We start from the raw sequence: 56850 nt of genomic DNA on the forward strand, positions 1-56850 counted from the left end.
CAGAAACAGAGCCAGTTGCCAGAGCACTGCCGCAAAGCCATTGAATCCATTCACGCCGATTCATGACCAATCCTCTTTCAATTGTCCGATCACTTGTTTGCCCAGGGCGTGTTGAATGGACAGGGCCGCCGTGAGACAGGACACGGCAATTAACCCTGTGCACATGACGCCCAGGTCCCGCCAGGGCGTATACCACTCCATACTCCAGTGAAATGACTGCGGATTGACGACAAACACCAGGATCCAGGCAAAGGCCAGGCCGATCAATAGCCCAAGGCCACACGCCAGGCTGGAGGCCAGCAAGCCCTCTCGCAAAAGCAGGCCCAGCATCGTGGTTTTCTGTGCGCCGATGGCCGACAGCAACGCAAATTCCCGCTTTCTTTGAAGGCCCATGGCCGAAAAGGCGGTGGCAACACCAAACAGGCCAATCACCAGCGCTGCCACCTCCAGCAGATAGGTGACTGCAAAGCTTTTGTCAAAAATCGCAAGACTGATCCGTCGGATTTCATCCGGTTGGGAGAATGACACCGGGGTCTCGTCCAAGTGTTGGCTTGCCAGCGTCTCAAGCTGCTTGCGCAAGTCGGCAACGGACACTCCGGGTTTGGGCCACAGGGCAGCCTGAGTGTGTGGCAGGTCGAGTCCAAGTTTTTCAAGAGACTGCTGTGAAACCACAATGGCACCGTGCTGACGCGCATAGTCACGCCAGATTCCCATGACCTTCACCTGCAAGGCGTGGCCGTTGTCCAGCTTCAGTGTGAATTCGTCGTTCAACTGCTTTCCGTAAATGTCGGCCACAGGTTCGCTCACCCACGCAGGCACCGATCCCGGTGAAGGATCTGACTGTGCATGAGGCCCAATCAAGGGAAGGCGGTTTTCGGCCAATTGGGCCGTCAAGGGCCTTGAAATCAATTCGACCGCAGGTCGAGCCGGGTCGATGGACAAATGCGTTTGACCCAAAAATTCAACCTTGCCCAAGAGACTGGAATTCCGGATTTCGGCTTGCAGCTTTGGCGGTATCTGTTCCACTTCAGGGTGCTCGGTTTTCAGGTACAAAGGAGCTGGTAAAACCTGATTCAGCCAGTTGTCCAGCGATTGTCTGAAGCTGTAGATCATGACATGCATGGACACCACAAGGGCAAAACTTGCGACGACACCAGCCAGACCCACTGCCAGAAGATTGGGGGTGCTGGCCAGTCGATTCACAGACATTTGCCACATGGACCTGACTTGCTGACGCGGACGCATGATCCATCTGACCGCAGGCCCTATCAAGAGGATGCCCCCAAACAGTCCGAATGCAACGGCGAGATAGCCACCCACTGGAATATTGCCAACGGCCGGGATGAGCAGGCAGGGCAATGCAAGGATCAACAGCGCAATGGCGGGTACATGGGCCCTGTTTGCAAATTGCAGGCCAGATTCTTCAGACCCGGTTCTGAGCCGTCGGTTGAGTGACAGAGCCCGAGCCTGACTGGCAGGCAGCAGGGCCCCCAGCATGGCGGTAAGCAGCCCGAAAGCGGCATACATCAGCGCTGCCGCTCCATTGAATTCGAGGCTTGAGCGGTTTGAAGCAAAATAGCCTGCGCCCAGATCAGCGCCCAGGTGGCTTACCACTGCGCTGGCCAGACTGAATCCGAGGGCGACACCGCCCAGGCTACCGAGCACACCAATGCAGGCAGCTTCGGCCAGAATTTGGCGACGCAGCGTGCTTTGTTTCATGCCGATGGCGCCCAGCAGTGCCCATTGCCTGGCGCGTTGGGCGACTGAAAGCATTTGGGTCGAAAAGCTTAGAAAGCCGCCTGTCAGCAAAGCAACCATGGCAAGGATGGACAGATTGGCCCTGTAGGCCTGAGAGATGCTGGCGCCCTGAGCAGTTTGCTCGCTGACCGTTTCGAAATGACCAAAACCCGAAAATTCAGGGCCATACTTTGCGCGGAATTGATCAACACTGATTCCATCTCGTAGTTTGATGTCAATTCTGGACAACAAGCCGATTTGCCCAAATTGCCACTGCACTGCTGCAATGTCACTGACTGCAAGCGTCTGGCCAGTGCCTGCTGCCGGTACGCTGCCCTCGACTCGCCACACTTCATTTTTGCCGTTGTGCGAAGTCTGCAGTGTAATTGGCGCTACTTTGCCCAGTTTGTTGGCAAGCGCCGGGCTTAACATGACTGAACGGCTGCCTAAAAAGGCCGTTTGCGAGGTGTTGTCATTCGGATGCCCGATCAAATTGGGTGTCACAAGCGCTGCGCGAAAGACATCCAGACCGATCCATTCGATGGGGTCTTTGAGCCCGTTAATTTTGACAGTTGCTTGAACAACAGGCGAAGCAACGCGCACATCGGGATTGTCGTCCAGTCGATCCAGTGCGGCCTCTGGCACTGTTTTGCTGAATGGCAACAGTTGCAAGTCCGCTTGCCCCGACAGGGTTCGAATACCGGCTTCAAACTGCTGCAGCGCCTGATGGTGAATCAAATGCACGGCATAGCCCAGCCCAACGCCAACAGCGATAGACAACAGCGTGACCAGCCATTTGACCGGCTGGTCTTTCAGTGCGCCCCAAAACAGCGTGAGTGTCAGTTTCACGTCAAAGACCCGTGCGCCAGATTGAGTTGTTGGTCCAGTTGCAGGGCAATGTGCTGTGAATGAGTCACCAGAACGAGCGCAGCACGCGCTTGCTGGCAGCTTTCCAACAACACTTCAAGCGCAATCTCGGCGTTTTTTTCATCCAGATTGCCGGTAGGCTCGTCGGCCAGCACAATGGGTGGCTTCATGACCAAGGCCCTCGCGATTGCAACACGTTGTTGCTCTCCGCCAGACAGCTCACCCGGTTTTCTATGGCCTTTGTCGGGCAAACCCACTTGTTCCAGAAGATGGGCAGCCCAGCCGTGGTCCACTTTCTGCCCGGCCAGTAAAAGCGGCAACTCCACGTTCTGCTGAGCATTCAGGTGGGGCATCAGGTAATAGGCTTGAAACACCAGGCCAATGTTGTGCAGCCGACGCATTGCCAAGACGTCGTCGCTCATGGTTTGAAGGTTCTGACCCAACCAAAGCACTTCACCTTGGTCGGGTCTTTCAAGCCCTGCCATCAAATGGAGCAATGTGGATTTTCCGCTGCCCGATTCACCAAGAATGGCAACACTTTCTCGAGGGCCAATTGAGAAGTCAAGCCCCGTGAAGAGCCTGACCCCGCCAAGCGATTTGCTTGTGTTGTGTAGAGCAAGAAGGTTTTCAGAGACTGAATTCACCAGGTACCGCCTGAAGGTGAAAGTAAGACAGCCTTATTCTGCCATACCACCCACGACCGTGCTGTAACCGGCGTCCACATAAGTGATTTCAGCCGTCACGCCTCGCGCAAGATCGCTCAGCATGAAAGCGGCCACGTTGCCCACATCCTCAATGGTGATGTTTCGGCGCAGTGGTGCTGCGTCGGCCACTGCATGCAGAATTTTGCTGAAGCCTTTAATTCCACTGGCTGCCAGGGTTTTGATGGGGCCGGCAGAAATGCCGTTGACCCGAATGCCTTTGGGGCCCAGTGATTCAGCCAGATAACGCACGGAGGCTTCCAAAGAGGCTTTGGCAAGGCCCATGGTGTTGTAATTCGGAACCATGCGCACCGCACCCAGGTAGCTTAAGGTCAGCAGTGCACCCTCGCGACCTTGCATCATGGGGTAGGCGGCTTTGGCCAGTGCCGGGAAGCTGTAGGCTGAGATGTCGTGCGCGATGGCAAACGCCTCGCGCGACAAGCCTTCCAGGAAGTCACCTGCGATGGCCTCGCGCGGGGCAAAGCCTATGGCGTGCACCAGCCCGTCCAGCCCATCCCATTGTTTGCCCAGCTCGGAAAACAGGTTTTCGATCTGGCTGTCTTCGGCCACATCAAGCGGAAACACCAACTTGGACCCGAATTCAGCCGCCATGTCGGTCACACGATCCAGAAAACGGTCGTTTTGATAGGTGAAAGCCAGTTCTGCGCCTTGGCTGTGGCAGGCCTTGGCAATGCCATAGGCGATCGACCGGTTTGACAACAAGCCGGTGATCAATATTTTTTTACCTTGCAGGAATCCCAATTTTTATGCTCCCGAGTTGAAAGACTGTTTTCGTAACAGTCGCCCATTATAGGCATTTTGCATCAGGAGCGATTTGAGAGTGCCTTGGGTTGTGGCATTTGCTTGACCGCCCAGGCCTGTTGGCTGCGAATGGCCAGATACGAGGTGAACTGGCGCGCGCAGTTGTCCCAGGTGAACTGGCTTGCATACTGCCGGGGTACGCTGCGATCAATTTTCAGCGCCGCGAGTGCAGCCCTTTGCAGGTCGGTGTGAAGTACACCCGCGCCTGATCCGCCGATGACATCCAGCGGGCCCGTCACCGGAAAGGCTGCTACTGGGCAGCCACACGCCATGGCCTCTAGCAGCACCAAACCAAAGGTGTCGGTCAGGCTCGGAAACACAAAGACGTCGGCAGTGCGGTAAAGCTCGGACAGCGCTGCGTGTTTCAGCATGCCGAACCAGCGCACGCCTGGAAATTTTTTCTCAAGCGCCTTGCGCGCAGGGCCATCGCCGGCCACCCATTTTTCGCCTGGCAAATTCAGGCTCAAAAATGCCTCCAGGTTTTTTTCCACGGCCACTCTGCCTGCATACAGGAAGACAGGCCGGGTCACCAAGGTATTGTTCAGTTGGCGAATCAGCTCCAGTTGTTGCTGATCACACGCGGTCAACGCCGCTGGCGCGTGGGCCATTGAGTAGGCTGCCTTTGATGGGGCCGGGTTGAAGCACTGGGTGTCAACACCGCGTTGCCAAAGCACGCAGTTGGACAATCCACGGCTTTGCAGTGTGGCAATCATGCTGGGCGTGGGCACCATGACGGCCTTGGCGGGCTTGTGGAACCAGCGAAGTAGCCGAGCCGTCCAATTGACGGGGAGGCCAAATCGCGCCTTGACGTATTCCGGAAACTGGGTGTGGTAGGCCGTCGTGAAGGGAATGGACTTGGCCCGAACCAGCAATCGTGTTGCTAACCCGATTGGCCCCTCAGTCACGATATGCACCGCGTCTGGATTGAAGCCTTTCAATGCACGCATCACTTCTTTCCATGGCCACAGCGCCAACCGTATTTCAGGGTAAGTGGGGCAGGGCACCGTCTTGAAAAGACCAGGGTGAATGACTTGCACTTCATGCCCCTGATCGGCAAGCTTTTGGGTCAATTGGGTCAGGGTTTGAACCACGCCGTTGACCTGCGGGGCCCAGGCGTCTGTTGCGATCAGGATTTTCATGCGTGCGAGTCCTCTTTTTGGTCGCTCAATTCGACGGCTTTGCGCTTTTTGACGCGATCTGAGTCCCGGTAAGGCCAATGGACGATCGAAAGATCTCCCTGAGGGCTTTCGACCAGTGCGGTCAGACTTTCAACCCAGTCCCCATCGTTGCAGTAGGTCAGGCCCTCGACTTCCTTGATTTCAGCCTTGTGAATGTGTCCGCACACCACGCCGTCATAGCCACGCTGACGCGCCTCTGCGATCAGGATGTGTTCGAACTCCAGGATGAAATTGACCGCGTTTTTGACCTGGTGTTTCAAGTACTGGCTTAAAGACCAATAGGGGTAGCCAAGCTTGATGCGAATGTTGTTGACCAAGCGGTTCAGTGTGAGTGCGAAGTTGTAAAGCGTGTCGCCGAGGTAAGCCAGCCATTTGGCGTACCGCACCACTTGGTCAAATTCATCGCCATGCAGCACCCAAAGGCGTTTGCCTTTGACTGTGACGTGCACGGTGTCATGCAGAATCGGGATTTCACCGAAGGTCATGCCGCAAAACTGACGTGCTGCCTCGTCGTGATTGCCCGGAATAAAGACCACATGTGTGCCTTTTCGGGCTTTTCTGAGCAGCTTTTGAATCACGTCGTTGTGGCTTTGTGGCCAGAACCAGCCTTTCCGAAGTTGCCACCCGTCGATGATGTCGCCCACCAGATAGATGGTGTCGGCTTCGTGGTGGCGAAGAAAACTGAGCAGAGCGTCAGCCTGACAGCCCGGCGTGCCAAGGTGGATGTCGGATAACCAGATTGTGCGGTGAACCGATTTGGGCAGACCCGTGGGAGGTTCTGACAAATGGTCAGTGGTGTCGTCGAACGCGAGGGTGGCAGTGGCCTGCCTGGTCAGGTTCTGGAGCGTGTCTTTTTTCATGAATGAAGTAATGGCTTTCATGAAAACTCATTGGACACCCTCTATTTGACCCCCTCGTGACAAATTGATGACGTTAATGTGACAAGGTGCTCAAGCCTCAAGGCTTTTCGGCAACCACCAGGTAAAACCATACAGCAGCGTTTTTGAAGCCACTTCCAGCGTGGGCAGGTTCTTGCCACGCAGCTTGATCAGCGCCACGGGAATTTCCAGGGCATGTAACACAGTCAGCACCAATGCCATCAGGACCAGGAAGGGCATGAACAGGCTAAGCACCATGTAAGCGGGGACAACAATCCAGAAACCGTTCAATAGTTTGCGGGCAGATTCAAAAGATTTGGGGGACAAATTCAGGGCCATGTTGACTCGAGTGATAAAAAAGTAACGGACTGACAATATTTCTTGTCAGAAGTTGTGTCAAGCAAATCGTGTAATTCGATGGGCAAAGCTTTGACAAAACTTTCGAATGCTGTAGAATTGCGCCCTCAGCACAGGCGCGTAGCTCAGTTGGTTAGAGCATCACCTTGACATGGTGGGGGTCGTTGGTTCGAATCCAATCGCGCCTACCAGAAGGCTTTCAAGCTTTCTGTGGCATATTGTGCAAAACCTTGGTTTTGGTCTTTGGGGCCAAGGCTAAAATAGAAAGTGCGACCTAGGCCGCACTTTTTTTTCGTCCATCGATTTGTACCAACAAGGTAAGGGAAGAACAATGCCAGTAGTCCGCCTTCCTGACGGTTCTGAACGTCAATTTGAAGCCGCTGTCACCATTGATCAGGTTGCTGCCAACATTGGCCCCGGTTTGGCCAAGGCCGCACTGGCAGGCAAAGTCAACGGCAAACTGGTTGATACGTCTTACCGAATTGAAAGCGATGTAGACCTGGCCATTGTGACTTCGAAAGACGCTGAGGGTCTGGACCTGATCCGCCACTCAACCGCGCACCTGCTGGCTTATGCCGTCAAGCAATTGTTCCCCAGTGCGCAAGTCACCATTGGGCCGGTCATTGAAAACGGCTTTTATTACGATTTCTCCTTCGAACGCCCCTTCACGCCTGAAGACCTTGAGGCCATTGAAAAGCGCATGCAGGAACTGGTCAAGCTGGATGAAACCGTTACTCGTGAAGAATGGCTTCGCGACGACGCAGTGGAATTCTTTAAAAAGCAAGGCGAGCATTACAAAGCAGAGATCATTGCCAGCATTCCGGGCAATGAAACCATTTCGCTGTATCGGGAAGGCGAGTTCATCGACTTGTGCCGCGGTCCCCACGTTCCGTCAACCGGCAAGCTCAAATACTTCAAGTTGATGAAGGTGTCTGGCGCTTACTGGCGCGGCAATTCAGACAACGAAATGCTGCAGCGTATCTATGGCACCGCCTGGGCCACCAAAGAAGACCTGGCCGCTTACCTGCATCGCCTCGAAGAGGCGGAAAAACGCGATCACAGGAAGCTGGGCAAGCAACTCGACCTGTTCCACATGCAGGATGAAGCGCCTGGCCTGGTGTTTTGGCACCCCAAAGGATGGGCCATGTGGCAAGAGGTGGAGCAGTACATGCGCCGCGTCTATCGTGAGGGTGGCTACCAGGAAATTCGCTGCCCGCAGATTTTGGACCGCAAGTTGTGGGAGCGGTCAGGCCACTGGGAGGCCTATCGCGAAAACATGTTCACGACTGAATCTGAAAAACGCGACTATGCCCTGAAACCCATGAACTGCCCTGGGCATATCGAGGTGTTCAAGTCTGATCTGCGGTCCTATCGCGATCTGCCGCTGCGCTACGGCGAGTTTGGTGCATGCCACCGAAACGAGAGTTCCGGTGCACTGCACGGCATTATGCGTGTGCGCGGTTTTACTCAAGACGACGGTCATATTTTCTGCACCGAAGAGCAGGTGAAGGCTGAGGTAACCCGATTTAACCAGGATGCAATGCGGGTGTATGCCGATTTCGGTTTCACTGACATTGCCGTCAAGCTTGCTTTGCGCCCGGCAGTGCGTTTGGGCACCGATGACGTGTGGGACAAGGCTGAGGCGTCGCTGCGTGACGCGTTGACCGCCTGTGGCGTGCAATGGGAAGAGTTACCCGGCGAGGGCGCCTTCTATGGTCCGAAAATCGAGTACCACATGAAAGACAGCATTGGGCGCTCCTGGCAGTGCGGCACCATCCAAGTGGACTTCATGTTGCCGGGGCGTCTGGGTGCCGAGTATGTGGCCGAAAACAACGAGCGCAAAGTGCCAGTGATGTTGCACAGGGCCATTGTTGGCTCTATGGAGCGATTCATCGGCATTCTGATTGAAAACCACGCCGGCAACATGCCGCTCTGGTTGGCCCCGGTTCAAGTGGTGGTCGCCAACATCACAGAGGCGCAGTCAGACTACGCCGCTGATGTTGTACAAATGTTGAAAAATAAAGGCTTACGCGTTGAGGCTGATTTGCGAAATGAAAAAATCAATCGTAAAATCCGTGAGCACACTTTGCAAAAAGTGCCTTACATTGCCGTGGTTGGTGACAAAGAGCGCGATGAGCGCAAAGTGGCCGTCCGCGTTCGTGGCAATGAAAACCTGGGTGCTGTGCCTGTCGAAGAATTCGTCGAGCGTCTGCTCGGCGAAATTCAAAGCCGTGGCTAGCACAAATATTATTTAGAACAAAAGAGGTTAAACATCGTAGCTGAAAAGAAACACCGTATAAACGGTGAGATTCGCATTCCCGAAGTTCGTCTGATTGGCATTGAGGGTGAACAACTTGGCATCGTAAAAACGCTGGATGCCATACAGATGGCCGAAGAGGCCGAGGTTGATCTGGTTGAGATCGCGCCTCAAGCCACCCCACCTGTGGCCAAGCTCATGGATTACGGCAAGTTCCGTTACCAGGAGCAGAAAAAGGCTCAGGAAGCCAAATCCAAACAGAAGCAGGTTCAGATCAAGGAAATCAAGTTCCGCCCTGGAACAGATGACGGCGATTACAAGGTCAAGCTCAAGAATTTGATTCGCTTTCTTGAAGACGGCGACAAGTGCAAGGTGACTTTGCGTTTCCGGGGTCGAGAAATGGCCCACCAGGAAATTGGTGCCCGCCTGCTTGAGCGAGTGCGAACAGATCTCGATGAGTTGGCCGCAGTGGAGCAGATGCCGAAGATGGAAGGTCGGCAAATGGTCATGATGATTGCGCCCAAAAAGAAGTAATTAAATTCCCGAAAATACGATTGCTGTTTGCAAGCCTACGCGTTATAATCGCGGGCTTGCCAAACGGCTTTTGGTTTTTATGGCCAAATTCGTTTGGCAGAATGTCGATCAAGACAGTGTCGAGCAAAACAGGTCTACAAGGATTTCGTCGAAATCACCTGCAAGCCGATGAGTATTCAATCAGGAGCACCAAGATGCCCAAGATGAAGACCAAGAAAAGCGCCGCAAAGCGTTTTCTGGTACGCGCAAGCGGTTCAATCAAGCGTGGTCACGCTTTTAAGCGCCACATTCTTACCAAGAAGACGACCAAGAGCAAGCGTCAGCTGCGCGGTATGGAGACAGTGCATGCCTCCGATATCGGTCGTATTCGCGACATGATGCCTTACGCATAACTGGTAGGAGATTGAAACATGCCTAGAGTAAAACGTGGTGTAACGGCCCGTGCCCGTCACAAGAAAGTAATCGCCCAAGCCAAAGGCTTCCGCGGTCGTCGTAACAATGTATTCCGCATTGCCAAGCAAGCGGTCATGCGCGCAGGCCAATATGCCTACCGCGACCGTCGCAACAAAAAGCGAGTATTCCGCGCCCTGTGGATCACCCGTATCAACGCCGCTGTTCGTGAACACGGCATGACATACAGCGTGTTCATCAACGGCCTGAAGCGCGCTGCGATCGGCTTGGACCGCAAGGTACTGGCTGATCTGGCTGTGACCGACAAAGCAGCGTTTGCTGCGATCGTCAAACAGGTGCAAGCAGTGCAAGCCTAAAACGCTTTCACTCGCAGATCTGAAAAAAGGAACCTTCGGGTTCCTTTTTTTATTGCCTAAGCCATTCATTTGGTGACCTATTTTCTGGGTGGATGTGCATCTGGCCGATAAAAATTGGGCCTTGAAGCAAGTACAATCACCGTCTTACGCAAAGACACGTTCAATACTCAAAACTCTAGACGGAATCACCCATGGATGCATCTTTATCCGCCATCTTGTCAGAGGCCGAACTGGCCATGCAGGGTGCCAGCGATCCAGCTTCTCTCGAGAATATCAAGGCGCTCTATCTCGGCAAAACAGGCAAGGTTACCGAGTTGTTGAAAGGCCTTGGCCAGCTCAGCGTTGAGGAAAAGAAAACCCGTGGCAAGGAAATCAATGAGCTGAAACAGCAGGTTGAGGCAGTGTTGAATGCCCGCCGTCAGGCATTGGCCGATCAGGCCATGCAGTTGAAACTGCAGGCACAGGCCATTGATGTCACCAAGCCCGGTCGGCAGCGTGGGCCCGGTGGTTTGCATCCCGCCATGCTAACGCTCGAACGAATTGAATCCATCTTTTCGTCGATCGGGTTTGATCTCGCCGATGGCCCTGAAATCGAAACCGATTTTCACAACTTCACCGCGTTGAATACGCCCGAAAATCACCCTGCAAGGTCCATGCACGACACTTTTTACGTCGAGGGCGGTCATTTGCTGAGAACCCACACCTCGCCCATGCAGGTGCGCTACATGCAGACCAATCAGCCTCCCATTCGGGTTATCGCGCCAGGGCGCGTGTATCGCGTGGACAGCGACGCCACGCATTCGCCGATGTTTCATCAGGTTGAAGGGTTGTGGATTGACAAAGGCGTCAGTTTTGCCGACCTGAAGGCCGTTTTTATCGATTTTCTCAAAACCTTTTTTGAAACCGACGATCTCACGATCCGCTTTCGGCCGTCGTTTTTCCCATTCACGGAACCTTCCGCTGAAATTGACATGGCTTTTACGTCAGGGCCGAACAAGGGCAAATGGCTTGAAATTGCTGGTTCTGGTCAAGTTCACCCCAATGTGTTGCGTCACGTTGGCATTGATCCCGAGGTGTACACCGGGTTCGCTTTCGGGGTAGGGCCAGATCGTCTGACCATGCTGCGCTATGGCATCAATGACCTTCGTCTCTTTTATGAAAACGACATCCGTTTTCTGCAGCAGTTCAACTAATTCAAATCGGATACTGTCAAATGCAATTCACAGAATCGTGGTTAAAGTCCCTTGTTGAAACAACTTTGGGCACTGAAGATCTGGCTGAAAAATTGACCATGGCCGGCCTGGAAGTTGAAGAACTGAATCCGGTTGCGCCGCCTTTTCACGGGGTTGTTGTGGCCAAGGTGCTTGCCAAGGAAAAACACCCTGACGCAGATCGCCTCAGTGTGTGTCAGGTCGACACGGGTGATGGCCAAGTTCGACAAATCGTGTGCGGCGCACCCAATGTGGACGTGGGTCTAAAGGTGCCCTGCGCATTGCCCGGTGCTGTTTTGCCCGGTGATTTCAAGATCAAACCCACCAAAATGCGCGGTGTTGAAAGCGGTGGCATGCTGTGTTCCGCCAAAGAAATTGGCATTGCAGCCGACGCTTCGGGTCTTTATGTGTTTGCTGAAGATGCGCCCCTGGGTGCAGATGTTCGCGAATACATGGGTCTGAACGAAATGGTGTTCACCTTGAAGATGACGCCCAATCGTGCAGATTGCTTGTCAGTCTGGGGTGTTGCGCGTGAAGTTGCTGCACTCACGGGTGCCCCGTTGAAAGCCAAGGATTTCACACCCGTTCAGCCCGTCATTCAAGACACTTTGAAGGTCAATGTCGAAGCCAAGGATTTGTGCGGTCGTTTTGTGGGTCGAGTGCTGAGTGGTGTGAACAATCATGCCAAAACACCCGCCTGGATGGTTGAACGCCTGGAGAAAGCAGGGCAGCGCAGCTTGGGCGCGTTGGTGGACATTTCAAACTATGTGATGCTTGAACTGGGTCGGCCTACACACGTGTTTGACCTTGCAAAGCTGAAAGGTGATCTGCAGGTGCGTTGGGGCCGTGAAGGTGAAGCCCTTAAGCTGCTGAACGAACAAGAGGTCAAATTGTCCCCGCGTTTTGGGGTCATTTGTGATGAAGCGGGGCCGCAGGCACTGGCCGGTATCATGGGTGGCGATCACACCGCAGTGTCGGATGACACCACAGACATTTTCATTGAGGCCGCATTCTGGTTTCCTGCCGCCATTGCTGGCCGTGCACGAGAATTGAATTTTTCATCAGACGCTTCCCACCGCTTTGAACGCGGCGTGGATTTTCAGATGCTGCCCGAGCACATGGAGTACATGACCCGGCTCATTTTGGAGATCTGTGGTGGCCAGGCAGGGCCCTTGGTTGATCAGGTGTTGGACTTGCCCGTTCGTAAAACCGTGCGCATGCGTCATGCCCGGGCCGAAATGGTCATCGGGATGTCGTTCACCAATCAGCAAGTTTGTGAGGTGTTTACGCGTCTGGGCTTTGAATTTGAGCAAAAGGGCGAGGCTCAGCAGGCGGAGTACCTTGTGAAGGCCCCTTCATACCGCTTCGACATCGAAATTGAAGAAGACCTGATCGAAGAACTGATTCGGGTTATCGGCTATGAAAATCTGCCCCTGCGTGCACCAGTGGGTAAGTTGAAGATGTTGCCCTCACAAGAAAGCAAGCTGGGGCGTCACGAACTTCGCCACAAGGTGGCTGCCCTGGGCTACCAGGAAGTGGTGTCCTACAGCTTCGTGCCCGCCAGCTGGGAGTCTGATTTTGCCGGCAATGACGATCCTGTTCGTCTGTTAAACCCAATTGCGAGCCACCTTCAGGTAATGCGCTCCAGCCTAATCGGCAGCTTTGTGGATATCTTGAAGCACAACCAAAGCCACCGTGTAGACCGTCTGCGTATTTTCGAGGTGGCACGCACGTTCCGCCGGGATGAGAATGCGAAAGAGGGTGCGCTGGCCGTTCAAGGTTTCGATCAACGCTGGAAGGTCGGTGGCATGGCTTTTGGGCTGGCTGACCAGTTGCAGTGGTCCGCCGGCAACAACCGTGCACTCGATTTTTTTGATGTCAAGGGCGACGTGGAAGCCCTGCTGAACGGACTTCGAGTCGAGTTTCGGCCTGGTCAGCATCCGGCACTGCACCCTGGGCGCACTGCAGAGGTGTTCGTGAATCGCAAGTCTGCAGGTTTTCTGGGTGAATTGCATCCACAATGGGTGCAGGCCTATGAGTTGAATTCTGCACCCGTGTTGTTCGAATTGGATGTTCAATCCATCGTTGATTTCAACTTGCCTTCGTTCAAGGACGTGTCGAAGTTGCCGGTGGTCATTCGTGACCTGGCGCTTGTGGTCGATCGCAATGTTCAAGCAGGTGAGTTGAAAAAAGCCTTGATGGATCTGAAAGATGACAACCTTTCATGGCTTAAATCGGTTATTCTTTTCGATGAGTTTGTGCCTAAAGAAGAAGGTAAAGGACTGAAAGAAAACGAGAAAAGTTTGGCTTTCAGGTTGACCCTTCAGGCCTCAGACCGCAGTCTGACCGACGCCGATGTTGAACCTTTGCTTAAGAAAATGTTGAGTGCCGCCGAAGCCAAGTGCGGCGCTCGCCTTCGTTAAAACAAATCAAGATTGGGTTATACAAAGTGGATCAAGTCGTACTAAATGAGAACAGGATTGATGACGTGCAAGTACAGTCCGACCGAAAAGAATTGATTGAAGATGGTCTGGCCTCAGGCTCGCTGACCAAGGCAGAACTGGCCGAAATGCTGTTTGACAGTCTTGGTTTAAACAAACGCGAGGCCAAGGACTTTGTGGATGCGTTTTTTGATGAAATCCGCACAACCCTGGAAGCAGGCGTCTCGGTGAAATTGTCAGGTTTTGGCAATTTCCAGTTGCGAGACAAACCCCAACGGCCAGGAAGAAACCCGAAAACTGGCGAAGAGATCCCCATTGCAGCGCGCAGGGTGGTAACCTTTCATCCCAGCCAAAAACTTAAAGCTTTGGTTGAATAATTTTTTCTAAATTATTTAAAGTAAAGCCCGACCGTATGCAAAAGTCTTCAAGTGATTTGAAAGCTGCTCCCACTGCCAGCCTGCCACCCATACCGGCCAAGCGGTACTTCACTATTGGTGAAGTTAGCGAACTGTGTGGCGTAAAAACCCATGTGTTGCGCTATTGGGAGCAAGAATTTACTCAGTTGAAGTCGATCACACGGCGTGGAAACCGGCGGTACTACCAGCATCACGAAGTGCTGTTTATTCGCCGAATTCGTGAATTGTTGTATGAACACGGCTTTACCATCAGCGGTGCACGCAACCGTTTGGATCAAGAGAAAAACGGACCGGCTGGTGACGAGCCGCTGCCTGTTTTGATTGATCGCGAAATATTGAAAGAACAATTGCTTAATTTGCGCGAATCCCTCATGACACCTTAGTTTCATGTATAATCGCGCCTTCACGGAATGTAGCGCAGCCTGGTAGCGCACTTGCATGGGGTGCAAGGGGTCGGAGGTTCGAATCCTCTCATTCCGACCAAAAAGGAAAGGCCTGAGTCCAAGACTCAGGCCTTTTTCATTTGCGACGCAGTGGCTGACTTCGCGTTCAATTAAGCGAAGAAGTGTTGGGCCCCAGGTTCGGCAGCGCGACGATGTCAATTCCTTCGTCGCGCAGTTCTTCACATTCCTCGTGGCTGGCCTGTCCGCGTATTGCGCGGGCAGGCGCTTCCTCATAATGAATTTTTCGGGCTTCTTCAGCGAAGCGCTCGCCAACGTCCTCTGAGTGGGCAACCAGCGCTTGAATGACTTGCTTGGCCATCACAAATGCAGTGGCCACATCCACAGTGTTTGGTTTGCCTGCGCTGAAAGATCCATTGGCCGGGATGTCTGCGACACTTCTGGATTGGTCGTTAGAGCCTATGTTGATGCGTGAGGGCACCTTGCGAACGCTGGATGACCCACACTGCGGGCAGGTGATCAAATGTCTGCCATGTTGCGAATCAAAATCTTCGGCGGAACGAAACCAGCCTTCGAATCGGTGTGCGAAATCGCACTCAAGGTCGTAAATGATAGTTGCCACAGTCTTGTCTGAAACTTGAAACTTCGCTATTTTACAATGGAATGGTTCTTCTACAGTTCAGGCCGGAACCCTTCTAGAATCATGCCTCACTTTGATTTGGACAACATAGAGGAATTGCATGTCCCAAAAACGGTCGGTTGAGCCTCACTTGCGTGGCCTTGTTGATCTGATTTCCGCCAGCATTGACGAGGGTACGCGTCAGGTGGAGTCAGTCCACCGTCGTATTGCTGACATTCCGTTTTCTGTGCTCGGAAAGATCAAGCCCATCGCGCCGGTGTCTTCGGTGGTCCATATGATCGAGAAGAAAATTACCCATTCGGCTTACGACACTGTCCGATTTGTGTCCAAAGTAGGGGCGCAGGCCGTGCACAATGCCTTGCCCACTGATCCGGTCAGACACGGCATTTCCAAACCCGACTACTTAATTGACCACGAAGCGATTCGTCAACAAACCGGCAAAAAAAAGCCTGGTTCGAAAAAATCCTGAACCCTTATAAACAGACGCTATTACTCGTCTGTTTCCGTCTGTTTGGCCGATGCGATCGCGTTTTTGATGCGATCGAGAATCGCCTTGTTGGGTTTGCGTTTTGAAATGTTGCGCGCAAGGTCCAAACCGCGTTGCTGCATGTTGGTGGCAAAGCACTGCTCCAACAAACTGGTTTGGGTTTCGTTTTCCATGGTTTGAATCTGTTCCGCGTGGGTTTGAAAAAACTCCTCCAGCTTTTCAGCCGCCGCTTCAATTTTGCCCTCGCTGATCTGCTTTTGAATGTTCATCAGCGAGCGGGCAAATTCCAGTTCAGTGGAATTGACTGCAGTGCGCATTTTGGAGGTCAAACGCTCGGCCTCATCAACCTTGCCCTCACGAATGTAGATCTTTGACAATTGCAGGTAATCGGCCAGTTGTGAAAGTGAGCTATTCCGGGAGCGATCAATCACTTTGGTCAGGTAGTTTTTTGATCGTGTGTCATCGCCGACTCGCACGGCCAGATCAGCCAATTTTCGCAATCGGGTCGTTGAGTTCAAGGCTTTCGCGCCCAGTCTTTCAAGCACTTCCAGTGCTTCATCGGGCTTGTTCTGCTCCCAAAGCACTTCTGAAAACAGGTCTGTGGCCGCCAGGTATTCCGGATTGGTTCTTACGACTTCCTCCAGCAAGCTTCCGGCCTCTGCATAGCGCTTTTGTTCGCTTTTGACCTTGGCCAACTTCAGTTGCATCCAGGGTTTTGGTGAAATGCTGATCAGTCGGTTTAATTCGTCTTCGGCATCTGTGAAACGCGCAGAAAGAACGAGAGAGTCGATACGGAGACGCTGAATTTCCTGTTCATACAGCGGGTAGCTTTTTTGCAATTGTTCGCAGATTGCGGGCATTTCGTCATGGCGGCCCTCATAGAGAGCCGAGTAAGCCTCGCCCAGGCGGGCCTTGCGATTGAATATCCGGACAACACGGTCTGAAAGAATGGATGCAGTGAACGGTTTGATCAGATAATCATCAGGCTCGAATTCAGCCACGGCCACCACGTTTGAATAGGTTCTTTCGCCAGTTACCATCATGAAGGCGATGTTCCAGTGCAATTTCTTGCCAACACGCAATTCTTCAAGCAATTGCTGACCGTTTCTGTCGCCTTCCAGTTGATATTCACACACGATCAAGGCGAATTCGCGGCTTTCCAGCATTTGCTCAACTTCGCTGACTGAGCTTGCAAATATGACGCTGCGAGCCCCCAGTTGGGAGAGTTGTTCCTGAATGGCGCGTCTTGTGGCCAAAGCGGTGTCAACCACCAGAGCCGTTTTGCCTTTCAGGGGCGTCATGTCTTTGACTGCTTGCTGCATCTTGCTGGGTGCTTGCTCTTGCTTGGTGTTCGAGAAGGCCTGGTCAACCAGATCCCAAGGGGTTGCTGCGTCGCTCATGATTCAATTTCAGGAAATTGTAATTACTTCAGTGTGCGCCCGTTTTGATCGTCTTGATGGTCTTAAAAGCACCGTCTTCAAGGCCTATTCTGGCCTTTTGAACGGACTGTCTTTAAGAACTCGCTCATATTCACCATTCTTTGTCATCACTAGAGGTGAATACATCCCTTGGATGGGCCATATTTTCATGGTTTAATAGCACCACAACGCTTGTTACTCATCAGTCAAATCCAAACTGACCGAGGCAAGGTATAAAAGAAAAATCATTGGAGACATAAATGACCAGACTCGGCTTCATCCGTGCCGCAGCCACCCTTGGTGTATTCGCGATTACCTTATTTTCTGCAGGCTGTGCCAAAGTTGAAGGAGGCGCAACCAACCTCGCCATCAACTTGATCGAACGACGGGTGATTCCACCCCAGCTGGAGCTGGATGATGTGGACATGGGATGCCGGTTCGCACAAAGTAACTTTCCGCTGCTGTCCGCCGGAACGCGGGCTTTCCATGGCGATCCTTCTCTGCTCGAAACACTGCTTTACACTTCTGCAGGCGTGTGTTCTGAAAAGCGTGCGGTGGAAGAGGAACTTCGCTACTTGAGAGCTTCTCGCCAAAACAACATCGAAGAGGCCCAAGACGCCCGTATCGCTCAAAAGCGTCTGCTGGAAGTCACTGCACGTCGCCAGCTGGCTGCCTTTGAGCGCATGCGCGACAAACTCCAGGACAAATACAATTTCAAGTACGGTGACGGATGCCCCGCATTCACACGTGACTTTGATGAACTGGTTTATTTGCTCGGCACCATCGCTGGTCTTCAGGCCGTGGTCAATGACATCGCCTCCCAGCAGATGGTCGGTGTGCCTACCGACATCGCACCCAAGGCAGAGCGGGCATTGACCTGCATTTCAAACGCCAAATGGTGGGGTGCGCCGAACGCCGCGCGCGCTGTGGTCTGGAATATTCTTCCCGGCATGTCTGCTGGCAAAGATGTGTGGGGAACGTTTAACTTGTCCATGTACATCGGTGAGCGTGAAGGTGTTCGCCTTTCCCATGTGCTGTACGCGCTATCCGCACTCTCCATCGGAGACACTCAACGCTTCCGCGACGCGACAAAGCGCTTCGCCGGGGTTAAAGACTTCACACCGAGCAAAGACTACCGCTTGATTGAAGAAATTGCAGACAGCACCATGCAGAACCTGTCTGATCGTTATTGGACTGAAAACGTGGGCACTAGAACCCCCGTGGGTTCAATGGGCAAATATTGGGATGAGAAAGCAGCGCTACCAGCCGGTTTGAATGTAGACGACCTGCTGAAGTAAGGCGTTATATCAGCGGGTCGAACAATTTTGTGTCGACCTGCTAAATACAGAGACACAGGAGAAATTTATGAAGTTGAAGAAAATTGCGATCGCCGTTGGTCTTGGAATGAGCGCCGCTGTAGTGGCCGCGCCTGCCATGGCTGGCAACAAGGTTTGCGTCTATGACATTCTGGGTGCTGGTGGTGACGTGTACAACATGGCCAAAGACTACGCACTGTTTGCCAAAGGTCAGGGTGTAACCCTTGATCTGGAAGCTTTGACCGACGAAAAGATCGCGTCCGAGAACTTCAAGACAGGTCAGTGCGACATGTTGGTCGCCACTTCCTTCCGTACTCGCCCCTACAACACAGTGGCCGGTTCACTGGATGCACTGGGCGCCGCCTCTGTGGTGAAAGACGGCAAAGTGGACATGCCTTTGACCTACGAAGTACTGCATCGCGCCATTGAGTTGTTTGCCACCAAAAAGGCCGACAATCTGATGACCAATGGCAATTATCAGGTGGCTGGTATTGTGCCCTTCGGTGCAGCCTATTTGTACGTGAAGGATCGTGGTATCAATTCTGTCGAAAAACTGGCCGGCAAGAAGATAGCCTCTTTTGACTACGACTCAGCCCAAAAAGAGATGATCTCCAAAGTAGGCGCGTCGCCCGTGTCCGCAGATATTTCCAACTTTGGCGCGAAGTTTAACAATGGTTCTGTGGACATCATTGCTGCGCCAGCCGCCGCATACAAGCCCCTGGAGCTATATAAGGGCCTGGGCACCAAGGGTGCAATTATCCGTTTCCCGGTTGCCGTGTTGACTTATCAGCTGATCCTGAATAAGACGAAGTTTCCTGATGGTTTCGCACAGAAATCACGCGAGTACTGGGCTGGCAAGTTTGACCAAGGCATGAACATCATTCACAACGCGGAAAAGGGCATTCCTTCAAGCGCCTGGATGGACATTCCCGCAGCCGACTCTGTGAAATACACCGTGTTGCTGCGTGAATCACGTGTTGCCTTGTCCAAGGCTGGGTCTTACGATCCCCGCACTTTGAACATCATGAAGCAGATTCGATGCGGCGTGAACCGCGCCGATTCAGAGTGTGCAACACCCAAAGAGCTTTGATTTGGGGTTAAGTAGGGTGGGTGACCTGACAGACGCCCGCTTTACGTCCTGAAGTAGGGGGCTTAGGCCCCCGTTTTTTTGCAGCAATTATTTTTTTATTGAAAATCTAGCCAGCGCTAGTACCGACAAGGACAAGTCATGCAAAATTCTTCCAATAAAAAATGGCTGGGGCGATCTCCGTCGGAGTGGCTTTTCAGCCTGCCGATTTTCTCCCTGCTACTTCTGACACTGATCATTGGTACTGGCGAAATGGTACACGGGCAACTGTTGCGCCTCGGCGAGCGGATGTTTGGTGACCCTGCTCACAACGTTCAATATTTTTTGTTGCGTGCCGATCCGTCCAAGCCGACCTGTGATCGCAATCCTGACATTGATGCGCTGGTTCAAAAGCAGGTTGACGACGCCAAAAATGCACCCAAAACCGACATGGACGCCTTGTTCGGTGACACGCCCATCGATCCGCAGGCCATTCGGGAATCTCTGGTTGCGGCCCAAAAGCTGTGCGAGGAAAGATACAACCTGTATGACAGGGTAAGTACACACATCACGCCCAGTGTGAAGTTTTACCGAAGCATTGAGACCGGATTCTTCGGGATTTTCAGGTTTGGTACAGAAAATCGCCCTTTGATTTTGTTGCTTATGGTTGCTATTGCTGCCGTTTCAACCACATTGCAGTACCACCACATCAACCTTAGGCCACCCAGAACCAAAAAAGACTTCCAGGTGTACTCGCTGGCCATGCTGGCTGCGAACTTGTTGGTGTTCGTCTCCAGCGTGTATTACCTGAAACTCCAGTACGCCTCGGGTATCAAGGTTGAACATCCAGTCTTGAATTGGCTGACCATTCTGCTGTTTGCCGTGCTCAGTTTGATCAGTTTGCGGGATGTGCTGCGTGGCAACAAGAATGCGGAACCTGGCGGAAGTTATGCCATGGGTTTGCTGTCCATTCCACTGTATGCGTTCATGGCTTTGAATGCGGGCATTAACTTTGTTCTGCAAGATTACACGGCGGGTCTGGCCATTTATTTTGGTCAGATTACTGAATTGTCGGGCATTTTCTTGAACTTGGCGCTGTACCTGTGGGCCGGTATGCTGTTGAAGCAAACCCGCGTGGTGTCGCTTTTCATGGACATCCTTCGTCCCTGGAAGCTACCACCCGAGGTGTTCACCTGGATCATCATGTTGGCGGCTGCTGTACCCACCGCATACACAGGTGCCTCAGGTGTGTTCGTGATTGCCGCGGGTGCAGTGGTTTATCGGGAGGTGCTGGCCACCGGTGCCCGTCGTCACTTTGCCTTGGCTGCCACCGCCATGTCCGGTTCTTTGGGTGTGGTGTTGCGCCCCTGTTTGCTGATCGTGGTGATTGCCGCGCTGAACAAGCAGGTGACGACCACCGAGCTGTATGGCTGGGGTCTGTTCGTCTTTATTTTGACGTCCACCATCTTCCTGTTCTACGCACTTCTGAAGTCAGAGGCGCGTGTCACAGAGCGAGCAACCGTCAAAGAGGCCCTGCCACAATCGCTTCGCGCATTGGTGCCAGTTTCTCCTTACATCGTGATTATGCTGGCCGTGGTGTACGGTTACGAGTACCTGCTTGACACCAAGCTGGACGAGTTCACAGCACCAGTGATGTTGCCAGTGATCATGTTGTTTGTGATTATCTTCGACAAGCTGCGTGGCGGCCCTACCAAGGTAGGCGGCGACACTGTGGCTGAAAAGAAGAAGAATCAGGGCTTGGAACACGCGGTGCGAAGCGCCACCAACGAGACCATTGGTCACATTGGTGCGCTGATCATGTTGATGGCCTTGTCGGTCAGCGTGGGTGGTATGATCGAGCGTTCCGGCGTGATGGAGCTTGTTCCGCAAAACCTCGGAAACGTCTGGCTGGCACTGACCATGTTCATGTTCTTCCTGGTGTTTGTGGGCATGGTGATGGACCCGTTTGGTGCGGTTATTCTGGTGTCCGCAACCGTTGCACCGATCGCCTACAGCAACGGCATTCAACCCGTGCACTTCTGGATGATCGTGGTGACAGCCTTTGAGTTGGGCTACCTGTCGCCACCCGTGGCATTGAACCAGTTGCTGGCCCGCCAGGTGGTGGGTGAGGAGCAGATGGACATTGCCGATGAGGAAACCAAGGGCAAGTCGTTCTACTACCGGCACGAGCGTTGGAATTTGCCAGTGATGGCGATGTTCACAGGCCTGCTGATTGTGACTTACGGTGGCCAGCTTTTGATCGAAAACTCGGACAAATTGCGCCCTGTCAGCCATTTCTTCGGTCTGGACCAGTTGAATCCCCCGCAATTTGACGATTCGTCGTCTACGCCTGCTGCTGCACCAACGGCGCCAGCCGCTGCGACCGACGCATCTCTGGCTGCTCCGGCTGCAGAGCCAGCAATGCCAGCCGCAGCACCTGGTGAGCCTGCCCCCGCTCCTGTGGCTCCCCCAGTTGCTGCGCCTGCGGCAGCCCCGGCTGCAGTTGCACCTGCTGCGCCAGCGGCCGCACCAAAAGTAGCGCCTCAGGAAGACGTTCAGTCAGTGATCAAAGACATCGTCGGAAATTGGGCAGCAGCCTGGAGTTCTCGGGATTTCAATGGCTACATTGGCTTTTACTCACCCAACTTTGAAGTTCCGAAAGGAATGAGTCGCGCAAAATGGGAAGCCGACAGAAAGGCCAAGATCGAGAAGAAAAGCAACATCGAGGTGTCTATCGACGACTTGACCGTGCAGGGGGTGACAGCCAAGGCTGTGGCCACCTTCACACAGCATTACAAGTCAGACAGCTACTCCGACACCACGAAAAAAGCGTTGACCTTCGCGAAGGAAGCGGATGGCTGGAAAATCGTGAAGGAAGAGGCCGTGAAATAAATTTTCACGTCTTAGGCTCAACAAAAAACCCCTCGGTACGAGGGGTTTTTTTATTGGTCCCCCCGGCAGGAATCGAACCTGCATCTAACGCTTAGGAGGCGCTTGTACTATCCATTGTACTACGGCGGGAATGGCCGTAGTTTACACGCTTAAGGCGAGGATATCAGCCTCTTAACCTGGGTTAGCTCTTGTAAATTTTACAACTGCTTTTTGGCCTTAATCGGATTCATTGAAGTTCAATATTGGAGTTAGCCCAAAAAGATCTTTATAAATCAATGGTTTGTTTTTTTTCTCGAGGTGGCACGTCGTCTGCACATTGTAAGGCAGACAACAACGCTAACTCAGGGGCGAATCATGACAGACCACACACAGGCAAAAATTCAGATCCACTTCAAGGCCGAATCTTCGTTTCAGACTCTTGCAAATGCGCCAGTCATCGAAAGCCTAAAATCTCTGGAACAGCTTCTTCTTGCCCAACGCTCCAGACTGACCCACTTCATCCGTAAGCATTTGAAAAGAGACGAGTCGGTTGAAGACGTGCTTCAACAGACCCATATGGCGGCCTTTCGCAGCTGGGAACGATTTAGGGGCGAGTCTAAACCCGAAACCTGGTTGTTCGGGATTGCCATGAATTTGATTCGAAACGCGCGTGCTCGGGACACGCATTCCAGCTGGATGGTCGATGACGCTGAAGAGCAGTTGCTGAATATACCGACTGAGCCGTGTGATGAGCCCATTGAACTATTGCAACGTGCCCAGCAGATGGAGCTTCTGAGAGAGGCAATCTGCAATTTGCCCGCACGGATGCAGGCAGCAGTGCATCTGGTCTTTCTTGAGGGTCTTTCCTATCAGGATGCTGCCGAGGAACTCAATTTGCCAATCGGTACAATCCGCTCACGTCTTTCTCGTGCAAGGGATTTATTGCGCACTAATTTCGATATTTGAACTGAGGTTGTTAACCCGCCGAGGTGGGTATGACTAATTCCATTGAACGATAGAATCAATCACGAGTTTGACCGTTAATTAAACAGGACATGGTCAACCAGGAACTTCGTGAATGATGAATCTCACTTTGTGCCTGCACTCTGAAGAATTGAAAAGTCGCATTGTGGCGGCGGCTGTCATGATGCAGGCCAACGTTCGGGAATTGGATCTGGATTATTTGCTGAAAAGCAGGAATCTGGGCTGCGCTCAAATATTAATTGATCACGACGTTCAGCAGATTCGCAGACTTATCATGCATCTGCAGGCTTTGGGTGTGGATCCCAGAAGACAGGTTATTCGCTTTATTGACAAGCCATGGCACGCCTACGTCTATCACGACATTCCCATCTTTGCATCCATTGTCAATCCACCTGATCCCATTGCTGCGGTTGAAGTCATTCGGAAGTTACAGAGTGCTGTGCCTTTCGCAAAGCAACTGACCGCTTCAGACACCGACATGCCACAGTCGGTGTCAGATCCTTTGGATGAGCCCTTTGTGCAGTCGTCGGCGATGCGTCGGACGGTCGAGCAGCTGAAGAAACTGGCAGGCCTGTCGGTTGATACAATCTTGATGGGTGAAACAGGGGTGGGTAAAGACACGTGTGCATTGTGGCTGCATGAAAAGTCAGGCTTGAAAGGTGCATTTGTACATGTCAATTGCGCGGCCTTGCCCGAACAGTTGTTTGAGTCGGAATTGTTTGGCGTCACCGCTGGTGCATTCACTGGTGCACAGAAGGATCGGGCCGGCAAGCTCGAACTGGCTCATCAAGGTACCCTTTACCTGGATGAAATTGACAGCATGCCGTTGGCCTGTCAGGCCAAGCTGTTGAACGCACTTCAGTACCGCGGCGCAACCCGTCTGGGTGCGGTGAAGCCCTACACCTCAGACTTTCGGGTAATTGCGTCAACCAAGGTTGATTTTGAATCGCTTATCCGTCAGGGTAGGTTTCGTGAAGATCTGTATTTCAGGCTCAATATCTCCAAAATTCACATTCCTGCTCTTCGTGAAAGACTGGACGATCTGATCCCTCTTTACCTTCATTTTTTGAAACTTGCAGCGGAGGCATTCAAACTTCCAGAACCTTGTTTAGTCCCGACCGACTGGGATAGATTGCTGGCGCATCCATGGCGTGGCAATGTAAGGGAACTAAAGGCCCATGCACAGCGTTTCGTCCTCGGCCTGGATTTATGGGGTGCCGAAAAGGACTCTGAAGGTGAGGGGCTGAAGGATCGTTTGACCCAATTTGAGCGCATGATCATTGAGCAGACTTTGCGCCAGTGCGATGGATGTACAAAAAAGACCAGTGCAGTCCTCAAAATTCCCTTGCACTCGCTTTACTACCGCTTGCGCAGACTGGGTATACCCATCGAAGATTCGCAAGGGCTCGCCTCCGAAGCCAGTGGGTCTCAGGGTGAGGGGAACTCTTTGACGTATCTGGACACTCAAGGTTATTAGCTCCACTTTATTCAAGAAAATGCAAATAAATCCAGGTGATTCAGTGTCGAGTGCACGTTCCGGTTCCACCGATCCGGCGTCGATTCTTCAGCGCTTTCGTCAGGACTTGAATGCCCTGCGCATGAAGCCCCTTCGAGTGGTGCCCAATACCCCTTTGAAGTCTCAAAGCGACGAAATGAATTTCGACGTGGGAATTCACTGAATGACCGAATACATCGAACCGTCGTTTGGTGTTTTCAGGGTTGAGTTGCTTCCTCAGCCCTCATCAGGTTTGCGCCTCTTGTTACAGCTTGATTATTACCAGAGCAACTGTCTGCGTATGTGGCTGGACATGCGATGGCAATCTTCGTCATTGCGAAACACAACCTTGCTGTTGCAGAAGCCAGGTCAGTTGGTGATTCACAAGACAATACCTGAGTCAGCTTCTGGCAAACCCGCTGAACTTCTGAAGCAGTGGAGTACGGAAGTGACGCGACAGTTTAATTTGTTCATCAACAAACGTCGTTAGTCACTCATTCTGATCAGCTTTTTTCCAAAAAAGTTTTCTTGAACACAAAGCTGAAGTTTAAAAAATTCTGGAATTGCCCCGCGCAGCGTTCTGCAGTTTCTGAGGGGCCAATTTCAATGACATGCCGCAGACAGCCGTCATGATCCGACACGGAAAGTGAGCTGCCTTCTGGCGCTTCTGTTTGAACTTCGCAATACAATTGCATGGCTTTAAGCAGTTGGTTTTCTTGTGCACTCAGACTTTTGCCCATCAAGCAAATGCGAGCGCTCACCCTGCATGCCTGATCGGGTAGTTCCACCAGTTCGATGACGAAGTGATGTTCAAATGTGATTCGATACGCGTCTTGATTGGCATTCAATAGCGCCTTGTCGTCGGCATCCAGTTCCAGGAATTCGAGGATGGCTCGAAGCGGCGACTTGAGTTGGGTGCTGGCTGTCACGCGACTATTCCATGTGCATGTCGTAAATGAACTTAAGTTGAGCTCGAGACCTTGAAATTCTTGAGCGAACTGTTCCGATTGGTATGCCCAGTAAATCTGCCGCCTCTTGATAGGAGTTGCCGTGCTTCACGACTAGCATCAGTGTGTCTTTTAAGTCGGTGGGCAGCTTGTCGATGGCGGTGTCTAGCGACACACTGAATTCATTTTTCATGCAAATCTGTATGGGATCTGCACCTTCAGCCTGTTCCAGCTCAAGTGATTCATCGGTCGTGAAGTTAAAGCGGTATTGTGGAGACCTTCTGGCCACGTTTCGGATGATGTTCAGGGCAATGCCAAACAGCCAGGTTTCTCGTTTTGAGTCGCCTCGGAAGTTGTCCCAACTGCAGTAGGCCTCAATCAGGGTTTGCTGAAAGAGATCCTCGACAGCACTTTCATCGCGAAAGTGTTTGGTGATGAAGTTTTTGAGTCGCTTTTCCTGCTTGGCCATGAGCAATTCAAAATCGGAGCGCATCGATGTGGATGCAGTTTGCGCACATCGTTTCACGGAGGTGATTTTTAACTTCGGTTGGGCTTGTGTCATTTCACCCCCCCTAGTGTTGCAGTCCAGAAGATTCATGGGAATGGAGTCGCAGCAAAGTGAATACCTTTATAGAGTAGCAACGCGGATAAAAATGCCCATCTGGTGTAATCAGAAAGGATGATTCAAGGAGCAAAAGCTTTTCATGACATCCAGTTTCTGATAACGAAGAGAATTTCCCTCACAGACTCCATTGCTGGGTGGAATCTTGTGGATGAATGGTTCCATTGAAGGAATTGCCGGGGTGTATGTTGCTATCATTGGATAGCTTTAAATCCACTTACTCACCAGTCAAATCTCACATGAGTCAATACCAAGAGTCATCCATTCGAGTTCTCAAAGGACTTGAGCCAGTCAAGCAGCGCCCGGGTATGTACACCCGAACCGATTGCCCCCTGCATGTTATTCAGGAGGTGATTGACAACGCGGCTGACGAGGCGCTGGGTGGGTTTGGAAACCGGATTGCAGTAACCCTCTATGAGGACGGCAGCATTGGTGTTGAGGACGAGGGGCGTGGCATTCCAATCGGACTGCACCCAGAGGAGCAGGTGCCAGTCGTAGAGCTTGTGTTTACTCGTCTGCATGCCGGTGGCAAGTTCAACAAGACCGATGGCGGGGCCTATCGCTTTTCAGGTGGACTGCATGGCGTCGGCGTGTCGGTGACCAATGCACTTGCGCGTCGCCTTGAAGTGACCTCCTACAGAGACAAACAAGTTGGGCACCTCGTGTTTTCTGGCGGCGATGTGCTTGAACCGCTGGTCATTCGTCCCCAAACCTCCTCTGATCGCAAGAAGGGTACCTCGGTTCGGGTGTGGCCTGATGCCAGTTATTTTGATTCACCGGTGCTGCCTTTGTCCGAGCTGGAAAGGTTGTTGCGCAGCAAGGCGGTGTTGCTCAAAGGGGTGGAGGTCACACTTCGAGTTGAAAAAACGGGTGAGCAAAAAAGTTGGCGTTTCGAAGAAGGATTGCTGGGTTTTCTGAACGAGGAGCTTGCCGGGCGCGAGTTGGTGGCACCTGCTTTCACCGGTGATCTCGTGGTTGATCCTTCAAGAGAAGAGGGGTTTGCTGAAGGGGAAGGTGTGTCTTGGGCCCTGGCTTTTGTGGCTGAAGGCAACGCCGTGCGTGAAAGTTACGTCAACCTGATTCCGACTCCGGCTGGCGGTACCCATGAGGCGGGTCTTCGGGATGCTGTTTTTCAGGCGGTCAAGGCCTTTTGTGAACTGCACTCCCTGATGCCCAAAGGCATCAAACTGATGCCAGATGACATTTTTTCCAGAGCTAATTTCGTGCTGTCAGCCAAGGTTTTGGACCCCCAGTTTCAGGGGCAAATCAAGGAGCGTTTGAATAGCCGGGACGCGGTGAAATTGGTCAGCAGTCTGGTCAAGCCTGCCCTTGAACTGTGGTTGAATCATCACGTGGACGACGCCAAAAAGATTGCGGAGCTGGCCATTCGGCAGGCGCAGGCACGTTCCAGGGCTGCGCAAAAAGTCGAAAAGCGAAAAAGCTCTTCAGTGGCGGTGTTGCCCGGCAAGTTGACCGATTGCGAAAGCACAGACATCGCCTTGAATGAAGTGTTTTTGGTGGAGGGCGATTCTGCGGGTGGATCTGCCAAAATGGGGCGTGACAAAGAGTTTCAGGCGGTGTTGCCCCTGCGTGGGAAGGTCTTGAACGCCTGGGAGACCGACAAGGACCGGCTGTTCGGCAATCAGGAGATTCACGACATTGCGGTGGCCATTGGGGTAGACCCCCATGGGGCTGACGACCAGCCGGATCTCAGTGGATTGCGTTATGGCAAGATCTGCATTCTTTCAGACGCCGACGTTGACGGTTCGCACATTCAAGTGCTGTTGTTGACCTTGTTTTTCAAGCATTTCCCCGCGTTGATTCGCAATCAGAATGTTTATGTGGCTCGACCACCCTTGTTCAGGGTGGATGTGCCAGCCCAGGGCAAGCGGCCTGCCCGCAAAATTTACTGTCTGGATGAGGCTGAGCTGGCTGCTGTTCAGGACAAGCTCGCCAAAGAGAACATCAAGGAAGCCGCTTTGAAAGTGTCCCGATTCAAAGGCCTGGGCGAAATGAATGCCGAGCAGCTCTGGGAAACGACCTTGAACCCGGACACCCGTCGACTGCTGCCGGTGACTTTGGGTTCGATGGATCTTGATCAGACCAATGCCATGATGCACATGCTGATGGGACGTAATGAAAGTGCATCCCGACGCAGTTGGCTGGAGGAAAAGGGCAATCTGGTTGAGGTCGACATTTGATTGCCTGCTCAGTGAAAGTCTCTGGATTTTAATTTGAGTTCATTGAGCAACGGGGTGTAGTCCACCAGCTTTTTGGCAAGCAGGCTGCACACCCCGTTCTGGTTTTGCCACACACCGAATACCCCCATGACGGCTGCATTGCGCAGGGTTTGGCGTTGGGCCTCTGCCAGCGTATTCCAGACGATCACGTTGATTGAGCCGCTTTCATCTTCCAGGGTTAAAAACACGGTGCCTTTGGCAGTGGCGGGCCTTTGGCGATGTGTGACCAAGCCGCATGCCCTTGCCAAGCGCCTGTCAGGGTATGTTTTCAGCACATGCGCAGGTTCAATTCGCGCGGCTTTCAGCTGGTCCCGCAGAAATGCAATCGGATGATGGTTCAAGCTGGCCCCCCAGCTGCGATAGTCTGCAACCATTTCTTCAAACTGGCTGGGGGCCTTCAGCGTGACGTCACTTTCTTCCCGACGCGTTTCGGTCAGCAGGTCCCCATGCACGGTGTTCAGCCCGGTGGTGGCCCACAAGGCTTGCTTCCGGTTGCCTGTGATGCAGGCCAAGGCATTGGCGTCGGCCAACGCTTGAAGGTCTTGCTTGCTCAACGTGGCACGTTTGGCCAGGTCTTCCACCGAGGTAAATTCGCCATTCTTTCTGCTTTCCAGCAGTCGATGGGCGCCATTTGCCGACAGGCCCTGAACCAGATGAAACCCCAATCGGACCCGGTGCAAACCGTTTTGGTGAGTGGTTTGTTCCAGGGTGGTTTGCCAGCCGCTGTGGTGCAAATCGATCGGTTCAACCTGTACGCCGTGGCGTCGAGCATCCTGTATCAATTGGGCGGGTTGGTAAAAGCCCATGGGTTGCGCATTGAGCAAACCACACAGGTAAGCATCCGGGTGATGCCGTTTCAGCCAGGCTGACACATAGACAATCAATGCAAAGCTGGCGGCGTGGCTTTCAGGAAACCCGTATTCACCAAAACCCTCAATTTGCCGGAATATTCCCTTTGCGAACTCTGGGTCGTATCCGCGCTGCACCATACCGCCTACCACACGGTCGTAAAAATGTTGCAGGCCCCCTTTGCGCTTCCAGGCTGCCATGGAGCGCCTAAGCTGGTCTGCTTCACCGGGGCTGAACCCCGCAGCCAGAATGGCGATCTGCATCACCTGTTCTTGAAAAATGGGAACGCCCAAGGTGCGCCCGAGTGCCTGTTTGAGCGCCTCGGATGGGTAGCTGACCGGGGCAATGCCTTGTCTTCTCAGCAGGTAGGGGTGAACCATGCCGCCTTGAATGGGGCCAGGCCTTACGATGGCCACTTGAACCACAAGATCGTAGTAGCAGGCCGGGCGCAAGCGGGGCAACATGCTCATTTGCGCCCGGCTCTCCACTTGAAACAGGCCGACGGTGTCGGCTGCTGAAATCATCGCGTAGGTTTCAGGGTCTTCCGCGGGGATGTCTTGCAGGCTACGGGGCGCCTCTTTCTTGACTGCAAGCGCGTTCAAGGTGTTCTGTACGGCGGTGAGCATGCCCAGCGCCAGTACGTCGACCTTAAGCAGCCCCATGGTTTCAAGGTCGTCTTTGTCCCATTGAATGACGCTCCGATCGGCCATGGATGCATTTTCCACGGGCACCAGTTCTTCAAGTGTGTCGCGTGCAATCACAAACCCGCCGGTGTGTTGGGACAGATGTCGCGGGTAACCAAGCAGTTGCTCAGCAAAATACAGGCAGCGCGCCACCGCGGGTTCGTCCGTGGGTATGCCAGCCTGTTTGGCGTGTTCCGTGTCGAGGTGACGGCTGTAGCCGCCATCTTGCGATTTGGCCAGTTGATCAATCAACTCAGCGGGCAGCCCCAGGGCTTTTCCGGCATCCCGTATGGCTGATCGCGGGCGATACACCACCACGCTGGCAACCAGTGCAGCTCTGTGTCTGCCGTATTTTTCATAGATGTACTGGATGACCTCCTCTCGGCGGTGGTGTTCAAAGTCCACGTCGATGTCTGGAGGTTCATTGCGTTCCTTGCTGATGAAGCGCTCAAACAGCATGGCCATCCGGTTGGGGTCTACTTCGGTAATACCCAGGCAGTAACAAACGGTGGAGTTGGCTGCTGAACCTCGCCCCTGACACAAGATCCCCTGGGTGCGTGCAAAACGGACAATGTCATACACAGTCAGGAAGTAGGGCTCATATTCAAGATCTTCAATCAGAGCCAGTTCGTGTTCAAGTTGCTGGATGATTTTTTCGGGCAAGGGCGACTGAAAACGTCTGTAGGCACCTTCCCAGGCCAGTTGTCGCAGGTATTGCATGGGGCTGACGCCTGTGGGGGCGATTTCACGCGGGTACTGGTAGCGCAACTCATCCATTGAGAACACACACCGCTGGGCCAGTTCCAATGCATTGTTCAGCAGAGTGGAGGGGTAACGCGTGGCCAACACAGTCTGGCTGTGCAGTCGCCGTTCGGCGTTTGCCAGCAATTTGTCTTTTGCGTCATCCAGGCTTTGGTTCAAATCAATCGCTGTCAACAAGTCCAGCAAGGGCTTTTGGTCTTCGGTGCTCATCAGTGGCTGGCTGCTGGCAAACAACGTGACACCGTACAAGCTTGAAAGGCCTTGCAGCCAATGTAGCCACGCTTGATCGTAGCCTGACAGGGTGTTGGTAAAGGCCATTGCCAGGTCTTGGGGATGCTTTGCCTTGCACCACTGTAGCAGCTCCGGAAAACCCGTCTTGTGGGCTTCGTCCGGGCAAAGCAAAACAAGCAGCTCGCTGGTGTCTTGCTGCAAGTCTTCCCGGGTGAACAGGTAATCGCCTTTGTCGGCGCGTCGTCTGGCGTGGGTAATCAGTCTGCACAGTTGGCTGTAGCCTTGCCTGTTTTTGGCCAGCATGGCAATGCGCTGTCCGGCAAAAGTGCATGTTCTGGCAAACCTGAACTGGGCACCCACAATCAGTTTGATGGGATGTTGTTTTGCTGCCTGATGAGCCCGTACAACACCCGCGAGTGAGCATTCATCGGTGATGGCAATGGCCCGATAGCCCAACTTTGCAGCCTGCTCAACCAGTTCCTCGGGGGCTGTGGCTGATTTCAAAAAACTGAAATGGCTCATTGCCAGCAGTTCGGCAAAGCCCTGTTCAGGCAAAGTATCCATGCAGGAACCAGGCAGTGTGGGGATCATTCAGGTCGTGGTAAATCCAGGCCTGTCGTTTCTCGCTGTTGATTGCACGGTAGTAGTCGCGCTGACAGGCGCTGTCACTCCACCAGGCAAAGGCAATGCGCTCAGGGCCACTGAGGATTTGCCAGTCGCTGGGCTTGTCATTGCCGTTAAGCGACAGACGCTGGGGCGTTTCGAGCAGCCAAAGCGGTCTTGGCGTGCTGCTTTGCAAAGCCGTGTGGTCTGCATGAAAACCCATTGAAAAGCGCTTGTCATTTGATTTGGAGCGGGCTTTTGCCGGTGTGTGGGTGTATTGGAAGCCGTGTTCAGGTCTGGGGTCTGCCTGCGTGACGGGTATTTGCACGACGTCGTCGCCAAGCCGGGCCTGAAGCTGACTGCACACAGCATTCCACTGCACCGTTTGGCTACCTGGGTCAGGCAGCAATGTCAGGTTTTGATTGCTCAGCGCCACAGTGCGTGTGCAGCGCAAACGAACCGAACTGACGTCGTCTTTGAACTGTAAGCGATGCAGGCGGTGTTCAAGCAATTTGGCCCACATACTGGCTTGGTCGTTCGCCTGTGCGGATCGCAGTTCAATGGTTTGATGAAAGTCGTAACCCGAGGAAAATTCGAGCTCAATGCAATTGCATGCGGCCTTGTGTTGCTTTAACCAGTTTTCAAGTGCATGAAAGAGCTCGTTGCAGTGCGCGTGAATAAGATCTGCCCTGTTTGAATGAAAGGGCAATTCACGTTCAAGATTGAATTCAGCGACAGGGCGATGCGCAGGAACGTGGGAATGGGAAAGTCCATATCCTTCATCCAGTGTATTCAGGCAAGCTTTTCCGAATCGGGTGATGAAGGCGTCGCGTGGAATTTGCCGCAGTTCGCCCAGGGTGTTGAACCCGCACTTCATCAGCGTGTCGATGCTGCTGGCTGTGGTGTCAAGCACCCACAGCGGCAATGTGTCCAGACTGCCTGTTTGCAGGTCGCGCATGTTCACGAATGAACTGCAACTGCGGGCAGGCGCAGCTTTTGCCAACCAGCAGGCGGCCACCGGGTTGCTGTAAAGCCCCAATTGAATCGACTGATCGAGGCGAACAGCCTCGGTCTGCATGTCATGCCAGATCAGGGTCAGCAGTTGTTGTTCGCCGCCAAATAGACGATGACTTGATCGCACTTCAAGCAGCACACCCTTGTGCAGCGTTTGAGCGGCATCACAATGCTGGCTTTGCCACACGTTTGCCATGGGTGTGTATTTCAATGCAAGTTCAAGCAAAACCGATTGTGTCGCGGTCAGTGTGGGTGATTCAGAGGCCTTGCAGGCCATGCTCACGGCGATCCATTGCATGCTCTCGCTCCGGTGAACTGGGTGAATTGAATTCCGTGGCCTCAGGAGGCATGCTGAACAGACCGGGCAACGCTGCGCGCGGAGAGGGAAGATCGATGTAAATCGGATCATCAAACACCGGCCCACGGCGCTTTAGCAACTGTATTCGCAGTGATTCCGGACTGTGCGCAGTCAGAACAAGTCTCAAGGTGGCTGGCGAAGGATTGTGTTGGGCCACCGACGGGCGAAATACAAAGCTAAGGCCAGACGTGCGTGAAGCATGGTATTGAAGCCTGCGCAGGCTGTTTGGCGGCAAGGCTTTCTCCCCTGTTTTTTCGGGTAGCCAGATCACTGTTGCCCCAAATGAATCACTTTGAATGATTTGTTCAGTGGCCCACAGTTTGTCCAGTGGTTTCGGTGTTTGAATCAGAATCAATCGATCTGTGGGGACCCCGTATTGCTCAAACACATTGGGAACCGGAATAAAGGGGGGCGCAATGAAGACAATGGCCTTTTTCTCCAGTGCCAACCTTCTGAGGCAGGGCATCAGAAACCGAAGTTCTCCGATGCCATGATGCTTGATCAGCAGTTCAATCAGGTTTCTGCTGGGCCACCCCCCGCCCGGCAGTTGTGCGTCCAGCGGGGGAAAGCCGCTGGGCACGCATTGGGTTGAAGAGCCACCGAGCTGATGTGCTCGCCACAATGAAGGATGTAAATCGGTTAAATTCATAGGGCAAGAACATGGTCAGTGGTTAGTGCAACTGCCCCTGGCGAATCAGACCGACAGCAAGACCCTCAATGGCGAACTGGTCTTTTCGCAGGTCCACTTCAATGGGCGAAAAGTCTTCATTTTCAGCTTGCAGTTCGACCGTTGCGCCTTTCTGGAAGTACCGTTTCACCGTGACTTCGTCGTTGACCCGTGCAACCACAACCTGACCAGCGCGTGCGGTACTGCTGCGTTTGACTGCCAGCAGGTCGCCATCCAGAATGCCGATGTTTTTCATGGACATGCCTTTCACCTTCAGCAGATAGTCGGGCTTTTCACCAAAGAGATCGGGATCGACCGGAATGTGTTTTTCGACATGTTCCTGCGCCAGAATGGGATTGCCTGCAGCAACCCGGCCAATAATCGGCAATTGCATGATGTTTTCCAGCATGCGCGAGCCCAGGTCTTCAAGACCTTCAGCGTATTCACCCAGCAAACGGATGCCGCGTGATGTGCTTGCATCGAGCGCGATGACATTCTTTTTCGCCAGGGCTTGCAGGTGATCTTCTGCTGCATTGGCCGATTTGAAACCCAACTCGCGCGCAATCTCGGCACGGGTGGGTGGGCGCCCGGCATTGGCGATTTGTTCACGGATCAGATCAAGAATTTGCTGTTGACGGGCGGTGAGACCTTTCATGGGGATAACCTGTAATTGATATGCTGTGATTGTATCCAGTAATTGGCGGATTTGCCAAGTCCTTCTTTGCCTTGAATCCAAATGGATGGTTCAGCAGTATCAATTGAGAACTCTAAGGGAGAGACAGGGCCCGGGAGACTGGCCAGAAGCGGAGCGACAAAGTCGCATCCGCGGCCAACCTGCGATTTCTTGCGTGTTGATTCAAACCCGGCCGCATATCCTGCGATAATGACAGCCGTAGTGATTCTCCGTGATTCAAGATATGTCCATGCTTGTCGTCCTGTCGCCAGCCAAATCGCTGGATTTTGAAACACCTGCACACATTTCCAAGTCGACAAAACCTGCTTTCGTACCGCAAAGCGAGGCCCTTGTTGATATTTTGCGCCCCATGTCGCCTGCCGATCTGTCGTCTTTGATGTCCATCTCTGACGCACTGGGCACTTTGAATGCGGCACGGTTCGAGCAGTGGTCGCCCAAGTTTCCAAAATCACAATCCAAGCAGGCGCTTCTGGCTTTCAACGGCGATGTGTACGACGGACTCGATGCAAAAACGCTCAGTGAGAGCGACATTGAATTTGCACAGCAACACATTCGCATGTTGTCTGGCTTGTATGGTGTTTTGCGCCCTCTGGACCTCATGCAGCCTTATCGCCTTGAAATGGGCACAAAGCTCTCCAACCCCGCCGGAAAAGACCTTTACGCCTATTGGAAGCCCCACATTGCACCCGCTTTGAACAAAGAGTTAAAGGGCAACCGGGCTGTGCTTGTTAACCTGGCCTCTGACGAATATTTCAAGTCGGTTGATCTCAAATCTTTGAAAGCGCGCGTTATTCAACCTGTTTTCCAGGATTTCAAAAATGGCCAATACAAGGTCATCAGTTTTTTCGCAAAAAAGGCCCGTGGCATGATGGCACGCTACATCATTGACCACCGCATTACTGAACCCGAAAAGCTCAAGCAATTCGACGTTGCAGGTTATGGCTATGATTCGCAGGCCTCCTCAGCTGACGTTTGGGTATTCCGTCGCAAGGATCCTTCCATTTCATGAAACCACTGCGGATATTAATCAGCAACGACGATGGCTACAGCGCCCCCGGCATATTGGCGCTTCATGCCGCTTTGCTGGATCGCCTGGGTGATCGCTTGCACATCGACGTCATGGCGCCCGAGCAAGACCGTTCTGGCGCATCCAATTCGCTCACGCTGGATCGCCCGTTGACGGTCAGAACCGCCACCAATGGCTTTCGCTATGTCAATGGCACACCCACAGACTGCGTGCATGTGGCCGTCACCGGTTTGCTTGAGCAGCGCCCCGATCTGGTTTTGTCCGGCATCAACAATGGCGCGAACATGGGCGATGACACCATCTACTCAGGCACTGTGGCCGCAGCCATGGAAGGTTTTCAGTGCGGCCTGCCGGCCATCGCTTTTTCCCTGGCCGGCAAGGGCTATGCCAATCTTGAATCTGCAGCCAGGGTGAGCGCAGAGTTTGTGGAGCGTTTCATCGACAACATGGCCGCCTTTGGTCATTGCCTGCTCAATGTCAACATTCCACCCATTGCCTACGACGACATGCTGGGCTACGAGGCAACCCGGCTTGGCAAACGCCATCATGCCGAACCGGTTGTACCGGCGACGACACCGAAGGGCGACACCGTGTATTGGATCGGCCCCCCTGGTGAAGCCAAAGACGCTGGCCCTGGAACTGACTTCCATGCAGTGCGGCAGGGGCGCATTTCGGTCAGCGCATTGAAAGCCGATTTAACCCAGACCGATGAGCTGGACGCGCTGGCGGCGTGGTTGAAATCTCATGAATGACAAACCCAGGTTCAGGCCCGCACCCGTTCTGATGCCGCAATCTGCGCGCAAAGTGGATCGCTTGCCTGAGCGGATGGGTGGTTTGGGCCTGACCTCGGAGCGCACGCGTGCAGCCTTGGTTCAAAAGTTAAAGGCGCAGGGTATTGCAACCCAGCCGGTTCTGGATGTGATCGGCAAAGTGCCGCGTCACCAGTTTGTAGACGAAGCTTTTGCCTCGCGTGCCTATGAAGACGCCGCTTTGCCGATTGGGCATCAACAGACCATTTCCCGGCCATTCACAGTGGCCCGCTTTGCCGAATATGCGCTCAATGGCAAGACAAGATTGGGCAATGTGCTGGAGGTGGGCGCAGGTTGTGGTTATCAGGCGGCCGTGTTCGCTGAGTTTTGCGATAGGCTTGCCAGTATTGAACGGATTGAAGGTCTTTACCAAAAAGCCCGAAAAAACCTGAAACAAGCGGGCTACACCAAGGTCAAAGTGGTGCATGGTGATGGTCTGGCCGGTCTGCCAGAGTTCGCACCGTTCGACGTCATCGTTGTTGCAGCCGCAGGTCTGGAGATTCCCAGCGCCTTGCTCAAGCAGCTTAAAATTGGTGGTCGATTGATCGTGCCCGTGGCTGATCAGCGCCAGCAGGTTCTGGTCACCGTTGATCGCCAGGCGGAAAACAAATGGCATCGTGAAAACAGGGACCTTGTGAAGTTCGTACCGTTGGTCCAAGGAATTTCAAATTGAAAACGGAGATAAAGCATTGACTAAAAAAGCACGCATGGGACTTGTGTTGGCGAGTTTGCTGATGCTGGCATCTTGTGCCTCAACCAATCATGCCCCGGTTGTGGATCGTTTGCCCTCGCGCTCTCTTGATTCATCGGTGAGCCCTGACGGTTATTACACAGTCAAGCCCGGTGACACCTTGTACAGCATTGCCCTTGATTTCGGCCTGGACTGGAAAGATCTGGCCAAGGCCAACGGCCTGAGCGACCCCAACAAGATTTCGATTGGTCAGAAGTTGCTTGTGCAGGGTGTGGGTGGCAACGCGCCCGTGGCCTCGTCCACAGGCAACGCGACCGCAACTCCCACTGACAATGCATCGGGTGTTGTCGTGACCCCGGTGGTGCCGCCTTCTGTCGCCAAACCAATCGACGCCCAGCCCGGCGCATCCAAGCCTGTGCCCGTGCCCGATCAAACCGCCAAGTCCGAGCCGCCCGCTCCGGCCAACGCTTCTTATGGTTTTATCTGGCCCAGCGACGGCAAAATCATTCAGACCTACAAACCCGGAGTCAACAAGGGCGTAGACCTGGCCGTGAAAGTGGGTGACCCAGTCGTTGCGTCTTTGGGGGGCAAGGTGGTGTATTCCGGCAATGCACTGCGAGGGTATGGCAATTTGATCATCATCAAGCACGAAGGCAATTTGTTGACGGCCTACGCACACAATAAAACCTTGTTGGTGAAAGAGGGCGATTCCGTCAAGAAAGGTCAGAAAATTGCGGAGGCAGGGCAGTCTGACACAGACAAACCCATGCTGCATTTTGAAGTGCGCAAGCAGGGCAAACCCGTCAATCCCATGGATTATTTGCCTGCACGGTAATTGGCATGGGACGTTCGAAAAACCGCAAACCGCGCCAGCCGGTTCGATTGACGCTGGACATTGAATCGCTGGACTTTGAAGGCAGCGGGATCGCTCACCACGAGGGCAAAGTGTTTTTTGTGGAAGGAGCCCTTACCGGTGAGCGCGTGGTTGCTGAAGTCACCAAAGACAAGGTGCGTTACGCCAGGGCAACAACGCTGGAAGTCTTGAAGGCGGCGTCAAGCCGTGTAGAACCGCGTTGCCCCCACTATCAGGCTTGCGGAGGGTGTTCCATGCAGCACATGGACATCGGAGTGCAAGTGGCCACCAAAGCCCGGGCGCTTGAAGACTTGCTGTCAAGAATTGGCAAAACCAGGCCTGAGGTTGTTCTGCCGCCGATGTATGGGCCCATCTGGCACTATCGACATCGCGCACGGCTGAGCTGCCGTTACGTGTTCAAGCGCAATGAAATGATGGTGGGTTTTCACGAAAAGCATTCGTCGTTCGTGGTACCCATGGATCAATGCGAGATTTTGCCAAAACATGTGTCCGATCTGATTTCTGCATTGAAGGTTCTGATCAGTGGCATGAATGCGCGCGATCACATCGCCCAGATCGAACTGGCAGTGGGGCACGAGACAACCGCCATGGTCCTACGGCATCTTGAACCCCTGTCTGACAATGATCTTCAGGCCCTGCGTCAATTCGGCAATCAGCATGGCATTGATTGGTGGCTGCAGCCCGGCGGAATTGACAGCATTCATCGCTTGCAAGCGGAGAAACCCGCCCCCCTGTATTTTTTGATTCCCAGTTTTGGCATCAAAATGCACTTTCTACCCACCGACTTTACCCAAGTCAATCATCAAATCAACGATTCCATGGTGTACAGGGCGGTCAACCTTCTGGATCCTCAACCCCAGGACAGGGTGCTTGATCTCTTTTGTGGTCTTGGTAACTTTAGTCTGCCTTTGGCTACTCGATGTGCCAAGGTGAAAGCATTCGAAGGCTCCGATGATTTGGTTCAAAGGGCGCAAGACAACGCGCGCCAGAACGGCCTGGACGGTTGTACTGAATTTCATGTGCGAAATCTTTTCGAGGTTGAGACACCCGAGTGGCAATCTTGGGGGCAATTCGACAAGGTACTGATCGATCCGCCTCGCGATGGCGCTTTTGCTGTCTGCAAAGCCATTGCCGGGGCTGCGGATGATTTCAAGCCGGGCCGAATTGTTTACATCAGTTGCAACCCGTCCACGCTTGCGAGAGATGTTGAGGTGTTATGTGGTCAGGGCGGCTATTTGCTCAAAAAGGCCGGGGTTATGAACATGTTTCCGCACACGGGGCATGTGGAATCGATTGCGGTGCTTGAGCGACAGACGACGACCTTTTGATGCGCCGTTTGATGCATTTTCGAAGGCAATAAAAAACGGGGCCATTGCGGCCCCGTTTGCGTTGGTGCTTTTGCCCCACCAACTGGGCGGTCGGTACAGATACCGACTACTGAAATTTCAGTGTGCTACCAAAAATTCCACAGTGCAAGCACTTTCCATGTTGCACCGTGTCATGGCTCACCTGCGGTCACCACCAGCAAAAATCATCAACAGTTGCAACAGGTTTACAAACAGGTTGTACAGGTCGAGATAAATGGCCAGCGTGGCGGTCACGTAGTTGGTCTCGCCGCCACGCATGACGCGTTGCAGGTCAAACAACAGGAACAACGAGAACAGGCCCACACAGACGGTCGAAATGGTCATCTGCAGTGCTGGCATTTGCAAGAACACGTTGGCAATGGATGCCACAATGACCATCATCAGGCCGATAAACAAAAATTTGCCCAGGTTTGAGAAGTCTCGCTTGGTGACTGCTGCGTAGCTGGCCAAACCAAAGAAAATGCCACCGGTGCCCAAAGCAGCGGTCGCAATGATTCCACTGCCGTTTGGCAAGCGCAAGGCAATCGACAGGATGCCTGAGAGCATTAGCCCCATAAAGAAGGTAAAGCCCAGCATGAGATAAACACCCAGTGCGCTGTCTTTGTTGCGCTGAATACCCCACACAAATCCGAACATGGCAGCCAGCATGACCACGAAGCCCAGAATTGGATTCCTTCCGAAGAGGGTGAAGAAACCGTATTCAATACCAACCCATGCGCCAACGGCCGTTGGGATCATGGATAAAGCCAGCAGAAAGTAGGTGTTTCTCAACACCCGGTTGCTGTCTACCGCTCTGACACCGCCAGATTGCGTACGACCAAATTCCACAGTTTTAAAGTCCGACATGGTGCATCACTCCTTGTTTACCAATGTTCTTGTGACCTATGTTAAGGCCTAAAAGTTTCAAATCAAGCCCCACCTGACAAAGTTTCACATTTTGAGAGCCTGGCGGTGGTGGCGGGCATGTTCGTTGCATGCTCACGGCATTTTGTCATGCAATTTACACGCCAACGCGCTATAATCGCAGGTTATCTTTCGCCTAATCTATTTTGGAGTGTTAACAAATGGCAATCGAACGCACCCTGTCAATCATCAAACCTGACGCCGTTGCAAAAAATGTCATCGGTCAGATCTACAGCCGCTTCGAAGCAGCTGGCTTGAAGGTGGTTGCCGCAAGAATGGCTCACCTGTCTCGCGCTGAAGCAGAAGGTTTCTACGCTGTTCACAAAGCACGTCCTTTCTTCAAGGATCTGGTGGATTTCATGATTTCCGGCCCTGTGATGATCCAGGTTCTGGAAGGTGAAAACGCAATTGCCAAGAATCGCGAACTGATGGGCGCCACAAACCCCAAAGAAGCTGCAGCCGGCACCATTCGTGCTGACTTCGCCGACAGCATCGACGCCAATGCCGTTCACGGTTCAGACGCCCCTGAAACAGCAGCTGTTGAAATCGCCTATTTCTTCCGCTCTTCACAGGTGTTTGCACGCTGATTCATCTGAAGCGTTTCTTCGGAATCGCAATCAGCCGTGTAAAAGGGGCGCCCTAGGGCGTCCCTTTGCGTTTTGTGTGTGTCCAATTCAGTCTTAATGTATACTTCCAGTTCTAAGCAACTGAGTTAAAAAGAAATTTTAATGAGTTTGAGTTCAGCTTCCGCAGTCACCGAAGTGTTGTCTGTTCCGCAAAACCTGTTGGGTATGTCTGTGCCGCAACTCGTTCAGTGGTGTGCCGGCCATGGCGAAAAAGCTTTCAGGGCCAAACAGCTTTCCAAGTGGGTGCACCAGCAAGGTGTTTCCAGCTTCGATGAGATGACCGATCTCGCGAAGTCCTTCCGCGCAAGCCTTAAGGAAAAGGCCTGCGTGCAGGCACCGGCCATCGTCTCCGATCATCAGTCTCGCGATGGCACTCGCAAGTGGTTGTTTGATGTTGGCAATGGCAATGCCGTTGAAACAGTGTTCATTCCCGAAGCGCGTCGTGGCACCCTCTGCGTAAGCTCGCAGGCGGGCTGTGCAGTCAACTGCCGTTTTTGTTCAACCGGAAAGCAGGGCTTTTCCCGCAATCTGACCAGCTCTGAAATTGTTGCCCAATTGTGGCAGGCCAATGTGTTGCTGAAGGACACCCACAAGCGTGCCGAGCAACAAGAGCGCGCCGTTACAAACGTAGTGATGATGGGCATGGGCGAACCGTTGCTGAACTACGACGCCCTGGTGCCCGCTTTGCAGCTGATGCTTGATGATGCGGCTTATGGGCTTTCCCGCAGGCGCGTAACAGTGTCAACGTCTGGGGTGGTGCCCTTCATGGATAGGCTGTCTCAGGACTGCCCGGTGGCGTTGGCTGTCTCCCTGCATGCACCCAATGACGCGTTGCGAGACCACCTGGTGCCTTTGAACAAGAAGTATCCCTTGAGCGATTTGCTGGATGCCTGTCTGCGGTATCTGAAATTTGCACCAAGGGATTTCATCACGTTTGAATATGTGATGCTGAAAGGGGTGAACGACAAGCCTGAACACGCGCGTGAATTGGTTGAGATTTCAAAGCGTGTGCCTTGCAAGTTCAACCTGATTCCATTCAATCCATTTCCAGAATCTGGCTTGTTGAAGTCAACCCAGCCGGTCATCGCAGCGTTTGTTGACATCCTTGCTGAAGCGGGTGTGGTGACAACAGTTCGTAAAACGCGGGGCGACGACATCGACGCCGCCTGCGGACAATTGGCCGGTGAAGTGATGGACCGCACCCGTGTGCAAGAGCGCATGGCCAAAACCGTGCCAGTGTCAGTCTTGAAAACAGGATTGAAGTAAGTCATTAAGAGGCCGCCGTCTAATGCGGCTTTCGAGAATGGCATAGAATATGAATTGCTTTTTTAAATGCTTAAACCACGGCCAGCTGGATATTTGACCCAATGAATGAAAATCGTGCCACGAATGACCCAGAGAAGTACGGGGCAGAAAACAACTTGAATGCCGCAAAACCTGCTGAGGCCTCGGTCCCATCACCCGAACGTCATCCGAATTTGACTTTGCTCGAGTCGGGGCAAAACCCTGGCGAATTGTTGAAATCAGCCCGCGAGAAGATGGGCTTGAGTCTGTCGGACATCAGCGTACAAACCAAAATCAACGAGCGCCAGCTGCGTGCCATTGAATCCGGCATTGTTGAAAAGCTGCCCCCTGAAACCTTCGCCAAAGCATTCATCAAGAGCTACTGCAAAGTGGTCCGCCTTGAGGCAGGCCCCGTGTTGCGTGCTTTCGGATTTGAAGCCACGCCTGCCGGTACGGCTACCCCCAGCGCGTCTGCCGATCCCAATCGTGGCGAACCCAAAATGCCCAGCAGTTCACGTCGCCTGTCGTCTTTGAGCTTTGACCGAAAGCCGGTCAAGCGTCGGCTGGGTTTGATGATTGTGCTGGCCGCGTTGGTGGTGTTGGCCGTCTTCTACATTCCCGTGTTCATGGAAGGGCATGGCGACAAGGCGGCATCCCAGCCTGTTGCCTCATTGCCAGCCAATGTTGAGCCCGTGCCGCAAGCGCCTGTCAATTCAGAGCCTGTTCCTATTGGTCAAGCGGTGTTGCCAGGTGTTGAGTCTAGTGCTGCTACCACCGCGCCAGCGGCTTCTGCCCCAGCCCCTGCCTCCGTCGGTAATCCTGTGTTTCCGGCCATTCAGGCAGAAAACCAGAAAGCCGTGCAGGCTGCTGCCGCGGCCCAAGCCCCAGCTTCACCTGCTCCGGTAGCGCCCGCTGCTACTGAGGCTGACACTTCCACCAAATCAGCCAAATCGGCAGTGCCCGCCAGCGCTCAAGGTGATACGACAACCGTCGCCGGCGTTGGCAAGCCCGATTCAAACCTGAAATTCAGCTTTGACGATCAAAGTTGGGTAACGGTTCGGGATGCCAACGACAAAGTGCTTTTGTCTCAAATGAACAGCCCCGGCTCGACCATGCAGGTGCGCGGCCAGGCGCCGTTCAAAGTCATCGTGGGCAATGCAAAAACGGTCAAATTGACCATGAACGGCAAACCCGTTGACCTGACCTCGTCCATTCGCGGCGAAGTGGCAAGGCTGACTCTGGAGTAAGTCGTGATTGTCAACAAACCGCTTGTGCGTAAGCACACCCACGAAGTGATCGTTGGGTGGAATGGTCATGAGGTCAAAGTAGGTGGGGGCAACCCGGTTGTGGTTCAGTCCATGACCAACACAGACACTGCAGACGCCCTGAATACCGCCTTGCAGGTTAAAGCCCTGTATTTGGCTGGCAGCGAGGTGGTTCGTATCACGGTTAACAATGAAGAGGCGGCCAAGGCGGTGCCCTACATTCGTGAGCAGCTCGACAAAATGCGCATCCCGGTGCCGCTGGTGGGCGATTTTCATTACAACGGCCATTTGCTGCTTCAGAAGTTTCCAGATTGTGCCCGTTCCCTGTCCAAATACCGCATCAATCCCGGCAACGTTGGGTCTGCCCGATCTCGAGACGACAACTACGCCAGCATGATCGAAATGGCCATTCAGCATGACAAGCCAGTGCGAATCGGCGTCAATTGGGGCAGCCTGGATCAATCATTGCTTGCGCGCATGATGGATGAAAACGCCCAACTGGCTGACCCCTTGCCACCAGAGCAACTGATGTATCAGGCGCTTATTGAGTCCGCGCTGTCCAGCGCCTACAAGGCCATTGAGCTTGGTTTGCCCGAGAATAAAATTCTGCTCTCCTGCAAGGTCAGCCAAGTGCAGGATCTGATTGCCGTCTACCGCGAGCTCTCCAAGCGCAGTCCTTTCCCGCTTCACCTGGGTTTGACCGAAGCAGGCATGGGCAGCAAAGGCATTGTGGCTTCAACTGCGGCTTTGGCTGTTTTGTTGCAAGAGGGCATCGGCGACACCATACGCATCTCGCTGACGCCTGAGCCCAATGGGGATCGAACGAAAGAAGTGATCGTGGCCCAAGAAATCCTTCAGTCCATGGGTTTGCGTGCATTCACCCCCCAGGTGATCGCTTGTCCCGGGTGTGGTCGAACCACCAGCACGGTTTTTCAGGAATTGGCGCAGCAAATCCAGAACTATCTGCGCGACCAGATGCCAGTCTGGAAAAATCAGTTCAGCGGTGTTGAAGAAATGAAAGTGGCCGTCATGGGATGTGTGGTCAACGGACCCGGCGAGAGCAAGCACGCCGACATTGGTATTTCCTTGCCCGGCACGGGTGAGGCGCCCTCCGCCCCCGTATTTCTGGATGGCAAGCGGGTCACAACGCTCAAGGGCGAGCGCATTGCCGAAGAATTTCAGGCCATTGTGCAGCGTTATGTTGAACAAAGGTACGTGAAGGTCTCTCACTGAGGCCAGAATCAGCGACAATAACGGGCTGATAAATCTGATTGACACCTCGCTGATGAGTACCGCAGACAACGCTGATAACACTTCTTCAAAAAAGCCAGTCAAACTTCAGGCCGTTAAAGGCATGAACGACGTGCTGCCGGTTGCCGGCATCCACTGGGAAAACCTGGAGATGCTGCTCCGTGAGTGGCTTTCTGCCTATGGTTATCGTCTGATCAAGACGCCCGTGCTTGAAAACACTGCCTTGTTCCGCCGTGGCATTGGTGAAGTGACCGACATTGTCGAAAAAGAGATGTTCAGTTTTGTTGATCGTCTCAACGGTGACGAACTGACCTTGCGCCCCGAGTTTACGGCAGGCATTGCGCGGGCAACCATTGAACACAATCTGACCTACGCCGCGCCACAACGCGTGTATTCGATGGGGCCGGTGTTCAGGCATGAACGCCCTCAACGCGGTCGATATCGCCAATTTCACCAGCTCGACGTTGAGGCCCTAGGGTTTTCCGGGCCAGACATTGACGCTGAACTGATTGTGATGCTTTCACGTTTGTGGCGTGAAATGGGTTTGGACGATGTGCGCCTTGAAATCAACTGCCTTGGCGAAGCCAGCGAGCGTTTGGCGCATCGACAAGCCTTGATTGCCTACTTTGAGGCCAATGCTGACCAACTGGACGAGGACGCAAAGAGGCGTTTGCACAGCAATCCCCTTCGCATTCTGGACACCAAAAATCCAGCGATGCAGGAATTGGCCAACAAGGCGCCCCGTCTGTCCGAATTCCTGGGTGATGAATCACGCGCCCATTACGAAGGTGTCAAAAGCCTTCTCAACGATGCGGGCATTCAATACATTGAAAATCCGCGCCTCGTGCGCGGTCTGGATTATTACAACCTGACTGTATTTGAGTGGATCACCGACCGACTCGGTGCCCAGGGCACCATTTGCGGCGGTGGTCGATACGATGGTTTGATCGAGGTGCTGGGTGGAAAGCCGACCCCGGCCATCGGGTTTGCCATTGGATTGGAGCGCCTGTTGGAGCTTTATCTCGAGGTGAATCAGCCAGATGACATGCCTGATCTCGATATTTACGTGGTGCATCAAGGTGAGGGCACTGCGCGAAGGGCTTTTTCCTTGGCGGAAGAGCTTCGGGATGCCGGCTTTGCAGTTGTGCTGCATGCCGGTGGCGGCAGCTTTAAAAGCCAGATGAAGAAGGCCGATGTCAGTGGCGCATCCATGGCCCTGATTCTGGGTGAGAATGAATTGGCCAATGGCACTGTCATGGCCAAGCTGCTGCGCGAGGAATCGTCGCAGCACGAGCTGAAACAAGATGAACTTGCAGACGCGGTGTTTCAACTGCTGTACGGAGAAGGAGAAGAGGATTGAGTCGTTATACCCTGGAAGAAGAAGAGCAACTGGCCGAGTTAAAGGCGTTCTGGAACAAATACGGCAATTTCATTCTGACCCTGCTCATTATCGGGTTCGGCGCTTATGCGGCCTACAACGGCTGGCATTGGTGGAAGGCCCGTCAGGCTTCACAAGCCGTGAAAGGATATGAGTCTTTGCAAAACGCCCTGGCAAAAAACGACCTTGCACTGGTTAAGAAGGTCGAGCAAACACTCGTTCAAGAGGATGGCGGTTCACCTTACGCCCAGCGCGGCGCACTTCTTGCCGCCAAGGCGGCCTATGCGTCGGGCGACAGTGCGTTTGCCAAAACCCAACTTCAGTGGGCGGTTGATCACGCCAAACTTGACGAATACGCCGCCACTGCACGCCTTTTGCTCAGCGGTATTCTGATCGAAGAAGGCAAGCTTGATGCGGCCACGAAACTGGTCTCGGAGAAGTCCTACACTGGTTTTGAAGGGTTGTTCTCGGACCGTCTGGGTGACATTGCCGTGGCCCGTAAAGACAACGAAGCCGCCACAAAGGCCTATAAAAAGGCACTTGAAGAACTGAAACCCAATAACCCCTGGAGTCAGGTTGTCCAGCGCAAGCTGGCTGCCTTGCCCAAGGCCGGAGAGTAATCCATGAAGCCCGTGAACATGTTGCGTACCTTGTGTGTCAGTGTGGTTGTACTGGCGCTTGCCGGTTGCTCCTCACTGAATCCATTTTCATCCTCACCGCTGAAGCCCGAAGAACTCAAAAGTTTCAAACAAGACCTGTCAGTGAAGACACGCTGGTCTGTCAAAGTCGGTGAATCGGAGTCTGGCGTTTTTACCCCTGCCGTGTATGACGACACTGTCTATGTGGCCTCTGCGAAGGGTCGCCTGATGGCGATTTCCAAGAGCACGGGGCAGGTCAAGTGGACTGTCGAGGTCAAGGAAGGACTGAAGGCCGGTGTGGCTGCCACAGTGGACACGGTTGCTGTGATTGACAGTAAAAACCAGCTGATTGGTTTCGATGTGGATGGTCGTCAAAAATGGAAATCGCAACTGCCAGATGACACCACTTCTGTACCTGTTGGGGCAGGCGATGCCATTCTGATCAGACCGATTGATTACTCTGTGGCCAGTTATTCCACTGAAACGGGCGGGTTGCGCTGGAAATTCCAGCGTCAGCTGCCTGCTTTGACATTGCGTGAGAATGCACCCGTGGATGTTCAAAATGGGCGCGTTTATGCCGGTTTTCCAGGCGGACGCCTGGTGGGTATTGACCTCGCCAAGGGCACAGCCGTTTGGGAAGGATTGTTGGCCCTGCCATCCGGAACCACCGAGATTGAGCGAATTTCGGACGTCACCGGTTCGCCAGTCTACAATTTCAGGGAAGTGTGCGCGGCCACTTTTCAGGGAAAAGTGGGTTGTCTGGACGCAGTGTCTGGTCGTCCAGTCTGGACAAAGCCCTTTTCATCTCCCACAGGGGCCAGTGTCGATGACCGCTATCTGATTGCAGCCAATGAATCGGGCGAGTTGTTTGCGTTTTCCAGAAATGGCGGTGACGAAGTGTGGCGCGTGAAGACCTTGCTCCGCAGAAAGCCCACTGTAGGCCTCTCTGTCGGTAGAGCAGTTGCTGTGGGTGATTTTGACGGGTATCTTCACTTCATCAGCCGAGACACGGGCGACACCATTGCGCGGGTTCGGGTTGGTTCGGAAGCCTTTACGGTGGGGCCTGTTTCAGCGGGCGAGAACAGCCTGATTGTGCAGTCCAAGGGCGGCGAAGTCGCCCTGTTGTCGGTCGATTAATTGATCATTCGAGTTTGAGTTTTTAAAGAGTATCCATGAAACCTGTCATTGCCCTGGTGGGCCGTCCCAATGTGGGCAAGTCAACGTTGTTCAATCGCTTGACCCGCACCCGCGACGCCCTGGTCGCCAATCAGCCAGGGCTGACCCGCGATCGCCATTACGGCATCGGGCGCATGGGTCCCAAAGAATACCTGGTGATTGACACGGGTGGACTGGAGCCGGTTGCCAAGGAAGGCATTTTTGCCGAAATGGCCAAGCAAAGCAGACAGGCCATCGTCGAAAGCGACCTCGTGCTGTTCATTGTGGATGGGCGTCAGGGCATTACGCCGCATGACCATGTGATCGCCGCAGAGCTGCGCAAGGCCCGTCGTGAAGTCATTCTCGTCGTCAACAAGACCGAGGGCCTGAATCACACGGTGGCCGCGTCTGACTTTTATGAATTGGGCTTGGGCGAACCCGAGACCATTTCTGCAAGCCACGGCGACGGTGTTCGTCAGTTGATGGATCTCGCATGCGAGAAGTTGCCCGAGCTGCCTGAGGACGAGGAGGGTGGTCATCGCATCAAGGTGGCCATTGCGGGCCGGCCGAACGTGGGCAAATCCACCATGGTCAATACGCTGCTTGGTGAAGAACGGGTAATCGCCTTTGACATGCCCGGCACCACCCGCGACAGCATCTACATTGATTTCGAGAGAAACGACAAACCGTACACCTTGATTGACACGGCTGGCTTGAGAAAGCGCGGCAAGGTTTTTGAATCGGTTGAGAAGTTTTCCGTGATCAAGACCCTGCAGGCCATTGAAGACGCCAACGTGGTCATTCTGATGCTGGATGCCCAGCAGGAAATTTCTGATCAGGATGCCTCGATTGCCGGCTTTATTGTTGAAACAGGCCGTGCCTTGGTGCTGGCTGTTAACAAGTGGGACAGTCTGGACGAATACCGTAAGGAACGCATTAAAACAGAACTGAATCGCAAATTGGTGTTCTTGGGCTTTGCCCGCCTTCATTTCGTGTCAGCCACAAAGCCATTTGGCATTGGGGCGATGATGCGGTCTGTGGACGAGGCCCACGCGGCTGCCTTCGCCAAGTTGTCTACCCCCAAGCTGACCCGCCTTATCCAGGAATGTGTTGAGCATCAACAACCGCCGCGCAAAGGCATTTTCAGGCCCAAGTTGCGTTACGCACACCAAGGCGGGCAAAACCCGCCGATTGTGGTGGTTCACGGCACTGCGCTGGACGCCATTCCAGACAGCTACAAGCGGTTTCTGGAGGGTCAAATTCGCGATCGTTTTAATTTGGCTGGCACGCCTCTGCGGGTTGAATTCCGAAGCGCGACCAACCCCTTCGTCAAAGAAAAATAAGCCAGTTAGCGCTGAATTTTTCCGGTGATGATGTCTTTGTACATCACCCAGTCGCCCATGAAACTGTACAACGGATGCTTGAATGTGGCGGGCCGGTTTTTCTCGAAGAAAAAGTGCCCGACCCAGGCGAAGGCATAGCCACTGAGCAAGCCGTACAACAGCCAAATCAGCCCAGCGCCAGTGAGTAACTTGAACAGGCAAAATAGAGCCAATGTAGAGCCAACGAAATGCAATCTGCGACAAGTCAGGTTGCTGTGCTCGGCCAGATAGAACGGATAAAAATCGGCGAAAGTCTGAAATCGGTTGCCCTGTTTTGGCATTTTATGGTCTCCATGCATCGGTTTTTAGGTGTTTTATGTAGTGTAGCCGAATGGCCGCTTCAAAATGCACTTGAAAGAATGCCTGTATGCGTTACGATAGATCAAGCCGTCTACATAACAACCATCAAGGAGGAAGGTCGATGCAAGTCAAGGAAATATTGAGGGTCAAAGGCAATACGCTTTTTACTGTCACACCAGACACCCGTCTGTCTGACTGCGTTGTCACCATGGCCGAGCATGACGTAGGTTCCCTGGTGGTCATGGACAAAGGTGTTGTCGCAGGTATTGTGACTTTTCGTGAGGTCATTGCGATTCTTGCAAAACGTCAAAAGGAACATCGCACCGGGCCCACCCCGCCTGTGTCTGAAATTTTCGTCAATGAGGTGATGAACCCCAGCCCTACGGTTGCGGCGCTGAACATGGAAGTAGATGCCCTGCGCAAGCTCATGCTCGAAACCCATCAGCGCTATCTGCCTGTGCTGGATGGTTCCACACTGTGTGGCGTTATTTCATTCCACGACGTGGCCAAAGCAGTGCTTGAAGAGCAAAGTTTCGAGAATAAAATGTTGAAGGGCTACATTCGTGACTGGCCTATGGAAGAAGAGAGTAGTTCAAACTCATAGCAGTTGGTGAGCGCAGTGAAAAAAAATATCGCGGTGATTGGGGCGGGGCTTGCCGGGCTGGCCTGTGCCAGAGAACTTGGCAAAGGCGGGCATCAGGTCTGTATTTTCGAAAAAAGCAGAGGGGCAGGAGGGCGTATTTCCACGCGCTGGACCGACCGTGATCTGAACCCACCTGTGGGTTTTGATCACGGTGCCCAATACATTCACGCCCGATCGCCCAGCTTCAGTGCCCTCATGGAGGCCGCGCAGGCAGCAGGGGCAGCCAAGGTCTGGAACGGGCGCGTGGTTCATCTGGCTTATGGCGTGCAGTCTGAAGAGCAGCCAGCCCGAAGCGCCCGCTGGGTAGGTGTCCCCGGAATGACCAGCCTGGCCCGATTTCTGGCTGGCGATGCGGATCTTCAGTTACAAAAAAAGGTAACTGAGGTGGTTCGTCAAGGCGACACCCACACCCTGAAAATTGTCAAAACCGATGGCACGGTGGAGTCCCGAAGCGGATTCGACTTTGTGGTGTCGGCCATTCCTGCCGAACAGACAGCCCAGTTGTTTTCGGCCAAAATCGATTCGCTTGCCGATGCGGCCATGCAGGTTACCTCAGAGGTGAACTGGACCGTCATGGTCAGTTTTGCCAATCGCACCCCCGTCAATTTTGACGGTGCTTTTGTGGCGGACAGTCCTTTGGGGTGGATTTGTCGTGACTCCTCCAAGCCGGGTCGTGCAGCGGGTGAGCGCTGGGTTCTGCAAGCAACCTCAGACTGGTCCTCCCTGCACAAGGATTATCCCAAGGAAGTGGTGGCAGACTTGCTAATGGACGTTTTCATGTCCTTGATCGGCAAGCAAATCGAACCGCTCGATTTGACCGCCCACCGCTGGCTGTACGGTGTGCCTTCCAATCCCTTGACTGAACGTTTTTTCGTTGACATGTCGGCTTCAGTGGCTGCATGCGGCGACTGGCTGTGCGGAAGCAGCGCCGAATCCGCATTTTCGAGCGGTGAAGCACTTGGGCAGGTACTCAGTCGCCATTTTGAAGCGCAACTGTCCGGTTCTTCAGCCTGATTTGACAGGCAGAATCCGTTAAAATGCGCCTTTAATCATTGGATTTCGCAACATGTCGAATAGCAGCCTAGGTCATTTGTTTGTTGTCAGCAACTTCGGTGAAAGCCACGGGCCTGCCATTGGATGCGTTGTGGATGGATGTCCCCCAGGTTTGCCGCTGTGTGAAGCTGACTTGCAAGCGGATCTGGATCGACGCAAGCCTGGTACTTCCAGGCATGTGACACAGCGCCAAGAGGGCGATCAAGTCGAAATTCTGTCTGGCGTATTTGAAGGGGTCACCACCGGTGCGCCGATTGGTCTTTTGATTCGCAATCAGGATCAGCGCAGCAAAGACTATGGCAACATCGTGGACAGCTTTCGTCCTGGCCACGCGGATTACACCTACTGGCACAAATACGGCATTCGAGATCACCGCGGTGGCGGCCGTTCCTCTGCCCGAATGACAGCACCCATGGTGGCTGCAGGTGCCATCGCCAAGAAATGGCTGGCAATGCAGTTTGGCATTGTGGTTCGTGGCTGCATGACTCAAATTGGCGATGTGGAAATACCGTTTCAGTCCTGGGAAGAGGTTGCTAAAAACCCGTTTTTTGCACCCAACGCCACAGTCGTGGATTCACTGGAAAGTTACATGGATGCACTGCGCAAGTCGGGCGACTCCTGTGGTGCCGGGTTGCGTGTTCAGGCCACTGGTGTGCCGGTGGGTTGGGGCTCGCCCCTGTACGACAAGCTCGATGCCGACATTGCGCATGCCATGATGAGCATCAATGCCGTGAAAGGCGTGGAGATCGGCGCTGGTTTCGGTTGCATCACTCAGAAAGGTTCTGAACACGGTGATGAAATGTCACTTGACGGGTTTGGGTCCAACCACGCTGGTGGTGTATTGGGTGGCATTTCAACAGGCCAGGACATCGAAGTGCGCATGGCCATCAAACCCACATCCAGCATCCGATTGCCAAGAAATTCCATCAACAAAGCGGGTGAGCCGGTGGTTGTCGAAACCTTTGGTCGTCACGATCCTTGCGTGGGCATCCGTGCGACACCGATTGCCGAAGCGATGCTGGCATTGGTCTTGATCGATCACGCCTTGATGCACAGGGCCCAATGCGCCGACGTGCGGGTTGATACGCCGGTTGTACCCGCCGGTCGTTCTGACTACTAGCGGTATCCGTGCAGTCCCGCTGGATCGCCAGCTTTTATGCGGCGTACTTCGCCTTTGTCGGGCTGTACTCTCCTTTTCTGGGTCCTTACCTCAAACTCAAAGGCCACACACTTGAACTGATCGCCCTGGCGCTCGGGTTGATGCAGGTGATGCGCATTTTCGGGCCTTTCCTTTGGGGGTGGGTCGCCGATCATTCTGCCAATCGTGTGGTCTGGATTCGCTTGGGGTCTATCGGTGGTCTGGCGTTCGCGGCCTTGGCTTTTGCGGGTGTTAATCAGTCGCTTTGGCTGGTGGTCATGTTGATCATTCTGAATTTTTTCATTTCAGGACTGGTGCCTTTGTCAGATTCCCATGCGATGGACAGTTGCGGTGGGTCTGCCGGGCAATACGGACGGATGCGTTTGTTTGGCTCGCTGGGTTTTATCGCCAGTGTGGTGCTGTTTGGGCAATATGCGCAGCATTTCGGCTTGTACAGTTATCCGTTGTGGGCGGTGGCCACTCTGGTGTTGGCGGTTACTGCAGCCTGGAATTTCAGAGAGCCTGTGCATCACCACGTTGACCCGGAAGGCCAGGGCGGGCAGGGTGCACCGTCATGGCCGCAGTTGCTCCGACACATGTTGGGCCCTCGCCGAATGCAGTTGTTCTGGCTGGGCGGCTTTTTCATGATTTTTGCGCATGGCGTCTTTTACGCCTTCCTGTCGCTTTATCTGCTCAAATTCAGTTATGGCGAATCTTCCATCGGCCTGCTGTGGGGGTTTGGCGTGCTGTGCGAAGTCGGGTTCTTCGCGCTTCAGTCTCATGTTTTTCATCGCCTGAAACTGGTGAACTGGCTGTGCATTTCATTTGCCGCCTGCGCGGTGCGCTTCTGGTTGGTGGCCCTGTATCCTGAATTGTGGTGGGTGGTGGCTTTTTCCCAAAGTCTGCATTGCCTGACCTTTGCGGCGCATCACACAGCCTGTGTGGCCTGGTTGCGTCATGAATTGCCACGCAAGCTGTGGGTTCGCGGGCAGGCCTTGTATGCCACCATTGCCTATGGGCTGGGCGGAACAGCAGGCACGTTTGCAGGCCGATGGGTCTGGTCATCCATTTCACCCCAGTGGGCGTTTGGCATGGCAGGTTGTGCGGGGTTTGTCGCCTTGTTGATTGGTTTGCACCTGCGTCAATTGATGTATAAATCGATTTAAATATTGTGATAGAAAACGGAATGTCCTGAATGAATTCGATGAGCCTGATTGTCCGATTGACAAAGCGTGCCCTGTTGATGGGCGTAAGTAGCCTGTTGGTGCTGCCTTTGAGCGGTTGTTTGACCACGCAAACCACCAATGCCGGTGAAGTGGGCGTGACCCGACAGCAATTCGTGTTGGTGAGTTCCCAAGAGGTCGACGCCAGTGCCCAGAAGGCCTATGCGCAGGTGCTAGCCAAGGCCTCTGCAGAGGGCAAACTGAACCGCAACCCACAGGAAGTGACACGGGTGAGGGCAGTTGCACGGCGCTTGATCGCGCAGACAGGCGCTTTTCGGGCCGATGCCCCCAACTGGAAATGGGAGGTGAATGTGCTGACTTCCCCTGAATTGAATGCCTGGTGTATGGCGGGCGGAAAAATTGCGGTCTACACGGCCTTGCTTGAGAAGCTCAACCTGACCGACGATGAACTGGCTGCAGTGATGGGTCACGAGATCGCCCACGCCTTGCGCGAACACACACGCGAGCGAGTTTCACAGCAAATGGCAACCAATCTCGGGCTGAACATCTTGTCAGCCGGTTTGGGTTTGTCGGCGGGTGTCAGTGATCTGGCTGGTCAGGTTCTGAATGTGACAGTGGCTCTGCCTTACAGTCGGGAGCATGAAACCGAAGCGGATCGAATTGGAGTAGAGCTTGCCGCCAGAGCGGGCTACAACCCGAGAGCGGCCATCAGCCTTTGGCAGAAAATGGAGCAGGTAGGGGGTGGTGCACCGCCCGAGCTGCTGTCTACCCATCCGTCACCTGAACGGCGCATGCAGGACCTTGAGGTGTACTCTCAAAGGGTATTCCCCTTGTACGAGCAGGCAAGAAAGCGGTCCCAGTAGGCAGGCCGATATGGCATAATAACAAGTTAACTTGAATGTAATTTTCGCCTCACTTGGAGGCAGATTCGGGGTCCGATTCAAAAATGGCAAAGACACTTTACGACAAGCTTTGGGAAAGTCACGTTGTTCGCACAGAGGCGGATGGCACATCCCTGATTTACATTGACCGCCACCTTCTTCACGAAGTGACAAGCCCCCAAGCCTTTGAAGGGCTAGAGCTGGCGGGTCGTGATCTCTGGCGCAACAGCGCCAACCTGGCCGTGGTGGATCACAACGTGCCTACCACTGACCGAAGCAAGGGCATTGCCGATGCCACCTCCCGATTGCAGGTTGAAACGTTGGACAAGAACGCGAAGGCGCACCATCTGACCTACTTTGACATCAAGGATCAGCGGCAAGGTATTGTGCACGTGATCGGGCCTGAGCAGGGTGCAACCTTGCCAGGCATGACCGTGGTGTGCGGCGATTCCCACACCAGTACGCATGGCGCTTTGGGTGCTTTGGCCTTTGGTATTGGCACTTCTGAGGTGGAGCATGTCATGGCCACCCAGTGTTTGATCATGAAAAAGTCCAAAAACATGCTGGTTCGTGTTGAAGGCGAACTGGGTGCCGGTGTGGGCGCCAAAGACGTGATTCTGGCTGTCATTGGTAAGATCGGCACAGCAGGTGGCACGGGTTACGCCATTGAGTTCGCAGGGTCCGCCATCCGTGGTCTGTCTGTCGAAGGGCGCATGACTCTGTGCAACATGGCCATTGAGGCTGGTGCAAGGTCTGGCATGGTTGCCGTAGATGAAAAAACCATTGATTACGTGAAAGGCAAGCCGTTCAGCCCCAAAGGCAACGATTGGGAAACGGCAGTGGCCTACTGGAACACCCTGCATTCTGACGCGGGTGCCAGCTTTGACAAGGTGGTCGAACTGAGCGCTGAAGACATTCTCCCGCAGGTGACTTGGGGTACATCGCCCGAGATGGTCACCGATGTGCATGGGCAAGTGCCGAATCCGGCGCAAGAATCTGACCCGGTTCGCAAAGGCAGTATCGAGCGCGCTTTGCAGTACATGAATTTGAAAGCGGATCAAAAGATCGAAGAGATTGCCATCGACAAGGTGTTTATTGGCAGCTGTACCAACTCGAGAATTGAAGACCTGCGCCAAGCTGCAGCGGTCATCAAGGGCCGCAAGAAGGCCAGCAGCGTCAAGCTCGCCATGGTGGTGCCCGGTTCAGGTCTGGTCAAGGCTCAAGCCGAGCAGGAAGGTCTTGACAAAATATTTCTGGAAGCTGGCTTTGAATGGCGTGAACCGGGTTGTTCCATGTGTCTGGCCATGAATGCCGACCGCTTGGAGCCGGGTGAGCGTTGTGCGTCCACCAGCAACCGAAATTTTGAAGGCCGTCAGGGTGCTGGCGGCAGAACCCATTTGGTCAGTCCTGCCATGGCTGCAGCCGCTGCAATTGCAGGCCACTTCGTTGATTCAAGAAATTTCTGAGGAGATTGAACTATGCGCTTGTTTTCAATTGTAATTATGGCTGCTTTTGTGTGGGCACTTTCTGCTTGCAATACCATCGAGGGCATGGGAAAGGACATCAAACAAGCTGGCAACGGAATTGAAAAGGCTGCAGACCGCAGCAAGTAAACTGGATCTAAACATGGACAAATTTGTGAAGCACACGGGAGTTGCCGTGGCATTGAATCGGGCCAACGTGGACACCGATGCCATTATCCCCAAGCAATTTCTGAAGTCGATCAAGCGCACCGGCTTTGGGGTGCATCTGTTTGACGGGTGGCGTTATCTCGACGAAGGCCAACCGGGGGTGGACTGCAGCAAGCGCCCGCTTAATCCCGAGTTTGAGTTGAATCGACCTGAATTCAAAGGGGGCACAGTGCTTGTGGCTGGCCCCAACTTTGGCTGTGGCTCCTCACGCGAGCACGCGCCCTGGGCGCTGCAACAGTACGGCTTCAAAGTGATTGTTGCACCCAGCTACGCCGATATTTTCTTCAACAATTGCTTCAAAAATGGTTTGTTACCCATTGTTTTAAAAGAAGAAGAGATCAAGCGCATTTTTGCAGCCATCGAAAAGTCGCCCGGTCTGACGATGACGGTTGACCTCGAGTCTCAGCAGGTTGAAATCGACAGCATGCGTTTTTCATTTGATGTTGAGCCGTTCCGCAAGCACTGCCTGATGAACGGGCTGGATGACATTGGCCTCACCTTGAATCACGCTGATGAAATCAAGGCTTTTGAAGCCAAACGGTTGGCCAGCCAGCCATGGCTCGCCAACACCATCTAAACCAAGAGAAAACAATGACTTATAAAATTGCCGTACTGCCTGGTGATGGCATCGGCCCTGAAATTACAGCCCAGGCTGTTCGGGTGTTGGAGGCCTTGCGCTCTGACGGATTGAACATCGAATTCGAGCAGGCCTTGATCGGCGGTGCGGCTTATCGCGCCCATGGCGAGCCTTTGCCTGAATCAACGCTGGCATTGGCCAAGGCTTCCGATGCAGTGT

Annotated in this window: 55 protein-coding genes, 3 tRNA genes and 1 pseudogene (2 of these 59 running past the window's edge); 41 read left to right on the top strand and 18 right to left on the bottom strand. The window is 53.5% G+C overall.

What is annotated here, in order from left to right:
• The 7 genes from QQJ87_RS04420 to QQJ87_RS04450 all read right to left on the bottom strand — a co-directional run.
• Positions 1 to 64, bottom strand: partial view of a carotenoid 1,2-hydratase gene (locus tag QQJ87_RS04420; RefSeq protein WP_284280217.1) — the beginning only. It extends 1049 nt beyond the left edge of the window; only the first 64 of its 1113 coding nucleotides appear in the window; it begins with the start codon at positions 62 to 64; its stop codon lies beyond the left edge, outside the window.
• Positions 61 to 2586, bottom strand: a complete 2526-nt coding sequence (locus tag QQJ87_RS04425) for an ABC transporter permease (protein ID WP_284280218.1) — start codon at positions 2584 to 2586, stop codon at positions 61 to 63. The genes QQJ87_RS04420 and QQJ87_RS04425 overlap by 4 nt, the downstream gene beginning before the upstream one ends.
• A complete protein-coding gene (locus QQJ87_RS04430; RefSeq protein ID WP_284280219.1) occupies positions 2583 to 3248 on the bottom strand; it encodes an ABC transporter ATP-binding protein in 666 nt (221 codons plus the stop codon). The genes QQJ87_RS04425 and QQJ87_RS04430 overlap by 4 nt, the downstream gene beginning before the upstream one ends.
• A 33-nt stretch (positions 3249 to 3281) precedes the next feature.
• Positions 3282 to 4067: an enoyl-ACP reductase FabI gene (gene fabI, locus QQJ87_RS04435; RefSeq protein ID WP_284280220.1), complete on the bottom strand. Its 786-nt coding sequence runs from the start codon at positions 4065 to 4067 to the stop codon at positions 3282 to 3284.
• Positions 4068 to 4129: 62 nt separating this feature from the next.
• On the bottom strand, positions 4130 to 5266 hold the full coding sequence (locus tag QQJ87_RS04440; RefSeq protein WP_284280222.1) for a glycosyltransferase family 4 protein: 1137 nt from the start codon (positions 5264 to 5266) through the stop codon (positions 4130 to 4132).
• Positions 5263 to 6165, bottom strand: coding sequence for a UDP-2,3-diacylglucosamine diphosphatase (locus QQJ87_RS04445; RefSeq protein ID WP_431310077.1), 903 nt, complete (start codon positions 6163 to 6165; stop codon positions 5263 to 5265). The genes QQJ87_RS04440 and QQJ87_RS04445 overlap by 4 nt, the downstream gene beginning before the upstream one ends.
• A 90-nt stretch (positions 6166 to 6255) precedes the next feature.
• A complete protein-coding gene (locus QQJ87_RS04450; protein ID WP_284280224.1) occupies positions 6256 to 6522 on the bottom strand; it encodes a hypothetical protein in 267 nt (88 codons plus the stop codon).
• A 132-nt stretch (positions 6523 to 6654) separates the two neighbouring features.
• Here QQJ87_RS04450 and QQJ87_RS04455 point away from each other — a divergent pair.
• The 10 genes and pseudogenes from QQJ87_RS04455 to QQJ87_RS04500 all read left to right on the top strand — a co-directional run bounded on the left by QQJ87_RS04455 (position 6655) and on the right by QQJ87_RS04500 (position 14649).
• A tRNA-Val gene (locus QQJ87_RS04455) sits at positions 6655 to 6731 on the top strand.
• A gap of 140 nt (positions 6732 to 6871) precedes the next feature.
• Positions 6872 to 8779, top strand: coding sequence for a threonine--tRNA ligase (gene thrS / locus QQJ87_RS04460; RefSeq protein WP_284280225.1), 1908 nt, complete (start codon positions 6872 to 6874; stop codon positions 8777 to 8779).
• Between the two features lie 33 nt (positions 8780 to 8812).
• On the top strand, positions 8813 to 9331 hold the full coding sequence (gene infC, locus QQJ87_RS04465) for a translation initiation factor IF-3 (RefSeq protein WP_284280389.1): 519 nt from the start codon (positions 8813 to 8815) through the stop codon (positions 9329 to 9331).
• A 194-nt stretch (positions 9332 to 9525) separates the two neighbouring features.
• Complete coding sequence (gene rpmI, locus QQJ87_RS04470; RefSeq protein WP_284280227.1) at positions 9526 to 9723, top strand: 50S ribosomal protein L35; 198 nt, start codon at positions 9526 to 9528, stop codon at positions 9721 to 9723.
• An 18-nt stretch (positions 9724 to 9741) separates the two neighbouring features.
• Positions 9742 to 10098, top strand: coding sequence for a 50S ribosomal protein L20 (gene rplT / locus QQJ87_RS04475; RefSeq protein WP_284280229.1), 357 nt, complete (start codon positions 9742 to 9744; stop codon positions 10096 to 10098).
• Positions 10099 to 10334: 236 nt separating this feature from the next.
• Positions 10335 to 11291 (top strand): phenylalanine--tRNA ligase subunit alpha, encoded by a 957-nt coding sequence (gene pheS / locus QQJ87_RS04480; protein ID WP_414674865.1) that lies wholly within the window; start codon positions 10335 to 10337, stop codon positions 11289 to 11291.
• A gap of 20 nt (positions 11292 to 11311) precedes the next feature.
• Positions 11312 to 13732, top strand: coding sequence for a phenylalanine--tRNA ligase subunit beta (pheT, locus tag QQJ87_RS04485; RefSeq protein ID WP_284280231.1), 2421 nt, complete (start codon positions 11312 to 11314; stop codon positions 13730 to 13732).
• Between the two features lie 119 nt (positions 13733 to 13851).
• Positions 13852 to 14127, top strand: a pseudogene (locus tag QQJ87_RS04490) (integration host factor subunit alpha); the annotation flags it as partial.
• A gap of 35 nt (positions 14128 to 14162) precedes the next feature.
• On the top strand, positions 14163 to 14549 hold the full coding sequence (locus QQJ87_RS04495) for a MerR family transcriptional regulator (RefSeq protein ID WP_284280233.1): 387 nt from the start codon (positions 14163 to 14165) through the stop codon (positions 14547 to 14549).
• Between the two features lie 23 nt (positions 14550 to 14572).
• A tRNA-Pro gene (locus QQJ87_RS04500) sits at positions 14573 to 14649 on the top strand.
• A gap of 66 nt (positions 14650 to 14715) precedes the next feature.
• Here QQJ87_RS04500 and QQJ87_RS04505 read toward each other — a convergent pair.
• Positions 14716 to 15189 carry a DUF1178 family protein gene (locus tag QQJ87_RS04505; protein WP_284280234.1) on the bottom strand — a complete coding sequence of 158 codons (474 nt, stop codon included), beginning with the start codon at positions 15187 to 15189 and terminating at the stop codon, positions 14716 to 14718.
• Positions 15190 to 15307: 118 nt separating this feature from the next.
• Between QQJ87_RS04505 and QQJ87_RS04510 the strand changes: the two genes are divergently transcribed.
• Positions 15308 to 15676, top strand: coding sequence for a hypothetical protein (locus tag QQJ87_RS04510; protein ID WP_284280235.1), 369 nt, complete (start codon positions 15308 to 15310; stop codon positions 15674 to 15676).
• 20 nt (positions 15677 to 15696) lie between these two features.
• On the opposite strand, the gene QQJ87_RS04515 is transcribed toward QQJ87_RS04510, so the two are convergent.
• Positions 15697 to 17094: a response regulator gene (locus tag QQJ87_RS04515; RefSeq protein ID WP_284280236.1), complete on the bottom strand. Its 1398-nt coding sequence runs from the start codon at positions 17092 to 17094 to the stop codon at positions 15697 to 15699.
• 278 nt (positions 17095 to 17372) lie between these two features.
• Between QQJ87_RS04515 and QQJ87_RS04520 the strand changes: the two genes are divergently transcribed.
• The 3 genes from QQJ87_RS04520 (at position 17373) to QQJ87_RS04530 (ending at position 22386) form a co-directional block, all read left to right on the top strand.
• Entirely contained in the window at positions 17373 to 18410 is a 1038-nt protein-coding gene (locus QQJ87_RS04520) for a hypothetical protein (RefSeq protein WP_284280237.1), read from the top strand.
• Between the two features lie 67 nt (positions 18411 to 18477).
• Positions 18478 to 19518 (top strand): putative solute-binding protein, encoded by a 1041-nt coding sequence (locus QQJ87_RS04525; protein WP_284280238.1) that lies wholly within the window; start codon positions 18478 to 18480, stop codon positions 19516 to 19518.
• 138 nt (positions 19519 to 19656) lie between these two features.
• Entirely contained in the window at positions 19657 to 22386 is a 2730-nt protein-coding gene (locus QQJ87_RS04530) for a TRAP transporter large permease subunit (protein ID WP_284280239.1), read from the top strand.
• 54 nt (positions 22387 to 22440) lie between these two features.
• Here the strand turns inward: QQJ87_RS04530 and QQJ87_RS04535 are convergent.
• A tRNA-Arg gene (locus tag QQJ87_RS04535) sits at positions 22441 to 22515 on the bottom strand.
• A 225-nt stretch (positions 22516 to 22740) separates the two neighbouring features.
• On the opposite strand from QQJ87_RS04535, the gene QQJ87_RS04540 reads away from it, so the two are divergent.
• The 4 genes from QQJ87_RS04540 to QQJ87_RS04555 all read left to right on the top strand — a co-directional run bounded on the left by QQJ87_RS04540 (position 22741) and on the right by QQJ87_RS04555 (position 25334).
• Positions 22741 to 23331, top strand: a complete 591-nt coding sequence (locus QQJ87_RS04540; RefSeq protein WP_284280240.1) for an RNA polymerase sigma factor — start codon at positions 22741 to 22743, stop codon at positions 23329 to 23331.
• A gap of 112 nt (positions 23332 to 23443) precedes the next feature.
• Positions 23444 to 24826: a sigma 54-interacting transcriptional regulator gene (locus QQJ87_RS04545; protein ID WP_284280241.1), complete on the top strand. Its 1383-nt coding sequence runs from the start codon at positions 23444 to 23446 to the stop codon at positions 24824 to 24826.
• Positions 24827 to 24869: 43 nt separating this feature from the next.
• A complete protein-coding gene (locus tag QQJ87_RS04550; RefSeq protein WP_284280242.1) occupies positions 24870 to 25028 on the top strand; it encodes a hypothetical protein in 159 nt (52 codons plus the stop codon).
• Positions 25029 to 25334, top strand: a complete 306-nt coding sequence (locus QQJ87_RS04555; RefSeq protein WP_284280243.1) for a hypothetical protein — start codon at positions 25029 to 25031, stop codon at positions 25332 to 25334. It abuts the gene before it with no gap.
• 13 nt (positions 25335 to 25347) lie between these two features.
• Here the strand turns inward: QQJ87_RS04555 and QQJ87_RS04560 are convergent, their stop codons facing one another.
• Together QQJ87_RS04560 and QQJ87_RS04565 are read right to left on the bottom strand one after the other, a co-directional pair.
• Positions 25348 to 25773 (bottom strand): hypothetical protein, encoded by a 426-nt coding sequence (locus QQJ87_RS04560; RefSeq protein ID WP_284280244.1) that lies wholly within the window; start codon positions 25771 to 25773, stop codon positions 25348 to 25350.
• A 4-nt stretch (positions 25774 to 25777) separates the two neighbouring features.
• Complete coding sequence (locus tag QQJ87_RS04565; RefSeq protein WP_284280245.1) at positions 25778 to 26353, bottom strand: RNA polymerase sigma factor; 576 nt, start codon at positions 26351 to 26353, stop codon at positions 25778 to 25780.
• A 299-nt stretch (positions 26354 to 26652) separates the two neighbouring features.
• On the opposite strand from QQJ87_RS04565, the gene QQJ87_RS04570 reads away from it, so the two are divergent.
• A complete protein-coding gene (locus QQJ87_RS04570) occupies positions 26653 to 28614 on the top strand; it encodes a DNA topoisomerase IV subunit B (RefSeq protein WP_284280246.1) in 1962 nt (653 codons plus the stop codon).
• 8 nt (positions 28615 to 28622) lie between these two features.
• On the opposite strand, the gene QQJ87_RS04575 is transcribed toward QQJ87_RS04570, so the two are convergent.
• Genes QQJ87_RS04575 through lexA form a run of 4 tightly spaced genes read right to left on the bottom strand, consistent with a single transcriptional unit; the run spans position 28623 to position 34475 of the window.
• The gene (locus QQJ87_RS04575; RefSeq protein ID WP_284280247.1) at positions 28623 to 31742 is read right to left on the bottom strand and encodes an error-prone DNA polymerase; all 3120 of its coding nucleotides are present in this window, start codon (positions 31740 to 31742) and stop codon (positions 28623 to 28625) included.
• On the bottom strand, positions 31726 to 33093 hold the full coding sequence (locus tag QQJ87_RS04580) for a Y-family DNA polymerase (RefSeq protein ID WP_284280248.1): 1368 nt from the start codon (positions 33091 to 33093) through the stop codon (positions 31726 to 31728). The genes QQJ87_RS04575 and QQJ87_RS04580 overlap by 17 nt, the downstream gene beginning before the upstream one ends.
• The gene (imuA, locus tag QQJ87_RS04585; protein ID WP_284280249.1) at positions 33053 to 33802 is read right to left on the bottom strand and encodes a translesion DNA synthesis-associated protein ImuA; all 750 of its coding nucleotides are present in this window, start codon (positions 33800 to 33802) and stop codon (positions 33053 to 33055) included. Before imuA ends, QQJ87_RS04580 begins: the two co-directional genes overlap by 41 nt.
• 22 nt (positions 33803 to 33824) lie before the next feature.
• Positions 33825 to 34475 (bottom strand): transcriptional repressor LexA, encoded by a 651-nt coding sequence (gene lexA, locus QQJ87_RS04590; RefSeq protein WP_284280250.1) that lies wholly within the window; start codon positions 34473 to 34475, stop codon positions 33825 to 33827.
• A 268-nt stretch (positions 34476 to 34743) separates the two neighbouring features.
• On the opposite strand from lexA, the gene yaaA reads away from it, so the two are divergent.
• The 5 genes from yaaA to rlmD are packed head-to-tail and all read left to right on the top strand — an operon-like array spanning position 34744 to position 39243.
• A complete protein-coding gene (gene yaaA, locus QQJ87_RS04595; RefSeq protein ID WP_284280252.1) occupies positions 34744 to 35523 on the top strand; it encodes a peroxide stress protein YaaA in 780 nt (259 codons plus the stop codon).
• A gap of 5 nt (positions 35524 to 35528) precedes the next feature.
• The gene (gene surE / locus QQJ87_RS04600; RefSeq protein WP_284280390.1) at positions 35529 to 36293 is read left to right on the top strand and encodes a 5'/3'-nucleotidase SurE; all 765 of its coding nucleotides are present in this window, start codon (positions 35529 to 35531) and stop codon (positions 36291 to 36293) included.
• Complete coding sequence (locus QQJ87_RS04605) at positions 36286 to 37023, top strand: protein-L-isoaspartate(D-aspartate) O-methyltransferase (protein WP_284280253.1); 738 nt, start codon at positions 36286 to 36288, stop codon at positions 37021 to 37023. Before surE ends, QQJ87_RS04605 begins: the two co-directional genes overlap by 8 nt.
• 16 nt (positions 37024 to 37039) lie before the next feature.
• Positions 37040 to 37876, top strand: coding sequence for a peptidoglycan DD-metalloendopeptidase family protein (locus tag QQJ87_RS04610; protein ID WP_284280254.1), 837 nt, complete (start codon positions 37040 to 37042; stop codon positions 37874 to 37876).
• A 5-nt stretch (positions 37877 to 37881) separates the two neighbouring features.
• Entirely contained in the window at positions 37882 to 39243 is a 1362-nt protein-coding gene (rlmD, locus tag QQJ87_RS04615; protein ID WP_284280255.1) for a 23S rRNA (uracil(1939)-C(5))-methyltransferase RlmD, read from the top strand.
• A 177-nt stretch (positions 39244 to 39420) separates the two neighbouring features.
• On the opposite strand, the gene QQJ87_RS04620 is transcribed toward rlmD, so the two are convergent.
• The gene (locus tag QQJ87_RS04620) at positions 39421 to 40128 is read right to left on the bottom strand and encodes a Bax inhibitor-1/YccA family membrane protein (protein WP_284280256.1); all 708 of its coding nucleotides are present in this window, start codon (positions 40126 to 40128) and stop codon (positions 39421 to 39423) included.
• A 218-nt stretch (positions 40129 to 40346) separates the two neighbouring features.
• On the opposite strand from QQJ87_RS04620, the gene ndk reads away from it, so the two are divergent.
• The 8 genes from ndk to der all read left to right on the top strand — a co-directional run bounded on the left by ndk (position 40347) and on the right by der (position 49125).
• The gene (ndk, locus tag QQJ87_RS04625) at positions 40347 to 40772 is read left to right on the top strand and encodes a nucleoside-diphosphate kinase (protein ID WP_284280257.1); all 426 of its coding nucleotides are present in this window, start codon (positions 40347 to 40349) and stop codon (positions 40770 to 40772) included.
• Positions 40773 to 40913: 141 nt separating this feature from the next.
• A complete protein-coding gene (gene rlmN, locus QQJ87_RS04630) occupies positions 40914 to 42077 on the top strand; it encodes a dual-specificity RNA methyltransferase RlmN (RefSeq protein ID WP_284280258.1) in 1164 nt (387 codons plus the stop codon).
• 101 nt (positions 42078 to 42178) lie between these two features.
• Positions 42179 to 43342 carry a helix-turn-helix domain-containing protein gene (locus QQJ87_RS04635; RefSeq protein ID WP_284280259.1) on the top strand — a complete coding sequence of 388 codons (1164 nt, stop codon included), beginning with the start codon at positions 42179 to 42181 and terminating at the stop codon, positions 43340 to 43342.
• Between the two features lie 3 nt (positions 43343 to 43345).
• Positions 43346 to 44593 (top strand): flavodoxin-dependent (E)-4-hydroxy-3-methylbut-2-enyl-diphosphate synthase, encoded by a 1248-nt coding sequence (ispG, locus tag QQJ87_RS04640; RefSeq protein WP_284280260.1) that lies wholly within the window; start codon positions 43346 to 43348, stop codon positions 44591 to 44593.
• Between the two features lie 34 nt (positions 44594 to 44627).
• Positions 44628 to 45971: a histidine--tRNA ligase gene (hisS, locus tag QQJ87_RS04645; protein ID WP_431310078.1), complete on the top strand. Its 1344-nt coding sequence runs from the start codon at positions 44628 to 44630 to the stop codon at positions 45969 to 45971.
• On the top strand, positions 45968 to 46609 hold the full coding sequence (locus QQJ87_RS04650; RefSeq protein WP_284280262.1) for a YfgM family protein: 642 nt from the start codon (positions 45968 to 45970) through the stop codon (positions 46607 to 46609). Before hisS ends, QQJ87_RS04650 begins: the two co-directional genes overlap by 4 nt.
• 3 nt (positions 46610 to 46612) lie before the next feature.
• Entirely contained in the window at positions 46613 to 47764 is a 1152-nt protein-coding gene (gene bamB, locus QQJ87_RS04655) for an outer membrane protein assembly factor BamB (RefSeq protein ID WP_284280263.1), read from the top strand.
• 35 nt (positions 47765 to 47799) lie between these two features.
• Positions 47800 to 49125 carry a ribosome biogenesis GTPase Der gene (der, locus tag QQJ87_RS04660; RefSeq protein ID WP_284280264.1) on the top strand — a complete coding sequence of 442 codons (1326 nt, stop codon included), beginning with the start codon at positions 47800 to 47802 and terminating at the stop codon, positions 49123 to 49125.
• A 5-nt stretch (positions 49126 to 49130) separates the two neighbouring features.
• On the opposite strand, the gene QQJ87_RS04665 is transcribed toward der, so the two are convergent.
• Entirely contained in the window at positions 49131 to 49445 is a 315-nt protein-coding gene (locus QQJ87_RS04665) for an Mpo1-like protein (protein ID WP_284280265.1), read from the bottom strand.
• A 140-nt stretch (positions 49446 to 49585) separates the two neighbouring features.
• Here QQJ87_RS04665 and QQJ87_RS04670 point away from each other — a divergent pair, with 140 nt between their 5' ends.
• From QQJ87_RS04670 to leuB, 9 genes are all read left to right on the top strand, one after another.
• Positions 49586 to 50068 carry a CBS domain-containing protein gene (locus QQJ87_RS04670; protein WP_284280266.1) on the top strand — a complete coding sequence of 161 codons (483 nt, stop codon included), beginning with the start codon at positions 49586 to 49588 and terminating at the stop codon, positions 50066 to 50068.
• Positions 50069 to 50083: 15 nt separating this feature from the next.
• The gene (locus QQJ87_RS04675; protein WP_284280267.1) at positions 50084 to 51121 is read left to right on the top strand and encodes an NAD(P)/FAD-dependent oxidoreductase; all 1038 of its coding nucleotides are present in this window, start codon (positions 50084 to 50086) and stop codon (positions 51119 to 51121) included.
• A gap of 52 nt (positions 51122 to 51173) precedes the next feature.
• A complete protein-coding gene (gene aroC / locus QQJ87_RS04680; protein WP_284280268.1) occupies positions 51174 to 52280 on the top strand; it encodes a chorismate synthase in 1107 nt (368 codons plus the stop codon).
• An 8-nt stretch (positions 52281 to 52288) separates the two neighbouring features.
• A complete protein-coding gene (locus QQJ87_RS04685) occupies positions 52289 to 53464 on the top strand; it encodes an MFS transporter (RefSeq protein WP_284280269.1) in 1176 nt (391 codons plus the stop codon).
• A gap of 29 nt (positions 53465 to 53493) precedes the next feature.
• Positions 53494 to 54345 carry a M48 family metallopeptidase gene (locus tag QQJ87_RS04690; protein ID WP_431310073.1) on the top strand — a complete coding sequence of 284 codons (852 nt, stop codon included), beginning with the start codon at positions 53494 to 53496 and terminating at the stop codon, positions 54343 to 54345.
• An 83-nt stretch (positions 54346 to 54428) separates the two neighbouring features.
• Positions 54429 to 55829: a 3-isopropylmalate dehydratase large subunit gene (gene leuC, locus QQJ87_RS04695; protein ID WP_284280270.1), complete on the top strand. Its 1401-nt coding sequence runs from the start codon at positions 54429 to 54431 to the stop codon at positions 55827 to 55829.
• An 18-nt stretch (positions 55830 to 55847) separates the two neighbouring features.
• Entirely contained in the window at positions 55848 to 55976 is a 129-nt protein-coding gene (locus QQJ87_RS04700) for an entericidin A/B family lipoprotein (RefSeq protein WP_431310074.1), read from the top strand.
• 13 nt (positions 55977 to 55989) lie between these two features.
• The gene (leuD, locus tag QQJ87_RS04705; RefSeq protein WP_284280272.1) at positions 55990 to 56631 is read left to right on the top strand and encodes a 3-isopropylmalate dehydratase small subunit; all 642 of its coding nucleotides are present in this window, start codon (positions 55990 to 55992) and stop codon (positions 56629 to 56631) included.
• A 14-nt stretch (positions 56632 to 56645) separates the two neighbouring features.
• Positions 56646 to 56850, top strand: partial view of a 3-isopropylmalate dehydrogenase gene (leuB, locus tag QQJ87_RS04710; RefSeq protein ID WP_284280273.1) — the beginning only. 887 nt of this gene lie beyond the right edge of the window; only the first 205 of its 1092 coding nucleotides appear in the window; the start codon lies at positions 56646 to 56648; its stop codon lies off the right edge, out of view.

It is taken from the genome of Limnobacter litoralis, assembly GCF_030160455.1.
Lineage (GTDB): Bacteria > Pseudomonadota > Gammaproteobacteria > Burkholderiales > Burkholderiaceae_B > Limnobacter > Limnobacter litoralis.

What these genes read in the sequence shown, in the direction of transcription:
- QQJ87_RS04440 (WP_284280222.1), bottom strand. Translation starts at nt 5,266, where the DNA reads ATGAAAATCCTGATCGCAACAGACGCCTGGGCCCCGCAGGTCAACGGC.
- QQJ87_RS04445 (WP_431310077.1), bottom strand. Translation starts at nt 6,165, where the DNA reads ATGAAAAAAGACACGCTCCAGAACCTGACCAGGCAGGCCACTGCCACC.
- QQJ87_RS04450 (WP_284280224.1), bottom strand. Translation starts at nt 6,522, where the DNA reads ATGGCCCTGAATTTGTCCCCCAAATCTTTTGAATCTGCCCGCAAACTA.
- thrS (WP_284280225.1), top strand. Translation starts at nt 6,872, where the DNA reads ATGCCAGTAGTCCGCCTTCCTGACGGTTCTGAACGTCAATTTGAAGCC.
- rpmI (WP_284280227.1), top strand. Translation starts at nt 9,526, where the DNA reads ATGCCCAAGATGAAGACCAAGAAAAGCGCCGCAAAGCGTTTTCTGGTA.
- rplT (WP_284280229.1), top strand. Translation starts at nt 9,742, where the DNA reads ATGCCTAGAGTAAAACGTGGTGTAACGGCCCGTGCCCGTCACAAGAAA.
- pheS (WP_414674865.1), top strand. Translation starts at nt 10,335, where the DNA reads ATGCAGGGTGCCAGCGATCCAGCTTCTCTCGAGAATATCAAGGCGCTC.
- pheT (WP_284280231.1), top strand. Translation starts at nt 11,312, where the DNA reads ATGCAATTCACAGAATCGTGGTTAAAGTCCCTTGTTGAAACAACTTTG.
- QQJ87_RS04495 (WP_284280233.1), top strand. Translation starts at nt 14,163, where the DNA reads ATGCAAAAGTCTTCAAGTGATTTGAAAGCTGCTCCCACTGCCAGCCTG.
- QQJ87_RS04510 (WP_284280235.1), top strand. Translation starts at nt 15,308, where the DNA reads ATGTCCCAAAAACGGTCGGTTGAGCCTCACTTGCGTGGCCTTGTTGAT.
- QQJ87_RS04515 (WP_284280236.1), bottom strand. Translation starts at nt 17,094, where the DNA reads ATGAGCGACGCAGCAACCCCTTGGGATCTGGTTGACCAGGCCTTCTCG.
- QQJ87_RS04520 (WP_284280237.1), top strand. Translation starts at nt 17,373, where the DNA reads ATGACCAGACTCGGCTTCATCCGTGCCGCAGCCACCCTTGGTGTATTC.
- QQJ87_RS04525 (WP_284280238.1), top strand. Translation starts at nt 18,478, where the DNA reads ATGAAGTTGAAGAAAATTGCGATCGCCGTTGGTCTTGGAATGAGCGCC.
- QQJ87_RS04530 (WP_284280239.1), top strand. Translation starts at nt 19,657, where the DNA reads ATGCAAAATTCTTCCAATAAAAAATGGCTGGGGCGATCTCCGTCGGAG.
- QQJ87_RS04540 (WP_284280240.1), top strand. Translation starts at nt 22,741, where the DNA reads ATGACAGACCACACACAGGCAAAAATTCAGATCCACTTCAAGGCCGAA.
- QQJ87_RS04545 (WP_284280241.1), top strand. Translation starts at nt 23,444, where the DNA reads ATGATGAATCTCACTTTGTGCCTGCACTCTGAAGAATTGAAAAGTCGC.
- QQJ87_RS04555 (WP_284280243.1), top strand. Translation starts at nt 25,029, where the DNA reads ATGACCGAATACATCGAACCGTCGTTTGGTGTTTTCAGGGTTGAGTTG.
- QQJ87_RS04565 (WP_284280245.1), bottom strand. Translation starts at nt 26,353, where the DNA reads ATGACACAAGCCCAACCGAAGTTAAAAATCACCTCCGTGAAACGATGT.
- QQJ87_RS04570 (WP_284280246.1), top strand. Translation starts at nt 26,653, where the DNA reads ATGAGTCAATACCAAGAGTCATCCATTCGAGTTCTCAAAGGACTTGAG.
- QQJ87_RS04575 (WP_284280247.1), bottom strand. Translation starts at nt 31,742, where the DNA reads ATGGATACTTTGCCTGAACAGGGCTTTGCCGAACTGCTGGCAATGAGC.
- QQJ87_RS04580 (WP_284280248.1), bottom strand. Translation starts at nt 33,093, where the DNA reads ATGCAATGGATCGCCGTGAGCATGGCCTGCAAGGCCTCTGAATCACCC.
- imuA (WP_284280249.1), bottom strand. Translation starts at nt 33,802, where the DNA reads ATGAATTTAACCGATTTACATCCTTCATTGTGGCGAGCACATCAGCTC.
- lexA (WP_284280250.1), bottom strand. Translation starts at nt 34,475, where the DNA reads ATGAAAGGTCTCACCGCCCGTCAACAGCAAATTCTTGATCTGATCCGT.
- yaaA (WP_284280252.1), top strand. Translation starts at nt 34,744, where the DNA reads ATGCTTGTCGTCCTGTCGCCAGCCAAATCGCTGGATTTTGAAACACCT.
- QQJ87_RS04605 (WP_284280253.1), top strand. Translation starts at nt 36,286, where the DNA reads ATGAATGACAAACCCAGGTTCAGGCCCGCACCCGTTCTGATGCCGCAA.
- rlmD (WP_284280255.1), top strand. Translation starts at nt 37,882, where the DNA reads ATGGGACGTTCGAAAAACCGCAAACCGCGCCAGCCGGTTCGATTGACG.
- QQJ87_RS04620 (WP_284280256.1), bottom strand. Translation starts at nt 40,128, where the DNA reads ATGTCGGACTTTAAAACTGTGGAATTTGGTCGTACGCAATCTGGCGGT.
- ndk (WP_284280257.1), top strand. Translation starts at nt 40,347, where the DNA reads ATGGCAATCGAACGCACCCTGTCAATCATCAAACCTGACGCCGTTGCA.
- rlmN (WP_284280258.1), top strand. Translation starts at nt 40,914, where the DNA reads ATGAGTTTGAGTTCAGCTTCCGCAGTCACCGAAGTGTTGTCTGTTCCG.
- QQJ87_RS04635 (WP_284280259.1), top strand. Translation starts at nt 42,179, where the DNA reads ATGAATGAAAATCGTGCCACGAATGACCCAGAGAAGTACGGGGCAGAA.
- bamB (WP_284280263.1), top strand. Translation starts at nt 46,613, where the DNA reads ATGAAGCCCGTGAACATGTTGCGTACCTTGTGTGTCAGTGTGGTTGTA.
- der (WP_284280264.1), top strand. Translation starts at nt 47,800, where the DNA reads ATGAAACCTGTCATTGCCCTGGTGGGCCGTCCCAATGTGGGCAAGTCA.
- QQJ87_RS04665 (WP_284280265.1), bottom strand. Translation starts at nt 49,445, where the DNA reads ATGCCAAAACAGGGCAACCGATTTCAGACTTTCGCCGATTTTTATCCG.
- QQJ87_RS04670 (WP_284280266.1), top strand. Translation starts at nt 49,586, where the DNA reads ATGCAAGTCAAGGAAATATTGAGGGTCAAAGGCAATACGCTTTTTACT.
- aroC (WP_284280268.1), top strand. Translation starts at nt 51,174, where the DNA reads ATGTCGAATAGCAGCCTAGGTCATTTGTTTGTTGTCAGCAACTTCGGT.
- QQJ87_RS04690 (WP_431310073.1), top strand. Translation starts at nt 53,494, where the DNA reads ATGAATTCGATGAGCCTGATTGTCCGATTGACAAAGCGTGCCCTGTTG.
- leuC (WP_284280270.1), top strand. Translation starts at nt 54,429, where the DNA reads ATGGCAAAGACACTTTACGACAAGCTTTGGGAAAGTCACGTTGTTCGC.
- leuD (WP_284280272.1), top strand. Translation starts at nt 55,990, where the DNA reads ATGGACAAATTTGTGAAGCACACGGGAGTTGCCGTGGCATTGAATCGG.